The 54,159-nt window shown below is 70.8% G+C and carries 53 protein-coding genes and 1 riboswitch (1 of these 54 only partly in view); of the genes, 26 read left to right on the top strand and 27 right to left on the bottom strand.

The features are described from left to right. Positions 1 to 95: 95 nt before the first annotated feature. A complete protein-coding gene (locus H537_RS0120535; RefSeq protein ID WP_028999340.1) occupies positions 96 to 1,649 on the bottom strand; it encodes a DEAD/DEAH box helicase in 1,554 nt (517 codons plus the stop codon). A 279-nt stretch (positions 1,650 to 1,928) separates the two neighbouring features. Between H537_RS0120535 and ettA the strand changes: the two genes are divergently transcribed. The 3 genes from ettA to H537_RS0120520 all read left to right on the top strand — a co-directional run bounded on the left by ettA (position 1,929) and on the right by H537_RS0120520 (position 7,269). After that, on the top strand, positions 1,929 to 3,593 hold the full coding sequence (gene ettA, locus H537_RS0120530; RefSeq protein WP_028999339.1) for an energy-dependent translational throttle protein EttA: 1,665 nt from the start codon (positions 1,929 to 1,931) through the stop codon (positions 3,591 to 3,593). Between the two features lie 178 nt (positions 3,594 to 3,771). Next, positions 3,772 to 6,603, top strand: coding sequence for a zinc-dependent metalloprotease (locus H537_RS0120525; protein ID WP_028999338.1), 2,832 nt, complete (start codon positions 3,772 to 3,774; stop codon positions 6,601 to 6,603). A 66-nt stretch (positions 6,604 to 6,669) separates the two neighbouring features. Then, positions 6,670 to 7,269, top strand: coding sequence for a class I SAM-dependent methyltransferase (locus tag H537_RS0120520; RefSeq protein WP_028999337.1), 600 nt, complete (start codon positions 6,670 to 6,672; stop codon positions 7,267 to 7,269). Between the two features lie 81 nt (positions 7,270 to 7,350). Here H537_RS0120520 and H537_RS0120515 read toward each other — a convergent pair whose 3' ends face one another. The 8 genes from H537_RS0120515 to H537_RS0120480 form a co-directional block, all read right to left on the bottom strand. Further along, positions 7,351 to 7,902: a hypothetical protein gene (locus tag H537_RS0120515; protein WP_156901864.1), complete on the bottom strand. Its 552-nt coding sequence runs from the start codon at positions 7,900 to 7,902 to the stop codon at positions 7,351 to 7,353. A 232-nt stretch (positions 7,903 to 8,134) separates the two neighbouring features. Further along, positions 8,135 to 9,934, bottom strand: a complete 1,800-nt coding sequence (locus H537_RS0120510) for an aminopeptidase P family protein (protein WP_028999335.1) — start codon at positions 9,932 to 9,934, stop codon at positions 8,135 to 8,137. 73 nt (positions 9,935 to 10,007) lie between these two features. After that, positions 10,008 to 10,577 (bottom strand): TMEM165/GDT1 family protein, encoded by a 570-nt coding sequence (locus H537_RS0120505; protein WP_028999334.1) that lies wholly within the window; start codon positions 10,575 to 10,577, stop codon positions 10,008 to 10,010. A gap of 9 nt (positions 10,578 to 10,586) precedes the next feature. Next, a riboswitch (yybP-ykoY riboswitch) is annotated at positions 10,587 to 10,767 on the bottom strand. A gap of 32 nt (positions 10,768 to 10,799) precedes the next feature. Next, on the bottom strand, positions 10,800 to 11,162 hold the full coding sequence (locus H537_RS0120500) for a YkgJ family cysteine cluster protein (RefSeq protein WP_028999333.1): 363 nt from the start codon (positions 11,160 to 11,162) through the stop codon (positions 10,800 to 10,802). A gap of 46 nt (positions 11,163 to 11,208) precedes the next feature. Continuing rightward, complete coding sequence (locus H537_RS0120495) at positions 11,209 to 12,660, bottom strand: serine/threonine protein kinase (protein WP_028999332.1); 1,452 nt, start codon at positions 12,658 to 12,660, stop codon at positions 11,209 to 11,211. After that, complete coding sequence (locus H537_RS0120490; protein ID WP_028999331.1) at positions 12,650 to 13,393, bottom strand: metallophosphoesterase family protein; 744 nt, start codon at positions 13,391 to 13,393, stop codon at positions 12,650 to 12,652. Before H537_RS0120490 ends, H537_RS0120495 begins: the two co-directional genes overlap by 11 nt. A gap of 94 nt (positions 13,394 to 13,487) precedes the next feature. Continuing rightward, the gene (gene argF / locus H537_RS0120485; protein ID WP_028999330.1) at positions 13,488 to 14,420 is read right to left on the bottom strand and encodes an ornithine carbamoyltransferase; all 933 of its coding nucleotides are present in this window, start codon (positions 14,418 to 14,420) and stop codon (positions 13,488 to 13,490) included. Then, positions 14,417 to 15,616, bottom strand: coding sequence for an aspartate aminotransferase family protein (locus tag H537_RS0120480; RefSeq protein ID WP_028999329.1), 1,200 nt, complete (start codon positions 15,614 to 15,616; stop codon positions 14,417 to 14,419). The genes argF and H537_RS0120480 overlap by 4 nt, the downstream gene beginning before the upstream one ends. Positions 15,617 to 15,866: 250 nt before the next feature. Between H537_RS0120480 and H537_RS44415 the strand changes: the two genes are divergently transcribed. Next, positions 15,867 to 16,262, top strand: coding sequence for a DUF3579 domain-containing protein (locus H537_RS44415; RefSeq protein WP_084150839.1), 396 nt, complete (start codon positions 15,867 to 15,869; stop codon positions 16,260 to 16,262). A 165-nt stretch (positions 16,263 to 16,427) separates the two neighbouring features. On the opposite strand, the gene rpsT is transcribed toward H537_RS44415, so the two are convergent. Beyond that, positions 16,428 to 16,745: a 30S ribosomal protein S20 gene (gene rpsT / locus H537_RS0120470; RefSeq protein WP_028999328.1), complete on the bottom strand. Its 318-nt coding sequence runs from the start codon at positions 16,743 to 16,745 to the stop codon at positions 16,428 to 16,430. Between the two features lie 179 nt (positions 16,746 to 16,924). Here rpsT and murJ point away from each other — a divergent pair, with 179 nt between their 5' ends. From murJ to H537_RS0120430, 8 genes are all read left to right on the top strand, one after another. Further along, positions 16,925 to 18,496, top strand: coding sequence for a murein biosynthesis integral membrane protein MurJ (murJ, locus tag H537_RS0120465; RefSeq protein WP_028999327.1), 1,572 nt, complete (start codon positions 16,925 to 16,927; stop codon positions 18,494 to 18,496). Between the two features lie 35 nt (positions 18,497 to 18,531). Beyond that, positions 18,532 to 19,398, top strand: a complete 867-nt coding sequence (locus H537_RS0120460) for a SirB1 family protein (protein WP_028999326.1) — start codon at positions 18,532 to 18,534, stop codon at positions 19,396 to 19,398. Positions 19,399 to 19,608: 210 nt separating this feature from the next. Beyond that, positions 19,609 to 20,286, top strand: a complete 678-nt coding sequence (gene hda / locus H537_RS0120455) for a DnaA regulatory inactivator Hda (RefSeq protein WP_028999325.1) — start codon at positions 19,609 to 19,611, stop codon at positions 20,284 to 20,286. A 35-nt stretch (positions 20,287 to 20,321) separates the two neighbouring features. Next, positions 20,322 to 20,990, top strand: a complete 669-nt coding sequence (locus H537_RS0120450; RefSeq protein WP_028999324.1) for a histidinol-phosphatase — start codon at positions 20,322 to 20,324, stop codon at positions 20,988 to 20,990. Continuing rightward, positions 20,987 to 22,558: a polynucleotide adenylyltransferase PcnB gene (gene pcnB / locus H537_RS0120445; protein WP_028999323.1), complete on the top strand. Its 1,572-nt coding sequence runs from the start codon at positions 20,987 to 20,989 to the stop codon at positions 22,556 to 22,558. Before H537_RS0120450 ends, pcnB begins: the two co-directional genes overlap by 4 nt. 11 nt (positions 22,559 to 22,569) lie before the next feature. Next, a complete protein-coding gene (folK, locus tag H537_RS0120440) occupies positions 22,570 to 23,064 on the top strand; it encodes a 2-amino-4-hydroxy-6-hydroxymethyldihydropteridine diphosphokinase (RefSeq protein ID WP_051243075.1) in 495 nt (164 codons plus the stop codon). 223 nt (positions 23,065 to 23,287) lie between these two features. Beyond that, positions 23,288 to 23,935 (top strand): DUF47 domain-containing protein, encoded by a 648-nt coding sequence (locus H537_RS0120435; protein WP_028999321.1) that lies wholly within the window; start codon positions 23,288 to 23,290, stop codon positions 23,933 to 23,935. Positions 23,936 to 23,963: 28 nt separating this feature from the next. Further along, complete coding sequence (locus H537_RS0120430; RefSeq protein ID WP_028999320.1) at positions 23,964 to 24,974, top strand: inorganic phosphate transporter; 1,011 nt, start codon at positions 23,964 to 23,966, stop codon at positions 24,972 to 24,974. 55 nt (positions 24,975 to 25,029) lie between these two features. Here H537_RS0120430 and H537_RS0120425 read toward each other — a convergent pair whose 3' ends face one another. Continuing rightward, a complete protein-coding gene (locus H537_RS0120425; RefSeq protein WP_043459350.1) occupies positions 25,030 to 25,506 on the bottom strand; it encodes a hypothetical protein in 477 nt (158 codons plus the stop codon). Continuing rightward, complete coding sequence (locus H537_RS0120420) at positions 25,503 to 26,039, bottom strand: GNAT family N-acetyltransferase (RefSeq protein WP_028999318.1); 537 nt, start codon at positions 26,037 to 26,039, stop codon at positions 25,503 to 25,505. Before H537_RS0120420 ends, H537_RS0120425 begins: the two co-directional genes overlap by 4 nt. 246 nt (positions 26,040 to 26,285) lie before the next feature. On the opposite strand from H537_RS0120420, the gene rpsP reads away from it, so the two are divergent. The 6 genes from rpsP (at position 26,286) to H537_RS0120390 (ending at position 30,473) form a co-directional block, all read left to right on the top strand. After that, positions 26,286 to 26,591, top strand: a complete 306-nt coding sequence (gene rpsP / locus H537_RS0120415; RefSeq protein WP_028999317.1) for a 30S ribosomal protein S16 — start codon at positions 26,286 to 26,288, stop codon at positions 26,589 to 26,591. A gap of 25 nt (positions 26,592 to 26,616) precedes the next feature. After that, positions 26,617 to 27,201, top strand: a complete 585-nt coding sequence (gene rimM, locus H537_RS0120410) for a ribosome maturation factor RimM (protein ID WP_028999316.1) — start codon at positions 26,617 to 26,619, stop codon at positions 27,199 to 27,201. Between the two features lie 35 nt (positions 27,202 to 27,236). Beyond that, complete coding sequence (gene trmD, locus H537_RS0120405; protein WP_028999315.1) at positions 27,237 to 28,028, top strand: tRNA (guanosine(37)-N1)-methyltransferase TrmD; 792 nt, start codon at positions 27,237 to 27,239, stop codon at positions 28,026 to 28,028. 168 nt (positions 28,029 to 28,196) lie between these two features. Beyond that, a complete protein-coding gene (gene rplS / locus H537_RS0120400) occupies positions 28,197 to 28,550 on the top strand; it encodes a 50S ribosomal protein L19 (RefSeq protein ID WP_028999314.1) in 354 nt (117 codons plus the stop codon). 156 nt (positions 28,551 to 28,706) lie between these two features. Further along, entirely contained in the window at positions 28,707 to 29,393 is a 687-nt protein-coding gene (locus tag H537_RS0120395; RefSeq protein WP_028999313.1) for a CoA pyrophosphatase, read from the top strand. A 90-nt stretch (positions 29,394 to 29,483) separates the two neighbouring features. Beyond that, on the top strand, positions 29,484 to 30,473 hold the full coding sequence (locus tag H537_RS0120390; protein ID WP_028999312.1) for a CobD/CbiB family protein: 990 nt from the start codon (positions 29,484 to 29,486) through the stop codon (positions 30,471 to 30,473). Positions 30,474 to 30,531: 58 nt separating this feature from the next. On the opposite strand, the gene rsgA is transcribed toward H537_RS0120390, so the two are convergent. Both rsgA and H537_RS0120380 read right to left on the bottom strand, forming a co-directional pair. Next, complete coding sequence (gene rsgA, locus H537_RS0120385) at positions 30,532 to 31,440, bottom strand: ribosome small subunit-dependent GTPase A (protein ID WP_028999311.1); 909 nt, start codon at positions 31,438 to 31,440, stop codon at positions 30,532 to 30,534. Positions 31,441 to 31,442: 2 nt separating this feature from the next. Further along, positions 31,443 to 32,705 (bottom strand): M48 family metallopeptidase, encoded by a 1,263-nt coding sequence (locus tag H537_RS0120380; RefSeq protein ID WP_028999310.1) that lies wholly within the window; start codon positions 32,703 to 32,705, stop codon positions 31,443 to 31,445. Between the two features lie 63 nt (positions 32,706 to 32,768). Between H537_RS0120380 and orn the strand changes: the two genes are divergently transcribed. Both orn and H537_RS44410 read left to right on the top strand, forming a co-directional pair. Next, a complete protein-coding gene (gene orn / locus H537_RS0120375; RefSeq protein ID WP_028999309.1) occupies positions 32,769 to 33,326 on the top strand; it encodes an oligoribonuclease in 558 nt (185 codons plus the stop codon). A 342-nt stretch (positions 33,327 to 33,668) separates the two neighbouring features. Next, positions 33,669 to 35,318 (top strand): DEAD/DEAH box helicase, encoded by a 1,650-nt coding sequence (locus H537_RS44410; protein WP_084150838.1) that lies wholly within the window; start codon positions 33,669 to 33,671, stop codon positions 35,316 to 35,318. Positions 35,319 to 35,422: 104 nt separating this feature from the next. On the opposite strand, the gene H537_RS0120365 is transcribed toward H537_RS44410, so the two are convergent. The 3 genes from H537_RS0120365 to H537_RS44405 form a co-directional block, all read right to left on the bottom strand. Then, the gene (locus tag H537_RS0120365; protein WP_028999308.1) at positions 35,423 to 35,779 is read right to left on the bottom strand and encodes an FKBP-type peptidyl-prolyl cis-trans isomerase; all 357 of its coding nucleotides are present in this window, start codon (positions 35,777 to 35,779) and stop codon (positions 35,423 to 35,425) included. Between the two features lie 41 nt (positions 35,780 to 35,820). After that, on the bottom strand, positions 35,821 to 35,991 hold the full coding sequence (locus H537_RS51410; protein ID WP_028999307.1) for a DUF1328 family protein: 171 nt from the start codon (positions 35,989 to 35,991) through the stop codon (positions 35,821 to 35,823). Between the two features lie 181 nt (positions 35,992 to 36,172). Then, positions 36,173 to 37,591, bottom strand: coding sequence for a CHASE3 domain-containing protein (locus H537_RS44405; RefSeq protein ID WP_238446743.1), 1,419 nt, complete (start codon positions 37,589 to 37,591; stop codon positions 36,173 to 36,175). A 25-nt stretch (positions 37,592 to 37,616) separates the two neighbouring features. On the opposite strand from H537_RS44405, the gene H537_RS0120350 reads away from it, so the two are divergent. After that, entirely contained in the window at positions 37,617 to 38,249 is a 633-nt protein-coding gene (locus tag H537_RS0120350) for a response regulator (protein ID WP_028999306.1), read from the top strand. A gap of 119 nt (positions 38,250 to 38,368) precedes the next feature. Here the strand turns inward: H537_RS0120350 and H537_RS0120345 are convergent, their stop codons facing one another. From H537_RS0120345 to H537_RS0120335, 3 genes are all read right to left on the bottom strand, one after another. Beyond that, positions 38,369 to 38,764: a response regulator transcription factor gene (locus H537_RS0120345; RefSeq protein WP_028999305.1), complete on the bottom strand. Its 396-nt coding sequence runs from the start codon at positions 38,762 to 38,764 to the stop codon at positions 38,369 to 38,371. Between the two features lie 128 nt (positions 38,765 to 38,892). Continuing rightward, entirely contained in the window at positions 38,893 to 39,795 is a 903-nt protein-coding gene (gene gluQRS / locus H537_RS44400; protein WP_064736009.1) for a tRNA glutamyl-Q(34) synthetase GluQRS, read from the bottom strand. Positions 39,796 to 39,799: 4 nt separating this feature from the next. After that, positions 39,800 to 40,789, bottom strand: coding sequence for a LysR family transcriptional regulator (locus tag H537_RS0120335; RefSeq protein WP_028999304.1), 990 nt, complete (start codon positions 40,787 to 40,789; stop codon positions 39,800 to 39,802). Positions 40,790 to 40,865: 76 nt separating this feature from the next. Between H537_RS0120335 and H537_RS0120330 the strand changes: the two genes are divergently transcribed. Both H537_RS0120330 and H537_RS0120325 read left to right on the top strand, forming a co-directional pair. Continuing rightward, positions 40,866 to 41,567, top strand: a complete 702-nt coding sequence (locus H537_RS0120330) for a pirin family protein (RefSeq protein WP_028999303.1) — start codon at positions 40,866 to 40,868, stop codon at positions 41,565 to 41,567. Positions 41,568 to 41,625: 58 nt separating this feature from the next. Then, positions 41,626 to 42,345: a DUF599 domain-containing protein gene (locus tag H537_RS0120325; RefSeq protein ID WP_028999302.1), complete on the top strand. Its 720-nt coding sequence runs from the start codon at positions 41,626 to 41,628 to the stop codon at positions 42,343 to 42,345. 13 nt (positions 42,346 to 42,358) lie between these two features. Here the strand turns inward: H537_RS0120325 and H537_RS0120320 are convergent, their stop codons facing one another. Next, positions 42,359 to 43,306: an alpha/beta fold hydrolase gene (locus H537_RS0120320; protein WP_043459346.1), complete on the bottom strand. Its 948-nt coding sequence runs from the start codon at positions 43,304 to 43,306 to the stop codon at positions 42,359 to 42,361. A gap of 2 nt (positions 43,307 to 43,308) precedes the next feature. Further along, complete coding sequence (locus H537_RS0120315) at positions 43,309 to 44,049, bottom strand: sulfurtransferase (protein WP_028999300.1); 741 nt, start codon at positions 44,047 to 44,049, stop codon at positions 43,309 to 43,311. A 40-nt stretch (positions 44,050 to 44,089) separates the two neighbouring features. Here H537_RS0120315 and dnaE point away from each other — a divergent pair, with 40 nt between their 5' ends. Continuing rightward, on the top strand, positions 44,090 to 47,614 hold the full coding sequence (dnaE, locus tag H537_RS0120310) for a DNA polymerase III subunit alpha (RefSeq protein ID WP_028999299.1): 3,525 nt from the start codon (positions 44,090 to 44,092) through the stop codon (positions 47,612 to 47,614). Positions 47,615 to 47,695: 81 nt separating this feature from the next. Then, positions 47,696 to 48,172 carry a hypothetical protein gene (locus tag H537_RS0120305; RefSeq protein ID WP_028999298.1) on the top strand — a complete coding sequence of 159 codons (477 nt, stop codon included), beginning with the start codon at positions 47,696 to 47,698 and terminating at the stop codon, positions 48,170 to 48,172. A gap of 6 nt (positions 48,173 to 48,178) precedes the next feature. On the opposite strand, the gene H537_RS0120300 is transcribed toward H537_RS0120305, so the two are convergent. Next, positions 48,179 to 48,496: a ComEA family DNA-binding protein gene (locus tag H537_RS0120300; protein ID WP_064736008.1), complete on the bottom strand. Its 318-nt coding sequence runs from the start codon at positions 48,494 to 48,496 to the stop codon at positions 48,179 to 48,181. Between the two features lie 82 nt (positions 48,497 to 48,578). Here H537_RS0120300 and H537_RS0120295 point away from each other — a divergent pair, with 82 nt between their 5' ends. Continuing rightward, positions 48,579 to 50,363, top strand: coding sequence for an ABC transporter ATP-binding protein (locus H537_RS0120295; RefSeq protein ID WP_084150837.1), 1,785 nt, complete (start codon positions 48,579 to 48,581; stop codon positions 50,361 to 50,363). Positions 50,364 to 50,384: 21 nt separating this feature from the next. Here the strand turns inward: H537_RS0120295 and H537_RS53265 are convergent, their stop codons facing one another. From H537_RS53265 to H537_RS0120275, 4 genes are all read right to left on the bottom strand, one after another. After that, complete coding sequence (locus H537_RS53265; RefSeq protein ID WP_238446759.1) at positions 50,385 to 51,425, bottom strand: glycosyltransferase family 10 domain-containing protein; 1,041 nt, start codon at positions 51,423 to 51,425, stop codon at positions 50,385 to 50,387. A 5-nt stretch (positions 51,426 to 51,430) separates the two neighbouring features. After that, positions 51,431 to 52,291 carry a hypothetical protein gene (locus H537_RS0120285; protein WP_156901862.1) on the bottom strand — a complete coding sequence of 287 codons (861 nt, stop codon included), beginning with the start codon at positions 52,289 to 52,291 and terminating at the stop codon, positions 51,431 to 51,433. Between the two features lie 14 nt (positions 52,292 to 52,305). Next, positions 52,306 to 53,247 carry a glycosyltransferase family protein gene (locus H537_RS44395; protein WP_043459345.1) on the bottom strand — a complete coding sequence of 314 codons (942 nt, stop codon included), beginning with the start codon at positions 53,245 to 53,247 and terminating at the stop codon, positions 52,306 to 52,308. A gap of 115 nt (positions 53,248 to 53,362) precedes the next feature. Beyond that, positions 53,363 to 54,159: the 3' portion of a hypothetical protein gene (locus tag H537_RS0120275; RefSeq protein WP_028999293.1), read on the bottom strand. It continues 184 nt past the right edge of the window; the window shows 797 of its 981 coding nt (coding positions 185-981); its start codon lies beyond the right edge, outside the window; its stop codon occupies positions 53,363 to 53,365.

Below are 54,159 nucleotides of genomic sequence, written 5' to 3'. Positions count from 1 at the left end.
CCGACTCACGGCTGGCGGACCGCGGAAAGACAAATGCCCGCTTTCGCGGGCATTTTTTCGGCCTGTGCAGCGGCGTGCGTGCCGCTGCTGCCGGATCAGCGCTTGGGCTGCGTCAGCCGCCCGCTGCCGCCGGTGAGCGCGGAGCGGCGCGGCTCCTCGCGGCGCGGCTGCTGGGCCTGCGGCTGGGAAGCGCGCGGCGCGGCGGCTGCCGGCGCGGCATGCGGACGGTGGCTGCCGGCGTGGTCCACGCGGTTGCCATGACCGGCCGGGCGGCCTTGGCCGCCGCCGTTGCCGGCTGCGGCGGGACGCCCGCCCTGGCTGCCCATCGGCGCACGGCTGCCGCCGTTGCCACCGGCCGCGGGACGGCCACCGCCGTTGCCGCCACCCGGACGCCCCTGGCCCGGACGGCCACCGCCACCACCACCGGGACGGCCGCCGCGGCCATTGCTGGCGCCCACGCCGATCACCATGCGGCCCAGCACGATGGGCTCGGCCTTCTCGCCCGCCGGGGGCTCGAAGCCGGGCACCGCCTCGCGCGGGATGCTGCGCTTGATCAGCTTCTCGATGTCGCGCAGGAACAGCTCCTCGTCCGCGCACACCAGGCTGATGGCTTCGCCCTGCGCGCCGGCACGGCCGGTGCGGCCGATGCGGTGCACATAGTCCTCGGGCACGTTGGGCAGCTCGTAGTTGACGACGTGCGGCAGCTGGTCGATGTCGATGCCGCGCGCGGCGATGTCGGTGGCCACCAGCACCTGCAGCGTGCCGGCCTTGAACTCCGACAGCGCCTTGGTGCGCGCGCCCTGGCTCTTGTTGCCGTGGATCGCCATGGCGCTGATGCCGACCTCGGTGAGGTACTCGGCCAGGCGGTTAGCGCCGTGCTTCATGCGCGTGAACACCAGCACCTGGTGCCAGTCGCCCTGGCGGATCAGGTGCGCCAGCAGCGCCTTCTTGCCGTCGCGGCCCACGGGGTGGACCTTCTGCGCGATGGTGTCGGCCGTGGCGTTGCGGCGCGCGACCTCGATCAGCTCGGGGCTGTTGAGCAGCCGCTCGGCCAGCGCCTTGATGTCGTCGCTGAAGGTGGCGCTGAACAGCAGGCTCTGCTTCTGCGCCGGCACGATGGCCAGCACCTTCTTGATGTCGTGGATGAAGCCCATGTCGAGCATGCGGTCGGCTTCGTCGAGCACGAAGATCTCGACCTTGCTCAGGTCCAGCGTGCCTTGCTGGTGGTGGTCCAGCAGGCGGCCCGGGGTGGCCACGAGGATGTCCACGCCGCGGCGGAGCTTGTCGATCTGCGGCTGCATGCCCACGCCGCCGAACATCACCATGCTCGTGAGCTTGAGGTACTTGCCGTAGGTGCGCACGCTTTCCTCGACCTGCGCCGCGAGCTCGCGCGTGGGCGTCAGGATCAAGGCGCGGATGGGCATGCGGCCGCGCGCGTCGCGCGCCGCGGGCTGCGCCGCCAGGCGGTGCAGCAGCGGCAGCGTGAAGCCGGCGGTCTTGCCGGTGCCGGTCTGGGCGCCGGCCAGCAGGTCACCGCCGCGCAGCACGGCGGGGATGGCCTGGGACTGAATCGGGGTGGGCGTTTCGTAACCCTGCTCGCGAACGGCGCGCAGGATGGGCTCGGCCAGGCCGAGGTCTTGGAAGTTCATGCAATGGGCCCCCGCAGGGGGCTCTGGGCGCGCCAGCTGCCGCTGCGTCAGCAGGGCACCAGTCGGGCGGCACGACAAAAGAGATGGTCCGAAACGACTGCGGCGCCATGACTGGAAGCGGCGCCGCTTGGGGGATTGTAGTCAGGAGGAACCCTAAGCCCGGTGCACGGTCTTTCAATGACGCCCCAAGGGCCGGGTTTGGCGTGAAAGGCGACAATAACGGGTTCGGCCGTTCTTCCCCGCACGGCCTCTTCTTAGTCATCCAGCGAAGAAAAGCCCATGGCCCAGTACGTGTTCACGATGAACCGCGTCACCAAGACGGTTCCCCCCAAGCGCCAGATCCTCAAGGAGGTCTCGCTGTCGTTCTTCCCGGGCGCCAAGATCGGCGTGCTGGGCCTCAACGGCTCGGGCAAGTCCACGCTGCTCAAGATCATGGCGGGCCTGGACAAGGAGATCGACGGCGAGGCCGTGCCCATGCCCGGCATCAACATCGGCTACCTGCCCCAGGAGCCGCAGATCGCTCCCGAGCTGACCGTGCGCGAGGCGGTGGAGCAGGGCATCGGCGGCGTGCTGGAAGCCAAGAAGCGGCTGGACGAGGTCTACGCCGCCTACGCCGAGCCCGATGCCGACTTCGACGCGCTCGCCGCCGAGCAGGGCGAGCTCGAAGCCATCATTGCCGCGGCCGGCAGCGAGAACACCGAGCACCTGCTGGAAGTCGCCGCCGACGCGCTGCGCCTGCCGCCCTGGGACGCCACCATCGGCAACCTCTCCGGCGGCGAGAAGCGCCGCGTGGCGCTGTGCCGGCTGCTGCTGTCCAAGCCCGACATGCTGCTGCTCGACGAGCCCACCAACCACTTGGACGCCGAGTCGGTGGAGTGGCTGGAGCAGTTCCTGCAGCGCTTCGGCGGCACCGTGGTGGCCATCACCCACGATCGCTACTTCCTGGACAACGCCGCCGAGTGGATCCTCGAACTCGACCGCGGCCACGGCATCCCCTGGAAGGGCAACTACTCCGACTGGCTGGACCAGAAGGAAAAGCGCCTGGAGCAGGAGCAGAAGACCGAAGACGCGCGCATGAAGGCCATGAAGCAGGAGCTGGAGTGGGTGCGCAAGAACGCCAAGGGCCGCCAGGCCAAGAGCAAGGCGCGCCTGGCCCGCTTCGAGGAACTGAGCGACGTCGAATACCAGAAGCGCAACGAGACCAACGAGATCTTCATCCCCGTGGCGGAGCGCCTGGGCAATGAGGTGATCGAGTTCAATGGCGTCTCGAAGTCCTTCGGCGACCGGCTGCTGATCGACAACCTGAGCTTCAAGGTCCCGGCCGGCGCCATCGTCGGCATCATCGGCCCCAACGGCGCCGGCAAGTCGACGCTGTTCCGGCTGATCCAGGGCGTGGAGCAGCCCGACGCGGGCGAGGTGAGCATCGGCAAGACCGCCAAGCTCGCCTTCGTGGACCAGAGCCGCGAAGGCCTGGCCGGCGACAAGACGGTGTGGGAAGACGTCTCCGGCGGCCTGGACAACATCGTGGTGGGCAAGTTCGTGATGCCCTCGCGCGCCTACATCGGCCGCTTCAACTTCAAGGGCAACGACCAGCAGAAGCTGGTCAAGAACCTCTCCGGCGGTGAGCGCGGCCGCCTGCACCTGGCCAAGACGCTGGCCCAGGGCGGCAACGTGCTGATGCTGGACGAACCGTCCAACGACCTCGACGTCGAAACCCTGCGCGCGCTGGAAGACGCGCTGCTGGAGTTCGCCGGCAGCGCCATGGTCATCAGCCACGACCGCTGGTTCCTGGACCGCATCTGCACCCACATTCTGGCCGCCGAGGGCGACAGCCAGTGGTACTTCTACGACGGCAACTACCAGGAGTACGAGGCCGACAAGAAGCGCCGCCTGGGCGAGGAAGGTGCGCGTCCGCACCGCCTGCGCTTCAAGGCCCTGAAGTAAGCCGCCTGCACGGGGCGCGCACGGCGCGGCGGCGCGCCCCGTAAACAACGTGAACGAATCCGCGCCGCGGGCGTGGCGGCCTGCGGAACCCGGGCGCCCCGGGCACAGTCCTACGCTCGCCACGCCACCGGCCGCGCGCACTGCGCGGCCGCCGTCCCCTCCCGCCGTGCCGCTCGCGATGTCGTCCCGCCGTTCCCCCTCGCTTCTTTCCCGGGCCCTGGCGCCCGCGCTGCTGCCGCTGCTGCTGGGCGGCTGCGCCTCGGTGCAGGTGCCGCAGTTCCTGCAGAGCCTGGTCCCGTTCGCCTCCGGCTCGCCCTCTTCGAGCGAGCTCACGGCCAAGCCGCCCGGCGCGCCGCTGGCGGCGCCGTCCACGCCGCCGGGCGCGCTGCAGCCCTTTGCCAACGTGATCCGCGGCGCGCGCCGCACCGAGGGGCTGATCACGCTGTGGCAGAAGGACGACAAGGTCTGGCTGGAGCTGGACCCGGAGGACTTCAACCGGCCCTTCTTCCTCGCGCCCAAGATCGCCCAGGGCCTCGGCGAGGGCGGCGTGCTGGGCGGGCTGATGGTGCAGCGCAACGGCAAGGTCGGGCGCGCGCAGATCGTGGAGTTCCGCCGCGTGCACAACCAGGTGCAGATGGTGGCGAAGAACCCCGAGTACGTCGCGCGCGAGGGCACGCCGCAGGCGCGCGCGGTGGAGGCCGGCTTCGCGCAGAGCCTGCTGGCCAGCTCCGCCGTCGCCAGCCAGCCGCACCCCGAGCGCAAGAGCGTGCTGGTGGAGGCCAACCCGCTGTTCCTGGTGGACCTGCTGGGGCTGTCGCAGTCGCTGCAGCGTGCCTACCGCCAGGGCTACGCGCTGGACACGCGCCACACCGGTTTCACCAGCGTGCGCTCCACGCCGGAGCAGGTGGTGTTCAACGTGCAGGCGCATTTCGCCACCGCGACCATCGCCTCCGCCACGCCCGGCGCGCCGCCCGGTGCGCCGCAGCCCAGCGCGCCGGACACACTGCCCGACGCGCGCAGCATGTTCCTGGGCCTGTACTACTCGCTGGCGAAACTGCCCGAGGCGCCGATGAAGCCGCGCAAGGCCGACCCGCGCGTGGGCCACTTCACGACCGTGGTGCAGGACTTCAGCGACGACCTGGCGCGCACGCCGCGCCAGCGCTTCGTCAACCGCTGGCGCCTGGAGAAGCAGGACCCGGCGGCGGCGCTGTCCGAGCCGGTGAAGCCCATCACCTTCTGGCTCGACCGCACCATTCCCGAGAAGTACCGCGACGCCATCTCGCGCGGCATCCTGGCCTGGAACGCCGCCTTCGAGCCGCTGGGCTTCAAGAACGCGATCCGCGTGCAGGTGCAGCCCGAAGGCGCGGATTTCGACACCTTCGACGTGGGCTACCCCTCGGTGCGCTGGATGACCAACGCCGAGGCCAGCTTCGGCGCCATCGGGCCCAGCCAGGTCGATCCGCGCACGGGCGAGATCCTGGACGCGGACATCAGCTTCGAGAGCCTGTCCTCGCGCGCCATCCGCACGCTGCGCTCGCAGGTGCTGAACTCCAAGCTGGGCCTGGAGTGGCCGGCGCTGATGCAGTCCGGCCCCGGCCCGGACGCGCAGATGTCTCCGGCCCGGCGCGAGGCGGGCGGCGTGCAGACGGCGCTTTCCCACGCGGCGGGCGACGCCTGCCAGCACGCCGAGGTGGCGGCCGAGCAGCTGGGCTACGCGCTGGACGTGCTGGAGGCGCGCGGCGAGCTCGACCCGGCCAGCCCCGAGGCGCAGCGCTTCGTGCTGGACTACCTCACCGACACCGCCATGCACGAGGTCGGCCACACGCTGGGGCTGCGCCACAACTTCCGCGCCTCGCGGCTGTACACCGACGCGCAGCTCTCCGACCCCGAGTTCACGCGCACGCACAGCCTCACCGGCTCGGTGATGGAGTACGCCCCCATCAACCTGCCGCGCAACGGCCAGAAGGGCGGCACGCCGTTCCAGACCAAGCTCGGTCCCTACGACTACTGGGCCATCGAGTACGCCTACAAGACCTTCCCGCCGGGCACGAGCGCGAAGGAGGAGGAGGCGCAGCTCGCCCGCATTGCCGCGCGCAGCAGCGAGCCGGGGCTGAGCTTCGGCACCGATGAGGACAACTACCTGGGCGTCGATCCCGAGACGCTGATGTTCGACCTCAGCAGCGACGTGCTGGAGTTCGCGGGCAAGCGCATGGAGATCGCGCGCGAGCTGCTGCAGCGGCTGGAGACGCGCCCGCTCAAGCCCGACGAGGACTACGCCGTGCTGCGCCGCGCCGTGCTGTACGCGGTGCGCGACGCCGGCCGCGCGGCGGGCCTGGTGGCGCGGCAGATCGGCGGCGTGCGCACGCTGCGCGACTTTCCCGGCAGCGGGCGCGACCCGCTGCAGCCCGTGCCCGCGGCCACGCAGCGCGCGGCGCTGGAGCTGCTGGTGGCGCAGGTGCTCTCGCCGGAGGGGCTGCGCGTGTCGCCGACGCTGCAGCGGCGCCTGGCGCCGGACTTCCAGGAGCGCGGCGAGGCGCTGAGCGCCGGCGCGGGGTCGGTGTCCACCGACTTCTCGATCGCGCCCATGGTCATCGGCATGCAGCGCGCGCTGCTGGCGCAGCTCATGAGCGATGACGTGGCGCAGCGGCTGCTGGACAGCGAAGGCAAGTTCGCGCGCACGCAGGACGCCTTCCACCTCTCGGAGCTGTACGGCCGGCTCACGCGCGAGGTGTGGCGCGAGCTGTCCGGACGCGGCGACATCCCGGCCATGCGGCGCGAGCTGCAGCGCGAGCACGTGAACCGGCTGGCGCAGCAGCTGCTGCGTCCGCAGTCGCTGTCGCGCGCCGATGCGCGCGCGCTGGTGCGTGCCGAGGCGCTGGCGCTGCTGCCGCGGCTGCAGGCCGCGGCCAAGCGCGGCGACCTGAGCCCCGAGGCCCGCGCGCACCTGCTCGACAGCGCGGACACGCTGCAGGCGGCGCTGTCGGCGCGGCTGGAGCGGGCAGGGGCCTGATAACGGCTTGACACAATGCGGGGGCAGTCCTTCCGGACTTTCCTTCTGCATTGCACGGATCCATCGATGAAAACCTTTCTGCACGTGGGCTGCGGCTCCAAGCGCAAGGACCGCACCACGGCCGGTTTCAACCGTGAGGAGTGGCGTGAGCTGCGGTTGGACATCGACCCGGCCGTGCAGCCTGATCTGGTAGGCACCATGACCGACATGTCGGCTGTGGCCTCGGCCTCAGTGGATGCGGTTTACTCCAGCCACAACATCGAGCACCTGTATCCGCACGAGGTGCCTCTGGCATTGAAGGAGTTCAGGCGTGTGCTGCGACCCGGCGGCTTTGTCGTCATCACCTATCCGGACTTGCAGTCGGTATGCGCCCTGGTGGCCGAGGACAAGCTGGGCGAGCCGGTATACAGCTCCGCATCCGGGCCCATTGCACCGCTGGACATCCTCTACGGGCATCGTCCCGCCCTGGCGGCCGGCAACCTGTACATGGCCCATCGCTGTGGCTTCACACGCAAGGTGCTGGGCAACACGCTGCGTGCCGCAGGCTTTGCCGCCGTCGCCCTGCGACGCCGGCCGACGGTATTCGACCTCTGGGCCGTGGCCCGCGTGGAGCCGATGGAGCAGGACGCGCTGCAGGCTCTGACGTTGGAACATTTTCCAAGTTGAACCTGCTGCCAAGGCGGCAAAGCCCGAAGACCAGGCACGGCAGCCTGTAGCAGCACAGGAGCGAACCGGTCGTTCTTCTCTTCAGAACTGCATCCGGTAATAGACCATCGGCTTGCCGCCGCGCAGCCGCATGGAGACCTTGGAGGTGCTGCTGAGCTGCATGCCCAGCACGCCGCCTTCGCCGAAGCTGGCCGAACTGCGCGGCGAGGCGAACTGCAGCTCGATGCGGGTACTGATGTCCGCCGGGGTGCCATCGGGCGACAGGGAGGGCGTGGCGCCGTTGTCGAAATGGCGCCAGGCGCTGAGGTCCAGGCGCTGCCGGTCGGTGAGGCGGGAGCGCCAGTGCACGCCCAGCCCCGGTCGCAGCGGGTTGTTGCCGTCGCGGCTGGCGCCCAGCCCCATGCCCCAGGCGTTGTCGCCCACGGCCTTCCAGCGCACCAGCTCCACCCGGGACCGGTCGGCGATGTCGTCCGGGCTGCGCAGCATGGAAGTGCTGAGCGCGTAGCTCACGGAGGACCCGGGTGGCCGGTATTCCTGGGCTGCCGCGGTGGCGGCCGTGAGCAGCGAAACCAGCGCGGCCAGCACCGGCCGACACGCGCTATGGCAATGCGGTTCAAACGAAGGGATGTCCATGACGGCGTGCCCCCGAAGCCCACCCCAGTGTGGGCCCTCTTCAGGGTGATGGACATCGGCAGAGCCCGTACCCGCCGCGCCGTGCCGGCGGGGCGCTTCCCCCGTTTGGGGGAGTGTGTTTCCTTGAGGGTCGCAGCCCGTGCACCGTGATGGGGGCTGCGCGGAAATGGCGACGGCCGCCGGTGAGGGCGGCCGTCGCGGTGGGCAAGGGCGGTGCGGGCGTGGCCGCGGCTCAGAGTGGCGCGGTGCGCGCCAGCAGCCAGGCCAGCGCGTCGCCCTGCAGGCGCGGCGCCAGGCGCTCGCGCACGGTGGCGTGGTAGGCGTCGAGCCAGGCCGCCTCGTCGGGGCGCAGCAGCGAGGTGTCGATGCAGCGCGTGTCGATGGGGCACAGCGTCAGCGTCTCGAACTCCAGCATCTCGCCGAAGGCGCCGGCTTCCGGCGTCTCGGCCGCCACGTTGAGCACCAGGTTCTCGATGCGCACGCCCCAGCGGCCGCTGCGGTACACGCCGGGCTCGATGGAGGTGATCATCCCCGGCTCCATGGCCATGGTCTGGTCCGGCTGCGCCTTGCTGATGCTCTGCGGGCCCTCGTGCACGTTGAGGAAGTAGCCCACGCCGTGGCCGGTGCCGTGGCCGAAATCGATGCCCTCGGCCCACAGCGGGGCGCGCGCGATGGCGTCCAGCATCGGGCTGAGCGTGCCGCGCGGAAAGCGCGTGCGCGACAGCGCCATCGTGCCCTTGAGCACCAGCGTGTAGTCGCGCTTCATGGCCGCCGAGGGCGTGCCGATGGCCCAGACGCGCGTGATGTCGGTGGTGCCGCCCAGGTACTGGCCGCCGGAGTCGATGAGCAGCAGGCCGTCGCCCTCGATCACGGCGTGCGAGTCCTCGGTGGCGCGGTAGTGCGGCATGGCGCCGTTGGCGTTGAACCCGGCGATCACCGGGAAGCTCAGTCCGACGAAGTTCGCGCGCCTGGCGCGCTCGCCGCTGAGCCACTCGTCCACCGTCAGCTCCGTGAGCCGCTCGCCGCGCGCCAGGGCCTGCTCGAAGCGGGCGTAGAAGGCGCACATGGCCGCGCCGTCCTCGATCATGGCCTCGCGCACGTGGGCGGCTTCCTGCGGCGTCTTGCGGCTCTTGAGCAGCGTGCTGGGGTTGATGGCCTCCACCACGCGGCAGCGCAGCTGCTCGCGGAAGGCCAGCGTCACGCGCCTGGGGTCCAGCAGCAGCACGGCGTCGGCCGGCAGTTCGGCCAGCGCCTCGGCGGCCTCGGCGTAGGGCGCGAGCAGCACGCCGTCGGCCTCCAGCCGCGTGCGCAGGGCGCCATCGACCTTGCCCTCGCCCACGAAGAGCGTGGCGCGGCGCTCGTCGAGCAGCAGGTGCGCAAGGAAGACGGGGTTGTAGTCCACGTCCGCGCCACGCAGGTTGAGCAGCCAGGCCACGTCGTCCACGCTGGAGATGAAGTGGAACGCCGCGCCGCGCTGGGCCATGGCGTCGCGCACGGCCGCGAGCTTTTCTGCGCGCGGCACGGTGGCGTGGGGCGCGGCGTGTTCGTACACCGGCGCCGAGGGCAGGGCGGGGCGCGGGCTCCACACGGCTTCGAGCAGGTCCCGGTCGGTGCGCAGCTCGATGCCGGCGCCCTCCAGCGCCTGGCGCAGCGCCTGCGCCGTGGCCAGGCCCAGCACGCTGCCGTCCACGGCGAGCAGCGCGCCCGGCGGCAGCGTCCGCGTGATCCAGTCCGCGAGGTGCGAGACGGCACCGTTGGGCACCTTCACCAGCTCGATACCGCTGCCGGCGAGTTCGCGCTCGGCCTGGTCCCAGTAGCGGCTGTCGGCGAAGAGCGCGGCCGACTCGCGCGCCACCACCAGCGTGCCCATCGAGCCGGTGAAGCCGGAGAGCCACTGCCGGCCCTGCCAGCGCTCGGGCAGGTACTCGGAGAGGTGCGGGTCGCTGGAGGGCACGAGCAGCGCATCCAGCGACTGCTGCTGCAGCACCTGGCGCAGGCGCTGCAGGCGGGGGGCGACGGTAGCTTGGTCCATGGGCGTCCTTGAGAGCAGTGCCATCGATTGTGAACACGGCGCGCACGCCCTGCCGGGGCAGGGCCGCGGCGGGTCAGAACATCGCGTCCAGACGCAGCAGCACCGCCAGGCCCAGCAGCGCGAAGATGACCGCGGCGACGCGGTGGATGGCCGCGATGGGCAGCTTGCGCGTGACGCGCTCGCCCAGCAGCACGGCCGGCACGTTGGCGATCATCATGCCCAGCGTGGTGCCGACCACGACCCAGGCGAAGGCGTCGAACTGCGCTGCCAGCGCCACGGTGGCGATCTGCGTCTTGTCGCCCATCTCGGCCAGGAAGAAGGCCACCAGCGTGGTGCCGAAGACGCCGAAGTGCCCGCGCGGGTTCTCGTCCTCGTCGAGCTTGTCGGGGATGAGCATCCAGCCGGCCATGGCCAGGAAGCCCAGGCCCAGGATCCAGCGCATCACGTCCGGGCCCAGCCACTCGGTGAGCCAGGTGCCCAGCGCGCCCGCACCGGCGTGGTTGAAGATCGTGGCCACGAAGATGCCCAGGATGATGGGCAGGGGGCGCTTGAAGCGCGCGGCCAGCAGCAGCGACAGCAGCTGCGTCTTGTCTCCCATCTCGGCGAGGGAAACGATGCCGGTGGAAATGAGGAAGGCTTCCAAAACAGGTTCTCCGGCCGGCAAGTAGATACCGTTGACCGCGCACCTCCCCGGCCATCTCCGGAAGTGCAGCGGTCAAAGGTCTCGCCAAGCTGAAACGAACCACCTGCGCCATGCCCGCTCAAGGCAGGCAAGTCTGTTGATGCAGGTCCCTCTCGCTTTCGGAGGGCGGCTACTCCCCAATGACGGGCGGGATTGTAGCCGCGTGCCGCAATGGGCCTGCCTTCAGGCCGTCCCGAGCGGCGGCATCCCGTGGCGCAGCCGCGCGCGCGTGCAGGCGTCGTCGGGCAGGCCCAGCGGCGCGAGCATGCCGAACTCGCGGCAGGGCGAAGGGCGCCACTCGTGGATGCCGCAACGAACCTTCTCGCCAACCTTGCCGTACAGCGCCGCGCAGCGCGGCTGCGCATGGTCGGTGCCGCGCATGCGGCAGGTGCTGTCGTTCACTTCCACCGTCAGGCCGTCGGGCACGTGGCCGCCTTCGCTCAGCAGTTCCTCGCGCGCGAAATCGACGCGGAAGCTCGCGCAGCAGGCGCCGCACGCGGTGCAGGCATTGGCGTCGGGGCCGGACGTGGGATGGGAACTGCTCATGGCGCGCATGGTGCCGCAGTCGCGCGCCGGGCCCGCGTGCAGCGCGTCACGACTGCGGCGAGGGCGCGCGCACCACCGTGACGGTGCACTCGCTCTGCGCCACCACCTGGGAAGAGATGCTGCCCAGGTAGCGGCGCAGCGCCGAGGTGCCGCGCGCGCCCATGACGATGTGGTCCACCTGCGTGCGCTGCGCGAAGTCGAGGATGGCCGCGGCCGGGTCCGGCGCCTCCAGCACGTGGAACGTCAGCCGGCCGTGCCCCAGGTCCAGCTCTTGCGAGATCGGCCGCGCCCAGTGCTTGAGGCCCACGAGCTGGCGCACGTGGTGGCTGCGGCCCTGCTCGTCGACCAGCTCGTCCATGCCGATGCGCGCGGTGCGCATCACGCTCACGCAGGCCAGCCGCGCGCCGGGCTCGGTGGAGAGCAGGCGCCGCACCGTCTCGCGCAGCTGCTCCAGCAGCGCCTCGGAGGCGTTGTCCACGTCCACCGCGGCCATCACGATGGGGTTGCGCGTGACCTGCTCGCCCGCGCTCACGCCCGCACGAGGCTCGCTGCCCACCGAGGCCAGCCAGCGCCGCAGCGTGCGCCAGCGCCCGGCCGGGGCAGCCTTGTGCGCGCGCTCGGTGAGCTCGATCTGGCCGGGCTCCTGCAGCGCCAGCGCCAGCTGCGCCGCGCTGGGCCAGCGCTGCTCGGGCTGCACCTCCAGGCAGCGCAGGATCACCTCCTGCAGCCACGGCGGCAGCTCCGCGCGCAGCGCGCGCGGCGGCACCGGCTCGGTGTAGAGCCGCCGGCGCAGGCCCGCGACGCTGGTGGGCTGGCCGAAGGGGCGCTCGCCGGTGGCGAGGTGGTAGAGCATCACGCCCAGCGCGAAGAGGTCGCTGCGCGGGTCGTTGCGAACGAACTGCACCTGCTCGGGCGACATGTAGGGCCCGGTGCCGATGGGCAGCGTGAACTCCTCGTCGAGCAGGTCGGGCAGGTGGTCGTGGCGCGAGAGCCCGTAGTCCACCAGCACCGCGCTGCCGTCGGCGCGGAAGAGGATGTTGCTGGGCTTCACGTCCAGGTGCACCACGTGCTGGCGGTGCAGGTCGTGCAGCGCGGTGGCCACGCGGATGCCGATGTCCACCACCTCCGCCAGCGGCAGCGGCGCCTCGTCCAGTCGCGGGCGCAACGAGTGGCCGGGGATCAGCTCCATGACGATGTAGGGCTGGCGCGCGAAGTCGCCCTTGGCGATGAAGCGCGGCACGTGCACGCCCGCGAGCATGGGCATGATCATCATCTCGACCTCGAAGCCGACGATGGTGGCCGGGTCCTCGCCGCCCTTGATGCGCGGCACCTTCATGATCAGCGGCAGCTGGTGCGCCGGGTGCGTGACGCGCCAGAGGTGGGCCATGCCGCCCTGGTGCAGGTGCTCCTGCAGCGTGAAGCCGTCGATGACGCGGCCCGGGCGCAGCGGCGCGTGCGCGTCGTCGTGGGGGAGGGCGGGGCCTTCCTCAGCGCCCATCGTGCAGCCGCTGCGCGAACTCCGGCGGCAGCCCAGCGGCGAGGATGCGCGCGGCCGCGGTCTCGTGGTCGTAGGGCACGCGGTGGAAGCACAGCGTCATGCCCTCGTCGTCGAAGAGCGCGTAGGCCGCCGCGGGGTTGCCGTCGCGCGGCTGGCCGCAGGCGCCGGGGATGGCCAGCCACTGCCGGTGCGGCGGCACCGGGATGGGCACGCCCGGCACGGGCGTGAAGTCGCCCGCCTTGCCGGTGCCCGAGAGGTGGAACAGCATGGGCTGGTGCATGTGGCCGCAGAAGACGTGGCGCGCGTCGGTGGCCTGCAGGCTGCGCACGGCCTCGGCGCGGCTTTGCACGTACTCCCACTCGGCGGGCTCGTGCGCGTTGGCATGCACGAACAGCGTGGTGCCGCGGCGCTGGGCGAGCGGCAGCGCGGCCAGGAAGGCGAGCTGCGCGGCGTCGAGCTGCGTGCGAGTCCACTCCACCGCCAGGCGCGCCGTGGGGCGCATGGTGGGCTGCGCGCCGCGCACGGTGGCCGCGTCGTGGTTGCCCATGACGGCCGCGGCGCCCTGGTCCACCAGCGCGCGCACCTGGTCCACCACCCAGCCCGGGTCGGCCCCGTAGCCCACGAAATCGCCCAGGAAGGCGAACTGCCCGGCGCCATGGGCGCGGGCGTGGGCCAGCACTTCCTCCAGCGCCTGGCGGTTGGCGTGCAGGTCGGTGATCAGGGCAAGTTTCATCGGTTCGAACCAGGAACAGGGCTGCGGATGCTGCATGCCCAGGCTTACCCGACGCTGCCGCCACCGGGGCCGCGCCGCCGGCGCGGGCGGGGCGTCAGCCGATGCGGCCCAGCAGCAGGTACTCCATCAGGGCCTTCTGGACGTGCATGCGGTTCTCGGCCTCGTCCCAGACCACCGACTGCGGCCCGTCGATGACCTCGGCCGTCACCTCCTCGCCGCGGTGTGCGGGCAGGCAGTGCATGAAGAGGGCGTCGGGCTGGGCCACGGCCATCATGTCGGCGTCCACGCACCAGTCGGCGAAGGCCTGCTTGCGCTTCTCGTTCTCGGCCTCGTAGCCCATGCTGGTCCACACGTCGGTGGTCACCAGGTCGGCGTTGCGGCAGGCCTCGCGCGGATCGGCGAAGAGCTTGTAGCAGCCGTTGTCCCTGACGCCGGCGACGGCGTGGTCGATCTCGTAGCCACTGGGGGTGCTCACGTGCACCGTGAAGCCCATGATCTCGGCCGCCTGCAGCCAGGTGTTGGCCATGTTGTTGCCGTCGCCCACCCAGGCCACGGTTTTTCCTGCAATGGATCCCCGGTGCTCGATGAAGGTAAAGATGTCGGCCAGGATCTGGCAGGGGTGGTACTCGTTGGTCAGCCCGTTGATGACGGGCACGCGCGAGTGCGCGGCGAAGGCTTCGAGCTTGGACTGCTCGAAGGTACGGATCATCACCAGGTCCACCATGCGGCTGATGACGCGTGCGCTGTCCTCGATGGGCTCGGCGCGGCCGAGCTGGCTGTCGCCGGTGGTCAGGTGCACCACCGAGCCGCCCATCTGGTACATGCCGGCCTCGAAGCTCACGCGGGTGCGGGTGCTGGCCTTCTCGAAGATCATGGCCAGCGTGCGGTCCGCGAGCGGCTGGTACTTCTCGTAGTTCTTGAACCGCTTCTTGATGACGGCAGTGCGCTCCAGGAGGTACGTGTACTCCTCGGCGCGCAAGTCCTTGAACTGCAGGTAGTGCTTCATCAGGCTCATTCCGGGCTTCATGGCGCGGTGGTTTCGGCAACGAACTGGCGGACCAGCGGGCACAGGATGGAAACGATCTCGTCGGCCTCGGCGGCCGTGAGGATCAGCGGCGGCACCAGGCGGATGACGCGGTCGGCGGTGACGCTCAGCAGCAGCCCGGCCTGCGCGGCCCGGCCCAGCAGCTCGCCGCAGGGGCGGTCGAGCTCGATGCCCAGCATCAGGCCCTGGCCGCGGATCTCCACCACGGCGGACAGGCCAGCGAGCTCGCGCTCCAGGCCGGCGCGCAGGTGGGCGCCGACCTCGGCCGCGTTCTGCAGCAGGCCGTCCTCTTCCATGATGCGCAGCGTCTCCAGGCCGGCGCGCATGGCCAGCGGGTTGCCGCCGAAGGTGGTGCCGTGGTTGCCGGGCTGGAACACGCCTGCGGCGCGCGGGCCGCACACCACGGCGCCGATGGGCACGCCCGAGCCCAGGCCCTTGGCCAGCGGCATCACGTCGGGCTGGATGCCGGCCCACTGGTGCGCGAACCACTTGCCGGTGCGGCCGATGCCGCACTGCACCTCGTCGAGCATCAGCAGCCAGTCGCGCTCGTCGCACAGCTTGCGCAGGCCCTGCAAATACTCCCAGCGCGCCGGGTTGATGCCGCCTTCGCCCTGGATGGTCTCCAGGAACACCGCCACCACGTTGGGACGGGAGCGCGCCACGTCCTCGACGGCGGCCAGGTCGTTGAGCGGGATGCGGATGAAGCCTTCGACCAGCGGGCCGAAGCCGATCTGGACCTTGGGGTTGCCGGTGGCCGACAGCGTGGCGATGGAGCGGCCGTGGAAGGCCTTCTCGTAGACGATGATCTCGGGGTTCTCGATGCCGCGGTCATGGCCGTACTTGCGCGCGATCTTGATCGCCGCCTCGTTGGCTTCGAGCCCGGAGTTGCAGAAGAAGGCGTTGGTCAGGCCCGAGATGTCGGCCAGGCGGGCGCCGAGCTGCTCCTGCAGCGGCACGCGGTAGTAGTTGGAGCAGTGGATGAGCTTGGCGACCTGGTCCTGCAGCGCCGGCACCAGCTTCGGGTGCGCGTGGCCCAGCGTGTTGACGGCGATGCCGCCCAGGCCATCGAGGTACTGCTTGCCGTCGGTGTCCCACACCCTGCAGCCCTGGCCATGAGACATCGCGATGGGCAGGCGGCCGTAGGTGTTCATCAGGGGCGTCGGGAGAGGGGCATTCATCGTTGGCAGGCTCCGCACAAAAAACCGTGGCCGGGCATGTCAGTGCAGTGCGCGACATGGGCCGGCCAATCGGGGGATTCTAAGACGCGGCGCAAGGGCTCCTCTCCAGTGCAAGTTGCACGTGGCCGGGACGGCCAGCGCCGTGAGCTGCTAGGGGCGTCAGCTCGGGGAAACCCGTAAGCAGGCACAATGTCGCCCGCTTTGCGCGGCCACGAGGCCGTTGCCCCACGCCCACCGAATTCCTCTCCGCATGTCCAAACCCCGAGAAGTCTTCATCCAGGGGATCACCCTACAAGGTCGCACCTTCAGGCCCAGCGACTGGGCCGAGCGTCTGGCGGGTGCCATGTCCTCCTTCCGCCCCGGCGGGGCCCGCTCCGGTCCGGGTGCGCACATCGGTTACTCGCCGCTGTGCGTTCCGCGCGTCATCAACGGCGTCAAGTGCGTGATCGTGAGCGAGGCGCTCAAGGACGTGGACGTGCGCGCCTGGGACTTCGTCATGAATTTCGCCCGCGACAACGAGCTGCAGGTGGCCGAGGCCTGCCTGCTGCCGGACAAGCCGCCGGCACCGGCCGCCGCGCCGCAGGGCGGCGCCAAGGAAGTCCAGGCCCCGGCAAAGGACGCCGGCCGGGCGGCCGAGGTCAAGTGAGCCCGGTGATGCCGGTAGCGCGCGCAACGCTGGCGCGCTGAGCCCGCATGGCGAGCCGGGGGCGCCCACGGGCACCGCGGGCCGCGGCCGGCGCCTTGCAGGCGCTACAGCCATGAAAAAAGGCCCGCGATGCGGGCCTTTTTCTATCCCCCTGGGAACCGTCTGTCAGGCAGCAGCAGCGGTGGACGCCAGCGACAGAGCCTTGACCTTGGCGGCCAGGCGGCTCTTCGAACGGGCGGCCTTGTTCTTGTGGAAGATGCCCTTGTCGGCGACGGAGTCGATGACGCTCTGGGCAGCCTTGAAGACGTCGGCGGCCTTGGCGGCATCACCGGCGGCAACGGCCTTCTGCACGTTCTTGATAGCGGTGCGGAACTTCGAACGCAGCGCGGTGTTGGCGGCGTTCAGCTTCACGTCCTGGCGCGCGCGCTTGCGGCCCGACGCGATGCGGACGGTCTTCTTCTTGGCTTTGGAAGAGGTGGCCATGCTGGTGTAGTGGGTCCAGGGTGGAAAGCCGGCGAGTATAGCATTTCAGGATTGACGTCCGAAAGTGCTGCCGAGCGCGCCGGGTGGTCTTCCTATAATCGCCGGCTTTGCCGCTTCCGCCGTGACCCCCTGACGCGCTGGTTCTTTTTCGCAGCAAGCGCGCCTGCGCGGCCCGCCTCATGAACCTGCTCAAGGCCGCGTCCACCGTCTCCCTGCTCACGCTCGCCTCGCGCATCACCGGGCTGGTGCGCGACCTGCTCCAGGCCTCGGTCTTCGGCGCCAACGCGCTGACCGACGCCTTCAACGTCGCGTTCCGCATCCCCAACCTGCTGCGCCGCCTGGTGGGCGAGGGCGCGTTCTCGCAGGCCTTCGTGCCGCTGCTGGCGGCGTCGCACGAGCGCGACGGCGACGAGGCGACGCGGCGGCTGATCGACGCCGTGGCCACCGTGCTGCTGTGGACGTTGGTGCTGATCTGCATCGTCGGCGTGGTCGGCGCGCCGCTGCTGGTGTGGCTGATGGGCGAGGGCCTGCGCGAGACCGGCGGCTACAACGAGGCGGTGGTGATGACGCGCTGGATGTTCCCCTACATCCTGTGCATGTCGCTGGTGGCACTGGCCGCGGGCATCCTCAACACGTGGCGCCGCTTCGTCGTGCCCGCAGCCACGCCGGTGCTGCTGAACCTGGCCTGGATCGGCGCGCTGGTCCTGGGCGTGCCGCTGTTCAGGCGCTGGGGCATCGAGCCCATCTACGCGCTGGCCGCGGGCGTGATGGTCGGCGGCGTGCTGCAGCTGGCGGTGCAGGTGCCGGCGCTGCGGCGCATCGGCGTCTGGCCGCGTTTCGGGCTGACGTGGCGGCGGCTGCGCGAGGCCTGGGCGAACGAGGGCGTGCACCACGTGCTGCGCAAGATGGCGCCGGCGCTGCTGGGCGTGTCGGTGGCGCAGATCTCGCAGCTCATCAACACCCAGATCGCCAGCCAGCTCGGCGCCGGCGCGGTGTCGCTGCTGACCTATGCCGACCGGCTGATGGAATTCCCCACCGCGCTGCTGGGCGTGGCGCTGGGGGTGGTGCTCACGCCGCAGCTCTCGGCCGCGCACGCGCGCAAGGACGAGGCGGGCTATTCCGATCTGCTGGAGTGGGGCCTGCGCCAGCTGCTGCTGGTGGCGCTGCCCTGCGCGATGGCGCTGCTGGTCTTCGCCGAGCCGCTGGTGGCTACCCTTTACCAGCGCGGCGCCTTCGCCGCCGACCCGGCCAACGTGCGCGGCGCGGCGCTGGCAGTGGTGGGCTACGGCGTGGGGCTCATGGGCATCGTGTCGATCCGCATCCTGGCGCCGGGCTACTACGCGCGCCAGGACATGCGCACGCCGGTGCGCGTGGCGGTGGGCGTGCTCATCCTCACGCAGCTGTTCAACCTCGTGTTCGTGTTTGGCGCCGGGCTGGGCATCGCCGGGCTGGCGCTCTCCACCAGCCTGGGCGCGCTGGTCAACGCCGGCACGCTGCTGTTCCTGCTGTGGCGCCGCGGCAGCTGGCGCCCCGGGCCGGGCTGGATCCGTTACCTCATGCAGCTGGTGGCTGCCAGCGCGGCCATGGGCGCAGGGCTGTCGTGGCTCAACGATCACCTGGACTGGGCGCACATGCCTGAGTTCGTGCGCATCGGCTGTATGGCCGCCTCGCTGGCCGGGGCGGCGCTGGTGTACTTCGGCACGCTGTTGCTTGCCGGCCTGAAGCCGAAGCAGTTGCTGCGTCGGGCCTGAACGCCAGGGCTACACTGGTTCGCATGAGCGGCGGCATGCATTCCCGGCATTTCCAGCCTCCGACGGCGCTGGAGTACTTCACGGCGCTGGTGGCCGAGGACACCAGTATTTCCACCTTCGAGGCGGCGGTGAGCGTCGCACAGGACGACTACCCGCAGCTCGACACCCAGGGCGTGCTGCACGAGGTGGACGCGCTGGGCGAGCGGCTGCGCCGGCGGCTGCCGGCCGACGCCGCGCCGATGTTCAAGCTGCGCAGCCTCAACCGCTACTTCTTCCAGGAGCTGGGCTTCGCGGGCAATGTCAACGACTACTACGACCCCGCCAACAGCTACCTGCACCAGGTGCTGGTCACGCGCCGAGGCATTCCCATCACGCTGGCGCTGCTCTACATCGAGCTGGCCAGCCACATCGGGCTGAACGCGCGCGGCGTCTCCTTCCCCGGGCATTTCCTGGTCAAGCTGCACATGCCGCAGGGCGAGGTGGTGCTGGACCCGTTCAACGGGCGCTCGCTGTCGCGCGAGCAGCTCGACGAGCGGCTGCAGCCCTACCGGCGCCAGCAGGGTCTGGTGGGCGATTTCGAGGCGCCGCTGGAGCTGTTCCTGCAGGCCTCGCCGCCGCGCGAGATCCTGGCGCGGCTGCTGCGCAACCTCAAGGAGATTCACCGCAGCGCCGGCGACTGGGTACGGCTGCTGGCGGTGGAGCAGCGCCTGGTGATCCTGCTGCCGCAGGACTGGGAGGAGCGGCGCGACCGCGGCCTGTGCCAAGCCGAGCTGGGCCAGTACGCCGCCGCGGCGCAGGACCTGGCGCAGTACCTGCGCCAGCGCCCGCAGGCGGCCGATGCGCCGGCGCTCACCGAGCGGCTGGAGGAGCTGCGCCGCCACGGCCAGCCGCGGCTGCACTGAGCGCCACGCGCGCCATTCCCGCTCCCGCAGGGCGTCCGGCGGGGCCGCCTACAATCTCGCCGCAGTCCGCCCGCGGCCGGCCGTGCCAGTGCACCCACTGGCGATGCCGCGCCTGCCGCCGACCGCGCCGGCTTTCCTGGCCGGTGGAACCGGTTTTCCGCCGGTCGCACCGGCGAGCGGCCGGGGTGCGTCGGCCGGACCCCAACCCGGATGAAACAGATTCCCTTGCCGATCGCCTTCGAGCGGGTGCCAAGCTTCGATGGCTTCGTGCCCGGCGCCAACACGGCTGCCGTGCAGCACCTGCGCCGGCTCGGCCGGGCCTCGGGCGCGCTCGCGCCGCTGTACCTCTGGGGGCCGGAGGGCAGCGGCAAGACGCACCTGCTGCAGGCGCTGGTGCACGAGCGCCAGCTCGCCGGCGAGCGCGTGGGCTGGTTCAACGCCGCCGACCCGGTGCCCTGGGAGGTGGACGAGGGCTGGTCGCTGATTGTCATGGACGACTGCGACCGGCTCGACGAGCTGCACCAGCAGGCGGCGTTTGCCGCCTTCATCGATGCCGCGACCTTCCAGGTGCAGGTGGCCGCGGCGGGCCGGGTGCCGCCGGTGGACCTGCCCGTGCGCGAGGACCTGCGCACGCGGCTGGGCTGGGGCGACGTGTTCGCGCTGCAGCCGCTGGCCGAGCGCGAGGCCCGCGCCACGCTGCAGCACGAGGCGCAGCGCCGCGGCATCGAGCTTTCCGACGACGTGATGGACTACCTGCTGAACCACTTCGACCGCGACCTCAAGCACCTCATGGGGCTGCTCGACCGCCTCGACGGCTTCGCGCTGGCACAGCGCCGCGCGGTGACGGTGCCGCTGCTGCGCCGCATGCTGGCCGAAGAGGGCGCCTGAGGCGCGGCCCCGTACACAAGAACAAGCATCGACCCATGGAACTGGCTCTTTTTGACCTCGACGGCACGCTGCTGCCCGGCGACTCGGACCACGCCTTCGGCGAATTCATGGTCCGGCTCGGCTGGGTGGACGGCGAGGCCTGGCGCGCGCGCAACGACGGCTTCTTCGCCGACTACCAGGCCGGGCGCCTGGACCTGCCCGCGTACATCGAATTCGCCACCTCCGCCTGGCGCACCCGCCCCGAGGCCGAGGCGCTGGCCGCGCGCGAGCGCTTCATGCAGGAGGTGATCCGGCCGCAGATGCAGCCGCAGGCGCTGGCGCTGGTGCGCAAGCACCTGGACGCCGGGCACCTGTGCGCCGTCGTCACCGCGACCAACGAGTTCGTCACCGCGCCCATTGCCGCGGCCTTCGGCGTGCCGCACCTGATCGCGCTGCGCCTGGCGCGCGACGCGCAGGGTCGCGTCACCGGCGCGATCGACGGCGTGCCCTCGTACCGCGAGGGCAAGATCGAGCGCGTGCGCCAGTGGCTCGCGGCGCTGGGGCACCAGCAGGCCGACTTCAGCCGCGTGCACTTCTACAGCGACTCCACCAACGACCTGCCGCTGCTGGAGCAGGTCGATTCGCCGGTGGCCACCAACCCGGGTTCCGCGCTGGAGGCAATCGCCCGCGAGCGCGGCTGGCCCATCCTCAAGCTCTTCGCATGATCAAGACCCTCATCGGCCGGCTGCTCGGCGGCGGCAAGTCCGCGGCCAAGCCCCGCATCCCGCTGGGCGAGCGCGTGGAGGTGCCCGAATCGGAGCACGGCATCGACGCCTCGCTGCTTGACGACCGCGCCGTCAAGGTGGTGCGCACGCTGCAGGAGGCGGGCTTCGAGGCCTACATCGTCGGCGGCGCGGTGCGCGACCTGCTGGTGGGCCTGCGGCCCAAGGACTTCGACGTGGCCACCAACGCCACGCCCGAGGAGGTCAAGGCACTGTTCCGCCGCGCCTTCATCATCGGGCGGCGCTTCCGCATCGTGCACGTCATCTTCGGGCGCGGGCGCGACCATGAGGTGGTGGAGGTGTCCACCTTCCGCGCCTACCTCGACGCCAGCGCCGCGGAGCAGGTGGAAGGCAACGAGAAGACCTCCAAGACCGAGCTCGCGGGCAAGAGCCACGTGGTGGACGCCAGCGGGCGCGTGCTGCGCGACAACGTCTGGGGGCCGCAGATCGAGGACGCGGCGCGGCGCGACTTCACCATCAACGCCCTGTACTACGACCCCACCACGCGCATCGTGGTGGACTACCACGGCGGCGTGCGCGACGTGAAGAAGCGGCTGCTGCGCATCATCGGCGACGCCGAGCTGCGCTACCGCGAGGACCCGGTGCGCATGATCCGCGTGGTGCGCTTCGCCGCGAAGCTGGGCTTCGAGATCGAGGCGCGCACGCGCGAGCCCATCGTGCGCATGCTCGACCTGATGGAGAACGTGCCCGTCTCGCGCATGTTCGACGAGATGATCAAGCTGCTGCAGACGGGCCACGCGCTGCGCAGCCTCGACGAGCTGCGCAAGCAGGGCATGCACCGCGTCTTCCCGCTGCTGCAGATGGTGCTGGAGGCCGACGAGGCCCGCGAGCGCTTCATCCGCGCCGCGCTGGAGGACACCGACCGCCGCGTGGCCGAAGGCCGCGCCGTGGCGCCGAGCTTCATGCTGGCGTGCATGCTGTGGCACGACGTGCAGTCGCGCTGGGCGCAGCTGCGCGACGCCGGCGAGCCGCCGGTGCCGGCGCTGCAGCAGGCCATCGACGCGGTGTTCGACGCGCGCATCGGCGACATCTCCGGCCGCGGCAAGCTCGCCGCGGACATGCGCGAGATCTGGCTGATGCAGCCGCGCTTCGACCGCCGCACGGGTAACGCGCCCTTCGCGCTGGTGGAGCAGCCGCGCTTCCGTGCCGGCTACGACTTCCTGCGCCTGCGCGCCGATGTCGGCCAGGCCGACGCCGACCTGGCCGAGTGGTGGGAGGACTTCGCTCTGGGCACGACGGAGGAGCGCGAGGCGCTGGTGCAGGCGGTGCGCGAGGCCGCGCATCCGCAGCGGCGCAAGCGTGGTGGCGGCGGTGGCGCGGCACGCGAGGCGGTGCGCCAGGCGCCGGACTCGGCCGATGCCGCACCGGCGGCCGAGTCCGAATCCGAGTCCGGCGACGCGCCCGCGCGCAAGCGCCGCCGCCGTCGCCGCAAGCCCGCGGGCGCCGGCGGCAGCGACGCGGTGGCGCCAGAGCCGCCGTCCTCGCTGTGAGCGTGCCTGCCGTGCCCGTGCGCGCCTGGGTCGGCCTGGGCGCCAACCTGGGCGACGCGCGCGCCACGCTGCGCGCGGCGCTGCGGGCCCTGGAGGCGCTGCCCCGCAGCCGGCTGGCCGGCGTGTCCTCGCTGTGGCGCAGCGCGCCGGTGGATGCGCAGGGGCCAGACTTCTTCAACGCCGTGGCGGCGCTCGACACCACCCTGGCGCCCATGGAATTGCTGCGGCAGTTGCAGGCCATCGAGCTCGATCACGGTCGCGAGCGCCCCTACCGCAACGCGCCGCGCACGCTGGACCTGGACCTGCTGCTCTACGGCGACCTGTGCCAGGACGACCCGGTGCTGACGCTGCCGCACCCGCGCGCGCACGAGCGCGCCTTCGTACTGGCGCCTCTGGGCGAGCTGGCGCCGGCGCTGCACTGGCCGGGGCGCCAGGAGACGCCGCCGGAGCTGCTGCGGACGGTGCACGACCAGCCCATCGAGCGCCTGGACGGCGACTGGCGCTGAGGCTGGCCCGCCGCCTGCCCGAGGCGGTTTGAGCGCTGGGGCAGGCCTCGCGGTTGTCTCGCGAATGTCACAGAGCCGTCACTTTCGAAGCTGCCGGGTGGCCGGACGGTAGCGGCCCCCCCCGTAGAATCCCGGGTTTGCCAACTCTGAACCCCTGCCGTGGCGGCGCTTTACTGCGACGCGCCACCGGCACGCCGGCCGCACGGCTGGACGAGAGGACGACATGCTGTTTTCCAAGCTGCTGCCCAAGGAGGGCAATTTCTTCGAGCTGTTCAACCAGCACGGCGCGAAGATTGCCGAGGGCTCGCGGGCCTTCATGCTGATGATCGAGCACTACGCCGATCCGGCCCTGCGCCAGCGCCATGCCGACGGTGTGGACACCGCCGAGCACGATGCCGACAAGGTCACCGCCGAGGTCAACCGGCTGCTGCACAAGACCTTCATCACTCCCATCGACCGCGAGCAGATCCTGTCGTTGATCAACGCCATGGACGACGTGCTGGACCTGCTGCAGGACACGGCCGAGACCATGGCGCTGTACGACGTGCATGCCGTCACGGAGGAGCTGCGCTCGCTGGCCGAGCTCAGCGTCAAGTGCTGCGAGCGCGTGCAGCACGCGGTGTCGCTGCTGCCCAAGCTCAACGTGCCGGCGGTGGCCGAGGCCGCCATCAAGACCTGCGAGGAGATCGACAAGCTCGAATCCGACGCCGACCGCGTGATGCGCAGCGCCATGTCCAAGCTCTTCCGCCAGGAACCCGACGTGCGCGAGCTCATCAAGCTCAAGGCGATCTACGAGCAGCTCGAATCCATCTCCGACCGTTGCGAGGACGTGGCCAACCTGATCGAGGGCATCGTCCTCGAGAACTCCTGAAGCCGCGCGGCGCGTTGCCTTTTCATTCATGGATCCCATCCAGACCGGCTTCTGGGTCGTGGCGCTGCTCGTGGTGCTGGCCCTCGCTTTCGACTTCATGAACGGCTTCCACGACGCGGCGAACTCCATCGCCACCGTCGTGTCCACCGGCGTGCTCAAGCCTCAGCAGGCGGTGCTGTTTGCCGCCTTCTTCAACGTGGTGGCGATCACGGTGTTCCAGCTCAAGGTGGCCGCCACCGTGGGCAAGGGCATCGTCGATCCCTCGGTGGTGGACCTGCACGTCATCTTTGGCGCGCTCGTGGGCGCCATCGTCTGGAACGTCGTCACCTGGTTCTACGGCATCCCGTCGAGTTCCTCGCACGCGCTCATCGGCGGCATCGTGGGCGCCACGCTGGCCAAGGCCGGCACCGGGCCGCTGGTGTGGAGCGGCGTGCTCAAGACGGTGCTGTTCATCGTCGTGTCGCCCGTGCTGGGCTTCCTGCTGGGCTCGCTGCTGATGGTGGCGGTGTCCTGGATCTGCAGGCGCAGCTCGCCGCTGCGCGTGGACAACTGGTTCCGCCGGCTGCAGCTGGTGTCCGCGGGCCTGTACTCGCTGGGCCACGGCGGCAACGATGCGCAGAAGACCATCGGCATCATCTGGCTGCTGCTGATTTCCTCGGGTTACGCATCGGCCGGCGACAGCATGCCGCCGGGCTGGGTGATCGCCGCCTGCTACATCGCCATCGGCCTGGGCACCATGTTCGGCGGCTGGCGCATCGTGCAGACCATGGGCCAGCGCCTGACCAAGCTCAAGCCCGTGGGCGGCTTCTGTGCCGAGACGGGCGGGGCGATGACGCTGTTCTTCGCCACCGCGCTGGGCGTGCCGGTGTCCACCACCCACACCATCACCGGCGCCATCGTCGGCGTGGGCTCCACGCAGCGCGCCTCGGCCGTGCGCTGGGGCGTGGCGGGCAACATCGTGTGGGCCTGGATCCTGACCATCCCGGCCGCTGCCACCGTGGCGGCGCTGTCGTACTGGCTCAGCGAGCTGATCTTCTGAGCCTCGCCGGACTCGCCTGGCTTCAAGGCCTGCCCTGCGGCAGGCCTTTTTCGTTTCACTGGCTGATGCGGTGCGCCTGCTCAATCTGCCACTCGAAGTAGCGCTGGCCGCTGAAGGCGATGGTGGCCATGAGCACGCCGGCGCCCAGCATCAGCCCGGCGATGGCGCCCAGCACCGGGCCCCAGCGCGTGTCCTGCACCGGCTGGCCCGGGTTGTGGCGCGCGTCCCAGCGCGCATCGGGCGTGAGGCCGTAGAGGATGGCGAAGAGCGCCGCCTGCGCCAGCATCAGTCCCAGCAGCGGGATCAGCGCCCAGGCGGCGTGGTCGTCCTGGCCGAGCTCCAGCATGCGGCGCACGCCGTGCAGCCCGGCCAGCGTGGGCCAGGGGTGCAGCCAGCCCGGCAGGTCGCGCCAGCCGTACAGGTAGAAGCGGTGCAGGCCCAGGCTGCCGCCCAGCAGGGCGATCCAGGTGGCCAGCGTCTTGGATTTGTAGGGAGAGGCGCCGGACGCGCCGGACGCGTCCCGAGCGCTCAAGCGCGCTCCTGCGGCGGCGTCGTGGCGCCTTCGCCCAGCGCGCGCTGCATCAGCACCACGTCGACCCAGCGGCCGAACTTCCAGCCCGCCGCGGCATGGCCGCCGCAGCGCTCGAAGCCGCAGGCTTGGTGCAGTCCGATGGAGGCGGCGTTGGCCGAGTCGCCGATTACGGCCACCATCTGCCGCGCGCCGCGCGCCTCGCATTGCGCCATCAGCTCCACCAGCAGCGCGCGGCCCACGCCCTGGCCGCGGGCGTCGGGGTCGAGGTAGATGGAGTCTTCCAGGCAGAAGCGGAAGGCCGGGCGCGGGCGCAGCTGGTTGGCGTAGGCGTAGCCCAGCACCGTGCCGCCGCGCTCGGCCGTCAGCCAGGGCCAGCCGCGGGCGAGCACGTCCTCGCGCCGGCGCAGCATTTCCTCGGCTGCGGGCGGCTCGGTCTCGAAGGTGGCGCAGCCGTGCAGCACGTGGTGCGCATAGATGCGGGCAATGGAGGGAAAGTCCTCGGGCGTGCTCGGGCGGATCAGCAGCGGGTTCATGTCGGGGGCAGGGTCAGGCCGGATTTGGTGCCGGCTTCGGGGATTGGCTTCCAGTCAGTTTATAATGCGCGGTTTCGGTGTTGGCGGGCTTAACAGGCCTGCGCGTATCTAACGGCGCCGAACAAGCGGGCCGCGCGTGCCACAAGGGCAGTTTTTCTGCTGGGCGCCGCGGCAATTTTTCCGATCTGCCTGGCCTGCACGTGTCCCTGGTGCGGCGATCGTTTCCCTGCACATCGAGTCAATCACATGGTCGTCATTCGTCTGGCCCGCGGCGGTTCCAAGAAGCGCCCCTTCTACAACATCGTCGTCGCTGAATCGCGCGAGCGCCGCGACGGTCGCTTCATCGAGCGCGTGGGCTTCTACAACCCCGTGGCCTCCGGCGCCGAGCAGCCGCTGCGCGTCGCTCTGGAGCGCGTGAGCTACTGGACCGGCGTGGGCGCGCAAGTGTCGCCCACCGTGGCGCGCCTGCTGGACCAGGCCAAGAAGGCCACCGCCGGCCAAGCCCCGGCCGCCGCTGCCGCCGAGCCGGCTGCTGTTGCCGCTGCCGAGTAATCGGCGCTGAACCCGCTGCAAGCCGATGTCCTGGGCGCCTGACGAGCCGAGCTGGCCCGCCGACGCGGTGGAGGTCGGCCGCGTGACGGGTGCCTGGGGCATCAAGGGCTGGATCAAGGTCCTGCCCCATGCCAGCGATCCGCAGGCGCTGTTCTCCTCGCGGCGCTGGTTCCTGCAGCCGCCCGAGCGGCTGCCGGCCGCCGCGGCGGCCAGCTTCCCCAAGCTGCTGAAGATCACGGCCGCGCGCGAACAGGGCGACGCAGTGGTGGCCAGCGCCCAGGAGCTGCCCGACCGCAACGCGGCCGAGCTGCTCAAGGGCGCGCGCGTGTTCGTGTCGCGCGCGAGCTTCCCCACCGCCGACGACGGCGAGTACTACTGGGTGGACCTGATCGGGCTGGAGGTGATCAACCGCGAGGGCGTCGTCCTCGGCGCGGTGACGGACCTGCTCGACACCGGCCCGCACAGCGTGCTGCGGGTGCAACCCAAGGAAGTGCCCGCCGGCATGAGCGCGCTCGAAGCCGAGCGGCTGATTCCCTTCGTCGCCGCCTACATCGACCAGGTGGACCTGGCGCAAAAGCGCATCACGGTCGACTGGGGCGCCGACTACTGACGCCGCCGCCCTGCGCGCGGTGCATGCCTGCCGTGCTGCGCTTCGACGTCATCACCCTTTTCCCCGAGCTGTTCGCGCCGCACCTGGAGGTGGGCGTGACGCGCCGCGCCTATGCCGGCGGCGGACTGCAGCTCAAGCTCTGGCCCTTGCGCGACTTCGCCGAGGGCAACTACCGGCGCGTGGACGACCGCCCCTTCGGCGGCGGCCCGGGCATGGTGATGATGGCCCCGCCGCTGGAACGCGCCCTGGCCGCCGTGCGCACCGAGCGTGCGCAGGGGGAGGGCGATGCGCCGCCGGTGCCGCTGATCCACTTCTCGCCCACGGGGCGCGTGCTCGACCAGGCCCTGGTGCGCGAGCTCGCCGCCGGACCGGGCGCCGTGCTGCTGTGCGGGCGCTACGAGGGCATCGACCAGCGCTTCATCGACCGCCACGTGGACCTGGAGCTGAGCCTGGGCGACTTCGTGCTCTCTGGCGGCGAGCTGCCGGCGCTGGTGCTGCTCGATGCCGTGGCGCGGCTGCAGCCCGGCGTGCTGCAGGACGCGGCCTCGCACCAGCAGGACAGCTTCGAGGACGGGCTGCTCGACTGCCCGCACTACAGCCGTCCGGAGCAGCTTGCGCGTGCGGACGGCGGCGTGGACGCGGTGCCGGAGGTGCTGCTCTCCGGCCACCACGGCCGCATCGCGCGCTGGCGCCGGGAGCGCTCGCTGGAGCTGACGGCGCGCCGGCGGCCTGACCTCATCGAGGCCGCGCGCGCGGCCGGGCGCCTGAGCCGCGAGGACGAGAAGTTCCTGCGCACGCTGGACCTCGATCCGCCGCCGGCGCCTTAAATCCCGCCGGCCGCACCAGCCTCCCAAAAAAGGCCTTGTGGCTTGGGATATAATCGAGGGCTTTTCGATCCTCTGCCGGGCGAAATTCTTTCGCAGCCTGGGCTGGTCATTCGGACCTGACGCCTGGGCCAACAACCGACGTGCCGGCACGATCCCTTGGAGAACCCCATGGACCTGATCCAGACCCTCGAGCAGGAAGAAATCGCTCGCCTGAACAAGACCATCCCGGCGTTCGCCCCCGGCGACACGGTGATCGTGAACGTGAACGTGGTGGAAGGCACCCGCAAGCGCGTTCAGGCCTATGAAGGCGTCGTGATTGCCAAGCGCAACCGCGGCCTCAACAGCAGCTTCATCGTGCGCAAGATCTCCAGCGGCGAAGGCGTGGAGCGTACGTTCCAGCTGTACAGCCCGCTGATTGCCGGCATCGAGGTCAAGCGCCGTGGTGACGTGCGCCGCGCCAAGCTGTACTACCTGCGCCAGCGCAGCGGCAAGTCGGCCCGCATCAAGGAAAAGCTGGCCTGATGACGCCGCCGGCCAGCCCTCACGGGCCGGCCTCGCGAGCAGAAAAGCCGCCCCCAGGGGCGGCTTTTCTTTTTCCGGCCGGGCCCTGCGCCCGTACCCGAAGCGGGCCGGGATTGCCGGCCTGCGGTCTTCGCGGCGCGGGCCTATGCTGAGTCCATGACCACCCTGATCCTCGATCCCCAGTCCGTGCCGGTGATCGGCATGGACGAGCACTTGCCCGCCGTGCCGGCCGAGCGGCTCACGGCCGTGGCGCTGCGCCAGCGCTTCGCGAATCCGCCGCCCTGGCAGCCCGAAACCCGCGCCGACGGCCGGGACGCGACGATCCAGGCCAAGGCCGATGCCTCGGTGCTGGTGCCGCTGGTGGAGCACGCCGACGGTTCATTGCACGTCCTGCTGACGCAGCGCACGGCGCACCTGAAGGCCCATGCCGGGCAGATCAGCTTTCCCGGCGGGCGCGCCGAGCCCACGGACGCCGACGCGGTGGCCACCGCGCTGCGCGAGGCGCAGGAGGAGGTGGGCTTGGAGCCCGAGCGCGTGCAGGTCATCGGCTCGCTGCCGGCCTACACGACCATCACGGCCTTCAGGGTCACGCCGGTGGTGGCGCTGGTCGGCGTGCCCTACGAGCTGCGCATCGATCCCTTCGAGGTGGCCGAGGCCTTCGAGGTACCGCTGGCATGGCTGATGACGCCGGCACACCACCGTCGACACCGCATCGAGCTCGACGGCGCGCCGCGGCAGTTTCTTTCCATGCCCTGGACCGCTGTCGGCAGCCAGCGCGAGTACTTCATCTGGGGCGCCACGGCGGCCATGCTGCGCAACCTCTACCGCTTCCTGGCCGCCTGAATCGATCGCGCGCGCAGGCGCGCCCGCGGCCCGGCACGGCCGGTGCCGCCGCACCAGGACGGCGCGGCGCCATCGGTATGATCCACAACGATGAGTTTCTTCGCCGTCCTGCTGGCCCTGTTGATCGAGCAGCTCAAGCCGCTGCCTCGGGACAACCGCATCCATCATGCGCTGATCTCCTGGGTGCGCTGGACCGGGCGCAACTTCGACGCCGGGCGCGAGCATCACGCCTGGGTGGTGTGGGGCGTCACGGTGCTGGCGCCGGCGCTGCTGGCCTCGCTGCTGTACGTGGGCGTCGCGCACCTGAGCATGGTGCTGGCGCTGGCCTTCGACGTGCTGGTGCTCTACCTCACGCTGGGCTTCAGGCAGTTCAGCCACTTCTTCACCGACATCCGCGATGCGCTGGACCGCGGCGACGAGCTGCAGGCGCGCCAGCTGCTGGCCGAGTGGCGCCATCTGGACACCAGCGAGCTGCCGCGCACCGAGCTGCTGCGCCACGTCATCGAGCACGCGCTGCTGGCGGCGCACCGCCACGTGTTCGGCGTGTTCTTCTGGTTCGTGCTGCTGTCCTCGCTGGGCCTGGGCCCGGCCGGCGCGGTGCTCTACCGCATGGCCGAGTTCGCCAGCCGCTACTGGGCCTTCAAGAGCCGCACCCTGGGCGTGCCGGCCAACGAACGGCTGATGCGGATCTCGCAGCAGCTCTTCGGCGGCATCGACCACGTGCCCGCGCGGCTCACGGCCTTCGGCTTCGCGGTGGTGGGCAACTTCGAGGAGGCGGTCAACGGCTGGCGGCGCGATGCCGGGCTGTGGTTGCATCAGAACGAGGGCATCATCCTCGCCGCCGCGGCCGGCGCACTGGGCGTGCAGCTCGGCGGCAGCGTGGCCCCTGGCGTCACGCCCGACCGCAGCAAGACCTTCCACGTGGGCGCCGGCGGCGAGATCGAGGGCGCGCTGGGCTCCACGCCCGGGCTGCCGCCGCAGCTCGGCCACCTGCAGAGCATCGTCGGCCTGGTGTGGCGCTCGATGGTGCTGTGGCTGCTGCTGCTGGCGCTGCTGACGCTGGCCAACGTGCTCGGCTGAATCCGCCGCGCCTCGCAGCCCGGGCTGAAGGCCCGGCCCGGATGAGGCGGATCCTGCCTCACCACTTCGTGCGTTCCAACTCCTCGCGGATCTCGCCGTAGATGCGGTAGCGGCTGGCGGCGATGTCACCGCGCTCCACCGCGGCACGCACGCCGCAGCCCGGCTCGTGGCGGTGCGTGCAGTTGTAGAAGCGGCACTCCGGCACATGCGCGCGCAGGTCCGGCATGAGCATGGGTAGCTCGTCCGCCGGGATCTGGCGCAGGCCGAATTCCTGGAAGCCGGGCGAGTCGATCAGCGCGCCGCGGCGCAACGCCGGGTCCAGCCAGTACCAGCGCGTGGTGGTGGTGGTGTGGCGGCCGGAGTTGAGCGCCTGCGAGATGTCGCCCACCTGCGCCTGCGCGTCCTGCACCAGCAGGTTCACCAGCGTGCTCTTGCCCGTGCCGCTGGGGCCCAGCACCAGCGTGGCGGCGTCCTGCAGCAGCGGCGTGAGCAGCGCGCGCGACTCCTCCGGGCGGGTCTTGAGCGAGGCCTCCAGCACTTCCACGCCCATGGCGCGGTAGGGCTGCAGCCGCTCGCGCGCCGCGTCGGCCTGCGGCAGCTCGGCCTTGTTGAGCAGCACGCGCACGGGGATGCCGGCGCTCTCGGCGGCGATCAGCGCGCGGCTGAGCTGCGACTCGCTGAACATCGGCTCGCCGGCCACGAGCATCAGCACCTGGTCGATGTTGGCGGCGAAGGACTTGGTGCGCCACTCGTCCTGGCGCATCAGCAGGTTGCGCCGCGGCTCCACCTGCTCGACCACGCCCTCGTCGCCGCTGGCCTGCCAGCGCACGCGGTCGCCCACCACGCACTCCAGCTTCTTGCCGCGCAGGTGGCACTGCACGCGCTCGCCCTCGGGCGTCTCCACCATCACGTGGCGTCCGTGCGCGGACACCACCAGCCCGATATCGAGCTCGCTATGGCGCCCCATGATCAGGACTGCGCCCGCAGGGCTGCCAGGCGCTCGGTGGCCGGCGGGTGCGAGTAGTAGAAGCGCGCGTACAGCGGATCGGGCGTGAGCGTGGAGGCGTTGTCCTCATGCAGCTTGAGCAGCGCGTTGGCCAGGTCGCGTCCGTCGGCCTGGGCGCAGGCGTAGGCGTCGGCCTCGAACTCGTGGCGGCGCGACAGCCGCGCTCCCAGCGGCGAGAGCAGGAACATGAAGGGCGGCAGCACCAGCATGAACAGCAGCAGCGCCAGCGCGTCGTTGGGCGCGTCCAGGCTGGGCTGCACGCCCAGGCCCAGGTAGAACCAGGCCTGGCTGGAGAGCCAGCCCAGCAGCGCCAGCCCGGCCAGGCTCAATCCGAAGGCCAGCACCATGCGCTTGAGCACGTGGCGGTGCTTGTAGTGGCCCAGCTCGTGCGCCAGCACGGCCTCGATCTCGTTGCCGTTGAGCTTGGACAGCAGTGTGTCGAAGAACACCACGCGCTTGGCCGCGCCCAGGCCCGTGAAGTAGGCGTTGGCATGCGCGGAGCGGCGGCTGCCGTCCATCACGAACAGGCCCTTGGCAGCGAAGCCGCAGCGCTGCATCAGCGACTGCACCTGCGTCTTGAGCTCGCCCTCGGGCAGCGGCGTGAAGCGGTTGAACAGCGGCGCGATCAGCGTCGGGTACAGCACCAGCGCCAGGAGCTGGAACCCCGTCCACGCGCCCCAGGCCCACAGCCACCACAGCTGCCCGGTGGTGCCCATGATCCACAGCACCAGCGCCGCCAGCGGCAGCCCGATGAGCACGCCCACCAGCAGGCCCTTGAGCATGTCGCCCAGGTACAGCTTCCAGGTCATGCGGTTGAAGCCGAAGCGCTGCTCCAGCACGAAGGTGCGGTAGAGCTCGAAGGGCAGGTCCAGCAGCGCGCCGATGACCGCGAAGGCACCCAGCAGCGCGAGCTGGTAGCCCATGTCGCCCAGCACCGGCTGCACGTTGTCGCGCAGCAGCGCGTTGAGCGCATCCAGCCCGCCCAGCAGCGTCCAGGCCAGCAGCAGCGCCGAGCTGAAGGCCGCCTGCAGCAGCCCGAAGCGCCCGCGCGCCAGCGTGTAGTCCGCCGCGCGTTGATGTGCGCGCAACGACACCGCTCCGGCAAAGGCCGCCGGCACCCTGTCGCGGTGCAGTGCCACGTGGCGCATCTGGCGCGTGGCAAGCCAGAATTTCAGGAGCAGCGCCAACAGCACGGCGCCTGCGAAGAGCAGGGTCAAGGCAGACATGGCGGCAAGTGTAGGGCTGCGACAATCGCCCCCTTTCCAGCCAGCCCACGAGGACTTTTTCCCATGACGACCGAGCTCGCCGCCAGCGACCAGAACCTGATCTGGATCGACCTGGAGATGACCGGCCTTTTCCCCGACCGCGACCGCATCATCGAGATCGCCGTCGTCGTTACCGATGCCCAGCTCAACGTGCGTGCCGAAGGGCCCGTGTTCGCCATCCACCAGAGCGACGCCACGCTCGACGCCATGGACGCCTGGAACAAGGGCACGCACGGCAAGAGCGGGCTGATCGACCGCGTGAAGGCGTCCACCGTGGACGAGGCGCAGGCGCAGCAGGCCGTCATCGACTGGCTCAAGCAGTACGTGCCTGCGGGCAAGAGCCCGATGTGCGGCAACTCCATCTGCCAGGACCGGCGCTTCCTCGCCAACTACATGCCTAAGCTGGAGTCCTTCTTCCACTACCGCAACCTGGACGTGAGCACGCTCAAGGAGCTGGCCAAGCGCTGGAAGCCCGCTGCGCTGGAAGGCTTCAAGAAGGCGCAGGCGCACACCGCGCTGGCCGACATTCAAGAGTCCATCGACGAGCTGCTGCACTACCGCCGCACCTTCCTGGCGGTCTGACGCTTTTGGGGTTTTCAAGCCCCAAAAATAAGGGCTTTCACGGAGGCCCTTACAATGCGGGCTCGGTGCTGATTTGTGGGCACCGTTCGTTCATCCCCTCTGACCTTCATCGAGTTCTCCCGCACGACAGCGCGTGGCGGAACTTGATCTTCCTGCGGACCCGCTCGGGCTTCGTAGAACCGGTCGGCGGCGATGCCGTCGCTTTTGGACCGGTGCACCTGCCCGCTTCTCCCTTGGGCCGGTGGAAATGTTCCTTCCGTTCCTCCCGCGACTTGCTCTGGCGGTGCCTGTGTGGCGCAGCCAAGCCGGCTGCTGTCAGCTGGCGCTGAAGAAAATACTCTGATGACTTTTGCTTCCCTGGGCCTCCACGACGCCCTGACCCGTGCCGTCTCCGATGCCGGCTACGAGAACCCGACCGAAGTGCAGGCCCGCGCCATTCCTCCCGCGATGGAAGGCCGCGATCTGCGTGTGTCCTCCAGCACCGGCAGCGGCAAGACCGCCAGCTTCGTGCTGCCCGCGCTGGAGCGCATCCTGGCCGCCCGCGGCGACAACACCAAGCGCCGTGACAAGGGCATGACCGGCCCGCGCGTGCTGGTGCTGGCCCCCACGCGCGAGCTGGCGCAGCAGGTGGCCAAGGCCGCCACGGACTACGGCCGCCACGTGCAGGGCCTGCGCGTGGTCACCGTCGTCGGCGGCGTGCCCTACGGCGCGCAGCTCAAGGCGCTGCGCGGCCCGGTGGACATCCTGATCGCCACGCCCGGCCGCCTGATCGACCACGTGCAAAGCGGCAAGGCGCTGCTGCAGCACGTGGAGATGCTGGTGCTCGACGAAGCCGACCGCATGCTGGACATGGGCTTCATCGACGACATCAACTTCATCGCCAGCCAGTTGCCCGAGCAGCGCCAGACGGTGATGTACAGCGCCACCTTCGCCGGCCACGTCGGCCGCCTGGCCGACGAGCTGCTGCGCGACCCGCTGTCGGTGGACGTCGCCTCGCACACCGACACGCACGAGAACATCGAGCAGCGCCTGCACTGGGCTGACGACCTCACGCACAAGAACGCGCTGCTGGACCATCTGCTCACGGGCCGCGAGGTCGAGCAGGCCGTGGTGTTCACCAGCACGCAGATCGACGCCGACCGCCTGGCCGACCGCCTGGGCGAGATGGGCCACTCGGTGGCCGCGCTGCACGGCGGCATGCCGCAGGGCCGGCGCAACCGCGTGCTCAACGGGCTGCGCAACCGCCAGCTGCGCGTGCTGGTGGCCACCGACGTGGCCGCCCGCGGCATCGACGTGCCCACCATCAGCCACGTCATCAACTTCGGCCTGCCGATGAAGGCCGAGGACTACGTGCACCGCATCGGCCGTACCGGCCGTGCCGGCCGCTCGGGCCTGGCGGTGACGCTGGCCGAGCGCCGCGACGTGGTGATGATCAAGCGCATCCAGCAGTTCACGACGCAGACCATTCCCGTGGCCACCGTCGAAGGCCTGGAGCCGCGCCAGCCCGAGCCGCGCATCTACCCGGGCCGTCCGGACGGCGGCAGCCGGGGCGGCAAGCCCTTCGGCAAGGGCAAGTCCTTTGGCGGCCCGCGCCGTGAGGGTTTCGATCGCGGTCCGCGCCGTGAAGGCGGTTTCCAGCCGCGCGGCGAAGGCTTCGAAAGCCAGCGCGGCGAGCGCTTTGCCGCCCCGCGTGAAGGCTTCGCGCCGCGCCCCGAGGGCAGTGGCCACTTTGGTGGCCCGCGTCCGGAAGGCCGCTTCGAGCGCCGTCCGGAAGGCGCCTTCAGCCGCCAGGGCGACGGCAACCGCCACCATGGCGCACCGCGCGACCGCAGCCCCTTCGAGCGCCCGCAGGGCCCGGGCGGGTTCGATCGCAGCGGTGAGCGTCCGGCTGGCCGTGGCGGCCGTTTCGGCGAGCGCCAGGGCGACCGCGGCGGCTTCAGCGCCGAACGTGGCAGCCGCGGCCCGCGCCGCGACGGCGACTGGGAGCGTTGATCGCCTGCAGCGGGCGGCCAGCCTGTCCCGCTGAAGCGCTGAACCCCTGAATAAAAAACCCGCCTGGCGCGAGCCCGGCGGGTTTTTTCATGGGAAGAGGGCGATCAGGCCTTGAGCAGCTCGACCTCGAACACCAGCGTGGCGTTGGGCGGGATCACGCCGCCGGCGCCGTAGGCACCGTAGCCCAGCTCGGGCGGGATCACCAGCACGCGCGTGCCGCCTTCCTGCATGCCCTGCACGCCCTCGTCCCAGCCCTGGATCACCTGGCCCGCGCCGAGGTTGAAGCGGAAGGGGTCGCGGCGGTCCTTGCTGGAGTCGAACTTGCGGCCACGGCCGTCCGGCTTGGACGGGTCTTGCAGCCAGCCGGTGTAGTGCACCGTGACGTTGGTGCCCGCTTGCGCGGTGGCGCCGGTACCCGGCGTGGTGTCTTCGTACTGCAGGCCGGAAGCGGTGGTGATCATGCGGAGCGTCTCCAGAGCAAAGCGCGCATCATGCCAGCGCCTCACGAGCCCCGGTGCCGCCACAGCCCGATCAGGAAGCTGGCCAGCGCCAGCACGATGAAGAGCACGAACAGGATCTTGGCGATGCCCGCCGCCCCGGCGGCGATCCCGCCGAAGCCGAACAGCGCCGCCAGCAGCGCGACGATGAAGAAGACGATGGCGAAGGCAAGCATGGCTGGAAGTGGGCAAGGGTGGCGAGGGATGCCGCGAGCCGCGGCCTCACGATGCTTCCAGCGTAGGTGCCCGCCGGCCTGCCCGGCATGGGACGGGGCTGGCTGCCGCTGTCGGTGCGGCCTGCATCGGCCTGTAGGACAGCGCCCACACGCCGCCTTGACGGGACGATTTCCTTGCGCTTCAGGCAGCCGGGTCGGCCTGCGGTGCCGGTGCCTTGTCGCACAGCGGCAGCGCCGCCTCGATGCGCGTGCCCTGGCCCGGTGTGCTGTGCAGCTGCAGCCGCCCGCCCTCGGCCTCGACGCGGTAGCGCATGCCCAGCAGGCCGTGCGCCGACGCCTTCTGCATCCGGGTGTCGAAGCCGGAGCCGTCGTCCTGCACCGCGGCCACGGCCCAGAGGCCCTGTTCGCGCAGCGTGATGCGCACCTCGCGCGCCTGCGCGTACTTGGCGACGTTGGTGAGCCCCTCCTGCACCAGCCGGTACACCGTCAGCTCGCTGGCCGGCGTCAGCCGCACCGCCTCCAGCGAGCTCTGCACCTTCAGCCCCGAGCGCTGCTCGAACTCGCGCGCCAGGATCTCCAGCGCCGCCACCAGGCCCAGGTTGCTCAGCGCCGAGGGGCGCAGGTCTTCGATGATGCGGCGCTTGAGCGCGATGCCGCTGTTGAGCGTGCTGGTCAGGTGCTCGATGCGCGTACCGAGCTCCGGCGGCACGGTGCCCATCTGCACCAGGCGCGAGCGGATGCGCGCCAGGTCCAGCTTGGCGGCGGTCAGCAGCGCGCCCAGCTCGTCGTGCAGCTCGCGCGCCAGGCGGCTCTTCTCGTCCTCGCGCGCAGTCTGCAGGTGCTGCGCCAGGTGGGTGAGGTCGGACGTGCGCTGGCGCACCTGCCGCTCCAGCCGGTCGCGCTCCTCCTGCAGCGCCTGCTGGCGCGACTGGCGCTCCTGGTCCAGCGCCACGCTCTGGCGCAGGTACAGGAAGAAGGCCAGCAGGCTGATGGCCGTGACGGTGCCCACGCCGATGCGGTTGACCTGCAGCGTCTCCTTGATGTCCTCGCGCTGCAGGTTGATGGCCTCGGTCTCGCTGTCGATGAGCGCGTCGGCTGCCTCCTGCATGGCCTGCATCGCCTCGCGGCCGATGCCGCTGCCCACCAGCTCGCGCCAAGCCTGGTCGCGGCCCTGGTTGTGCAGCTCCAGCGTGGTCTCCAGCTCCGAGAGCTTGCCGGCCACCAGATGCAGCAACCTGTCCAGTTGGGGGCGTTGGGCATCGTCCTTGCCATAGCGCTGCTGCAGCGCCAGGGTGGCGTCGCGGATGTCCTGCACGGCCTTCTTATAGGGCTGCAGGTACTCGGGCCGGCCGGTGAGCAGATAGCCGCGCTGGCCGCTCTCGGCGTCCACCACGGCCAGCAGCAGCTGGTGCGTCGCCACGCGCGCCAGGTTCTGCACCCGCAGCAGCTCGATGGATTGCACGGCATGGCGGTAGGACAGCTCGCTGATGAACAGCAGCCCCAGCGCCGCCAGCAGGGCCAGCGGGAAGCTGAAGGCGCTGCGGCTGAAGCGGTCCAGCCACGCCGCCAGCCTCGGCATCGTGGCCAGAATATTCTTCATCGCAGGGCTAAAGGTAGGTAGAGCCATGATCCGAGTTGCCATCGTTGACGATCACGCCATCGTTCGGGCGGGCTTGAAGCAGTTCCTGGCCGAGCAGGAGGACCTGCAAGTCACAGGAGAGGCGGCCAATGGTCGCGAGGCGCTGGAGCTGCTGCGCAAGGGCGAGCTGGACGTGATGCTCATGGACCTGTCCATGCCCGACCACGGCGGCGTGGATGCCTTGCAGGCCGTCAAGGCCCGCGCGCCGGAGCTGCCGGTGCTGATCCTCAGCGGCTTCCCCGAGCAGCATTACGCCACCACGCTGCTGCGCCAGGGCGCCGCGGGCTATCTCAACAAGGAGTGCGAGCCCGAGGAGATCGTGAAGGCCATCCGCACCGTGGCGCGCGGGCGGCGCTACATCACGCCGGCAGTGGCCGAGCTGCTGGCCGATCAGCTCGATGGCGGCGGCGACAAGGCTCCGCACGAGCTGCTGTCCGAGCGCGAGTTCCAGGTTTTCCTGCGCTTGGCCCAGGGCGAGACCATCGGGCATATCGCCGACCACATGGCGCTCTCCGTCAAGACCGTCAGCACCTACCGCACCCGCGTGATGGAGAAGATGAACCTGTCCTCCAACAGCGATCTCACCTACTACGCGCTCAAGCACGGCCTCATCCAGTAAGCCGGCCTTCCGGGCCGGGCCCGCGCGGCGGGCACGGGCTGCCGGCAACGGCAAGCAGCGTGCGCGCTGCCCGCGCGTCGAAGGGCGACGGGCATGCCGCCAGGGACGCGGCAGCGGCTTCAGTGGTCGGTGGCGGCGGCGCCGGCGAGCTGCATGCACCAGGCGATGAGGGTGTCGATCTCGTTGGACTTGTCGAACACCTCGTCGGCGCCCAGCTCCAGGCAGCGACGGCGCATGTCGGGCGTGGCAAAGTTGCTGAGCACCACCTTCTTGGTCAGCGGACGCAGCTTCTGCGCCGCCTGCAGCACGCCCAGGCCCGTGCCGCCCTTGAGAAAGATGTCCACGATCATCAAGTCGCAGTGCTTGCTGGCCTCGGCCAGCCAGCGCAGCGCGGTGCTCTCATCCTCGGCCGAGCCCACGACCTGCAGCGGCACCAGTTCCTCCAGGGTCGCGATCAGGTTCTCGCGAATGACGGGACTGTCTTCGACGATGTAGGTGCTCAGTGGTAATGACATGGGCCGGATGTCGTGGTGCGCGCCCTGATCGGCGTGGGCGCATGTTAGGGCGATGCACCAAGAAGTGGCTGTAGTCGCGCGCGGCTGCTCGCTGTAGGAAGCTTCCTACCGCAAGTGCATAACATTGCTCACCTGGCATCCACCCAGCGCCGAGCCCAGGCCTCGGTCGCCCGCTTCAGCCAGGTGTCCACGTCACCGGCCTCCACTTCTGGCAACTGCAGTGCCTGCCCCGCGGTGCGCAGCGCGGCCAGCGGGTCGTCCAGCGCCAGCGGCGGCGCGCCATGCTGCTTGGACAGCTTCTCCCCGCGCGCGTCCAGCACCAGCGGCAGGTGCAGGTACACGGGCAGCGCCACCTGGAGCTGGCGCTGCAGCCAGATCTGTCGCGGCGTGTTGTCCGCCAGGTCCTCGCCGCGCACCACGTGCGTGACGCCCTGGCGCGCGTCGTCCACCACCACGGCGAGCTGGTAGGCCCAGCAGCCGTCGGCGCGCTTGAGCACGAAGTCGCCCACCGCGTGCGTCAGGTCCTGCCCTTGCGGGCCCAGCCGCCGGTCCTGCCAGTCGATGCGCACCGGCGCGTCCTCCGTGCCGCAGCGCAGCCGCCATGCGCGCGCCGGCTTGCCGTGCAGCCCGTCGCGGCAGGTGCCGGGATAGACGCGCTCCTCGTGCCGCTGGTGCTCGTGGCCCTGGGCCGAGAGCGCCGCCTCGATGTCGCGCCGCGTGCAGCCGCAGGGGTAGGCCAGGCTGCGCTGGGCCAGCTCGTCCAGCGCCTGCTGGTACAGCGCCTGGCGCTGCGACTGCCACACGGGCGGCTCGTCCGGGCGCAGATGCAGCACGTCGAGCTGGCGCAGGATCTCGCGGTCCGCGCCGGGCACGCAGCGCGGGCCGTCCGTGTCCTCGATGCGCACCAGCCAGCGCCCGCGCTGCGCGCGCGCGTCCAGCCAGCTCGCCAGCGCGGCCACCAGCGAGCCCGCATGCAGCGCGCCCGTGGGCGAGGGCGCGAAGCGCCCGACGTAGTTCTTCTCTGGGTTCACTGGTTCAATCCACCGGCATCGGCATGCCGCAGTGGCGCTCCAGCAGCGCCTGGCGCGTGGCCGGGCTCTGCAGCTGCTCCAGCCACCACTGCAGCGCCAGGCCCTGCGGCGCCTTGCGCGGCTGCGGCGCGGCCGAGGCGCGCCACGCGTAGCCCAGGCGCGCACGGGTCTGCTTGCGCTGCGTGGCCTTGACCACCAGCCGCCCCGCGCGGATGTGCTCGCGCGCGATCGGCTCGGGCACGAAGCCGCAGCCCAGGCAGCGCAGCTGCGCCTCGATCTTGGCCTGCAGGCTGGCCACGGTGAACACGTCCTGCCCGGGCAGCAGGTTCACCGTCAGCGGCGTGAGGCGCTGCGCCGAATCCGCCACCGCCACCGCGCGGTGGCGCAGCAGCTCGGCGTCGGTGATCGTCCCGTCGTGAGCGGCCAGCGCGTGGTGCGGCGCCACGGCAAAGACGAAGTCGATTTCGCCCAGCGTGCGCAGCTCGATGCCCGCCGGCACCGCGTGGTCCACGTCCACGCCGATGGCCAGGTCCGCCTGGCCCGACACCAGCGCCTCCCAGGTGCCGGCCAGCACCTCGGTGCGCAGCCGCAGCCGCGTGCCCGGGCCGTCCTGCCCGGCAGGGCGCAGCGCGTAGAAGGCTTCGCACAGCTCGAACATGGTCAGGCGCGAGATCACGCCGTCCATCGCCACCGTGAGCTGCGTCTCCCAGCCGCCGGCCACGCGGCGCACCCGGTGCGCTACCGCTTCCATCTCCGCCAGCAGGCGTCGGCCCTCGCTGAGCAGCTCCTCGCCGGCGGCGGTGAGCTTGGCCTGCCCGGAGCGCCGGTCGAAGAGCAGCACGTCCAGCGCGTCTTCGAGCTGGCGCACGCTGTAGGTGAGTGCCGAGGGAACCTTGCCCAGCTCGCGCGCCGCCGCGGCAAAGCTGCCGCAGCGCGCGATGGCGTCCATCATCGCCAGGGCGTCCGGTGTCAAGGCGTTGTGCCGCTTCATCATGGCTTCATCTTATTTGAACGGGCACTTCAAGCCCTTGGCGGCTTGGTTACAGAGTTGATTGCCTACAGTGGTTTGCATGATCAGCGTGCGCAAATCCGAGGACCGGGGCTTTGCCGACCACGGCTGGCTCAAAAGCTTTCACACCTTTTCGTTTGCCGACTACTTCGACCCGGCCCGCATGGGTTTCGGCCGGCTGCGGGTGATCAACGAGGACCGCATCGCCCCCGGCACCGGCTTCGGCACCCATGGCCATTGCGACATGGAGATCCTGAGCGTCGTGCTCGAAGGCGCGCTGGCGCACTGTGACAGCCTGGGCCATGCCGGCGTCATCCGGCCCGGCGAGGTGCAGGTGATGAGCGCCGGCCGCGGCGTGCGCCACAGCGAGACCAACGGCGCGCCTGGCGAGGTCACGCATTTCCTGCAGATCTGGCTGCTGCCCAGCGAAACCGGCATCGAGCCCGGCTACGCGCAGCTGGCCGTGGACCCCGCGCGCAAGCGCGGCCGGCTGGCGCTGGTGGCCGCGCCCGAGGCGCGTGAGGGCACGCTGCGCTGGCATGCCGACGCGCGGCTGCACGCCGGCTGTTTCGACGGCATGGAGTCCGCCACGCTGGCGCTGGACGAGGGCCGCCTGGGCTGCGTGCACGTGGCGCGCGGCAGCGTGGAAATCAACGGCCAGCGCCTGCGCGCCGGCGACGCGGCCATGCTGCGCGATGAGCCGCGCATCGAGCTGTGCGCCGGGAAGGGCGCGGAGGTGCTGGTGTTCGACCTGGCGTCCTGATCGGCCGGCCACCGTTTCGGCCCGGAGCCGCCCCGGGGCGTCGCTACAGTGGCGCCCCATGAAAAATCTGATCAACCTGCTGAACGGGCTGCCCTGGCCGGACTGGCTGGCGCTGGCCTGGTTCCTGGTCGGGTGGGTGGGCTACGCCACCTTCGCGCGGCGCCAGGGCTTCGCCGAGCGCTCGCTGCTGGCCACCAGCAACCGCGTGCGGCGGCAGTGGATGCTGCAGGCCACGTTCCGCGACAACCGCGTGCTCGACGGCGTGGTGGTGCAGAGCATGTCCTCGGGGCCGAGCTTCTTCGCCTCGACCACCATCCTGATCATTGGCGGCCTGCTGGCCATGCTGTCCACGACCGAGCGCGTGGCGGAGCTGGTCAAGGAGATCCCGTTCGCCGCCCGCACCAGCGTGCTGATCTTCGACCTCAAGCTGGTGCTGCTCACGGGCATCTTCGTGCACGCCTTCTTCCGCTTCACCTGGAGCCTGCGGCAGTACAGCTTCGGCGCGCTGCTGGTCGGGGCGGCGCCGGACCGGGACGTCTTCGCCGGCATGGGCGAGCGCGCCCCGGCCGAGCGCGAGGCCTTCGCCGACCGCGCCGGCCACGTCATGGCGCTGGCGGCCGAGGCCTTCAACGACGGGCTGCGCGCCTACTACATGGCTTTCGCCGTGGTGGGCTGGTTCTTCTCGCCGGTGTTCTTCATGGCCGCCACCGCCGGCGTGCTGTGGGTGCTGTACCAGCGCGAGTTCCGCTCCGAGGTGCTCAAGGCGCTGCGGACCTGAGCGGCCGCTGTGCTCAGTGCCCTTCCAGGAAGGGCTGCACCGCCGCCAGGCTGCGCGCCGGCGCCTCTTCCTGCGGCAGGTGGCCCACGCCGGAGAGCAGCAGCAGCCGGCTGCCCGGGATCTTGCTGCGCAGCGCCTGCGCCTCGGCCAGCGGCGTCAGGCTGTCCTCGTTGCCCCACAGCAGCAGCACGGGCAGTTTCAGCCGGCTGAACATCTCCTGGCTTTCCTGCTCGCTCGGCCGCTGGCGCCACTGCTCCAGCAGCGCCCAGCGGTTGCCCTCGCGCTGCAGCAGCTCCTGGCGCCGGTCCACCCGCGCCGCGGTCACTTTCGCGCCCGGGGCGTAGAGCCAGTCCAGCGTGCTGCTCACCAGCAGGCGCGGCAGCATCGAGGTCACCAGCCACTGCGGCAGCGGCAGCGAGGGCAGCACGCGCAGCGGCAGGGGCAGCGTCTCCGGGTCCTGCGGCGCGCTGGACACCAGCAGCAGCCGCGTCACGCGCCGGGGCGCCTGCAGCGCCATCTGCGCCGCCACCTCGCCGCCATGGCCGTGGCCGACCAGGCGCATGCGCTCCACGCCCAGCTGGCTCAGCAGCGCCAGCACGCGCCGCGCGTCGGCCTCGCTGCGGTAGTTCCCCTCGCGGGCCGGGTCCGAGAGGCCGTTGCCGGGCAGGTCGATGCGGATCACGCGGTGCGTGTTGCGCAGCGCCCGGCTCCATTCCTCCCAGTCGTGCAGGCTGCCGCCCAGGCCGTGCAGCATCACCAGGGGCTGCGGATCCAGCAGCGGCCCCTCGTCGCGCAGGTGCAGCACGCGCTCGTCCACCTCCATGAAGCGCGAGGGCGCGGCGCCCCAGCGCTCCACCAGCGTCTGCGGCGGGCGCTCCGGCGCATGCGACACCGCCACCAGCAGCGAGGTGGCCAGCAGCGCCACGCCGGCCATGCGTACCAGCACCGCCCGGATGCCCATCGTCAGCGGGACGGCGCGGGCTGCAGGTCGGGCGCCAGTCCTTCGCGCTCGTCGAAGACGAAACAGGCGCCGCGCCAGCGCGGGGCGTGCGTCTCCTCGAAATACTTGAGGATGCCGCCTTCGAGCTGCCACACGTGCGCCAGGCCCGCCTCCTGCATCAGCAGCGCCGCCTTCTCGCAGCGGATGCCGCCGGTGCAGTAGCTCACCACCGTCTTGTCCCGGAACTGGTCGAGGTGGGCGTGCAGCGCGGCGGGGAAGTCGCTGAATTTTTGAAGCCGCCAGTCGATGGCGTCCTCGAAGGCGCCGGCATCCACCTCGAAGCCGTTGCGCGTGTCCAGCATCACCACCGGGCGGCCGTCGTCGTCGTGGCCCTGTTCGAGCCAGCGCGCCAGGGTGGGCGGCGGCAGTGCCGGGGCGCGGCCCTGCGCGGGGCGGATGGCCGGGTGGTTCATGCGGATGATTTCCCGCTTCACCTTCACCAGCAGCCGCCGGAAGGGCACCGTGTCGCTGAAGCTTTCCTTCGGCGCGATGTCGGCAAAACGTGCATCCGATTGCAGCTGCGCGACCCAGCCGCGCACCGCCTCCGGCGCGCCGGCCAGGAACAGGTTGATGCCTTCCTCGGCCAGGAGCACGGTGCCCTTGAGGCCCCGTGTCAAGGCTTCGGCGTGAAGCTTTTCGCGCAGCGCGCCCGTGTCGGGCAGGGGGAGGAACTTGTAGGCGGAGATGTTGAGAACGGAATTCACGGGCGGGATTCTGTCAGGCCCCCCTCCGTAAAATCCCGCGATGCCTTTCGTTCACCTGCGCACTCATACCGAATATTCCGTCGTCGACGGCACCCTCCGCATCGACGACGCCGTGGCCGCCGCCCGCAATGACGGCCAAGTGGCGCTGGGTATTACCGATCTGAACAACCTCTTCGGGGCGGTCAAGTTCTACAACACGTGCCGCAAGAAGGGCCTCAAGCCCGTCATCGGCGTGGACGTGTGGATGGAGCCCGAGGAGGGCCAGACGCAGGCCAGCCGCCTGGCGCTGCTGGTGCAGAGCATCGACGGCTACAACAACCTCAGCGAGCTGCTGGCCCGCGCCTGGACGCGCAACACCCAGCGTGCCCAGGCCTGGGTGAAGTGGGAGTGGCTGCAGGAGCTTTCCGGCGGACTGATTGCGCTGTCCGGCGCCGACTGCGGCTGCGTGGGCATGGCGTTCACCGCCGGCGACACGCGCCGCGCCAAGGCCGCGGCACAGCGCCTGGCCGCGCTGTTCCCGCAGCGCTTCTACCTGGAGCTGCAGCGCGCCGGGCTGCCCGGCAACGAGGCGCACGTGCGCTCGGCGGTGCAGCTCGCGGCGCAGCTGCAGCTGCCGGTGGTGGCCACGCACCCGATCCAGTTCCTGGAGCCCGAGGACTTCGAGGCGCACGAGGCGCGCGTGTGCATCGCCGAAGGCGAGACCCTGGGCAACCCGCGCCGCATCAAGCGCTTCACGCGCGAGCAGTACTTCAAGACGCAGGCGCAGATGGAGGCGCTGTTCGCCGACATCCCCAGCGCGCTGGAGAACAGCGTCGAGATCGCCAAGCGCTGCAGCCTGAGCCTGGTGCTGGGCAAGCCGCAGCTGCCGGACTTCCCCACGCCGCTGCTGCCCGACGGCAGCCGCATGCCCATCGCCGACTACTTCCGGCAGGCCTCCTTCGAGGGCCTGGAAGGGCGGCTGAAGCTGCTGTTCCCCGACGAGGCCAAGCGCGAGGCCGAGCGGGCGCGCTACGTGGAGCGGCTGGAGTTCGAGATCGGGACCATCCTGAAGATGGGCTTCCCGGGCTACTTCCTGATCGTGTCGGACTTCATCAAGTGGGCCAAGGAGAACGGCTGCCCGGTGGGCCCGGGCCGGGGCTCCGGCGCGGGCTCGCTGGTGGCCTACGCGCTGCTGATCACGGACCTCGATCCGCTGCAATACAACCTGCTGTTCGAGCGCTTCCTCAACCCCGAGCGCGTGTCGATGCCCGACTTCGACATCGACTTCTGCCAGGGCAACCGCGACCGGGTCATCGAGTACGTCAAGGACAAGTACGGCCGCGAGGCGGTGAGCCAGATCGCCACCTTCGGCACCATGGCCGCCAAGGCCGCGCTGCGCGACGTGGGCCGCGTGCTGGGCATGGGCTACGGCCACGTGGACAGCATCGCCAAGCTGATCCCGGCGCCGCCGGGCAAGAGCGTCACGCTGGCCAAGGTGCCGGACAAGCCCGAGTCCAACGTCATCTACGCGCGCCAGGAGGCGCCGGAGCTGGAGCAGCGCGAGGCGGCCGAGGAGGAGGTGGCCGAGCTGCTGAAGCTGGCCATGAACGTCGAAGGCCTGGTGCGCAACATCGGCATGCACGCCGGCGGCGTGCTGATCGCGCCGGGCAAGATCACCGACTTCTGCCCGCTGTACCAGCAGCCCGGCAGCACCTCGGCGGTGAGCCAGTACGACAAGGACGACGTGGAGGCCATCGGCCTGGTGAAGTTCGACTTCCTGGGGCTGGCCACGCTGACCATCCTGGAGCTGGCGCGCGAGTTCATCGTCAAGCGCCACGCCGACCAGAAGGACTTCGCCTTCGAGACCCTCCCGCTGGACGACCGCCGGGTCTACGACCTGTTTTCCAAGGGCCTGACGGAGGCGGTGTTCCAGTTCGAAAGCCGCGGCATGCAGGGCATGCTGCGCGACGCCAAGCCCAGCCGGCTGGAGGACCTGATCGCGCTCAACGCGCTCTACCGTCCGGGCCCGATGGACCTGATCCCCACCTTCGTGGCGCGCAAGCACGGGCGCGAACCGGTGGAGTACCCGCATCCCTTCACCGAGCCGGTGCTGGCCGAGACCTACGGGATCATGGTCTACCAGGAGCAGGTGATGCAGGTGGCGCAGGTGCTGGGCGGCTACTCGCTCGGCGGCGCCGACATGCTGCGCCGCGCCATGGGCAAGAAGAAGCCCGAGGAGATGGCCAAGCACCGGGAGATCTTCCGCGCCGGTGCGAAAGAGAAGGGCATCGACCAGGCCAAGGCCGATGAGGTCTTCGACCTGATGGAGAAGTTCGCGGGCTACGGCTTCAACAAGTCGCACGCCGCCGCGTACTCGCTGCTGGCCTACCACACGGCCTGGCTCAAGGTGCACTACACGGCCGAGTTCTTCGCGGCCAACATGACCGTCGAGCTCGACGACACCGACAAGCTCAAGGTGCTGCTGGCCGATGCGCGCGGCAACTTCGGCATCGAGTTCGACCCGCCCGACGTGAACCACAGCGTCTACCGCTTCGAGCCGGTGGAGAACAAGCGCATCCGCTACGGGCTGGGCGCGATCAAGGGCACGGGCCAGGGCGCCATCGAGGCCATCGTCGCTGCGCGCAAGGAGGGCGGGCCCTTCAAGAGCATCTTCGACTTCTGCGCCCGCGTGGACCGCAGCCGCGTCAACAAGCGCGTGGCGGAGGCGCTGGTCAAGGCCGGTGCCTTCGACACCCTGCACCCCGACCAGCGCGCCTGCCTGCTGGCCAGCGTGGGCCTGGCCTTCGAGTGGGCCAACACGCAGGCCGCGCATGCCGACCAGGGCGGGCTGTTCGACTTCGGCGACGACAGCCACGGCTCCAGCGCCCAGGAGCCGCCGCTGGTGGTGGTGGAGCCCTGGAGCATCAAGGAGCGGCTGCTGCACGAGAAGACGGCCATCGGCTTCTTCCTCAGCGGCCACCTCTTCGACCAGTGCGAGAAGGAAGTGCGGCGCTTCGCGCGGCTGCGCGTGGCCGACCTGCAGGACAGCCGCGAGCCGCAGCTGCTGGCGGGCATCGTCACCGAGCTGCGCATCGTCAACGGCGCGCGCGGGCGCGTGGGCATCTTCAAGCTCGACGACCGCAGCGGCTTCATCGAGGCCGTGGCCGACGAGCGGCTGCTGGACGCCAACAAGGAGCTGCTGCGCGACGACGAGCTCGTCATCGTGCAGGGCAAGTGCCAGCCGGACCGCTTCAGCGGCGGCCTGCGGCTCAACGTGCAGCAGGTGTGGGACCTCGCCGCCGCGCGCTGCCGCTTCGCGCGCTACCTGCGCGTGCCGGTCAACGGCACCGCACCGCCGGTGGAAGAAGTGCTGCGCGACTTCCCCGCGCGCCGCACCGAGGACGAGGCCGGCGAGCAGGTACAGGGCCTGACGGTGCGGCTGATGCTGCAGCGCGAGGGCGCGCAGGCCGAGCTGGACCTGGGCGATGCGGCGCGCTTCTACCCGTCCGACGAGGCCCTGGCGCGCTGGGCGCGCGGCACGCACGGCCAGAGCCGCCTGGTGTACGGCGCGGACGCTACAAGCTGATGCAACTGCGGCGGCGGCGCTGTCGCCGCTGCGGGCGCGCAGCGCGTTGGACAGGTTCGACCACTTAACGATGTGAACTGAATGAAGCCCTTCCTCTGCGCTGCGCTGGCCGCCGTCTCCTTACTGTCCCTGGCGCCGGCCCAGGCCGCCGACGTGGGCGTGTCGGTCCAGATCAGCCAGCCGGGCGTGTACGGCCGCGTCGACATCGGCCGCTTCCCTCAGCCCGCGGTGGTGGTGCAGCAGCCGGTGATCATTCAGCAGCCGGCCTACGTGGTGGCGCAACCGCAGCCGGTGTACCTGTGGGTGCCGCCGGGCCACCAGAAGAAATGGAAGAGCTACTGCGGCCGCTACAACGCCTGCGGCGTGCCGGTGTACTTCGTGCAGGACCACTGGTACCGCGATCACGTGCTGCCGCACCGCGGCGAGCGCTACGACCGCGATGACCGTGGCGGGCGTTATGACCGCGATGGCCGCGACAACGACCGCCGCGGCGGGCCGGACTGGGACGACCATCCCGGCAAGGGCCACGGCCATGGCCGTGGGCACGACAAGCATTGACGAGCTTCAGCGGGGCGGCGGCTCGTAAGCCCGCTCCCCCACGCGCAGCCCCTGGACCGACAGCCGCTCGGCGCTGCGGGCGCTGACGCCGGGCACGCGCGCGATCAGGTCGGCCCAGTCGGCGAAGGGCTGCCTCGCGCGCTCGGCCAGCAGCTTCTCCGACATCGACACGCCGATGCCGCGCAGCTGCTCCAGCTGCGCCTGCGTGGCGGTGTTGACGTCTACTGCGGCTGCGTGCACGGCCGTGGCGACCGCCACCAGCAGCGCCAGCACGGCGCCTCGGCCCAGCGCGGGCCAGGGGCGAATCACGGTAGACAAGGGCATGGGGCACCTTTCACGGGTGGTTCCGAAGGCCGCCCGCCACCGGGCGGGGGCGACGAAAAACTTCGATAGCATCCCGCCCCTGATGACTACCACCCCCCCTTCGCCTGGATCCTCGCCGGAGCCCCGCACGAGCAGTACACCCACCGGCAACCGAGAGGTCGCCAGACGGCTGGGCCGCTATTTCTGGCCGCAACGCTACGGATTGCTGGTCTCGGTGGTGGCCTTCCTGCTGGGCTCGGCCACCGAGCCGCTGATTCCCAAGCTGCTGCAGATCGGCCTGGACAAGGGCTTCCTGGCCGAGCCCGCCTTCCCGCTGTGGATGGTGCCGGTGAGCCTGATCGGGCTGTTCCTGCTGCGCGGGGTGTTCAGCTTCGCCGGCACCTACATGCTGCGCCGCGGCCTCTCCCGCGTGGTGCTGGGCCTGCGCCGCGACCTCGCGGACGCGGTGCTGCGGGCCGATGCCTCGCTGTTCGCGCGGCTGTCCTCGGGCGTGGTGGTGTCCAAGACCATCAACGACCCGCAGAACATCGCCGAGTCGCTCGGCGGCGCGATGCTGACGCTGCTGCGCGACGGCACCACCGCGCTGGCGCTGCTGGTCTACCTCTGCTATCTCAACTGGCAGCTCACGGCGCTGTCGCTCATCACCGTGCCGCTGCTGGGCGTGGGCATGCGGCTGGTGCACCGGCGCGTGCAGCGGGTGGGCAGCGCGGCCTACGACGCGCAGATCGGGCTGGTGGGCGTGGTGGACGACCTGGCGCGCGCCTGGCGCGTGATCCGCACCTTCGATGCCGTCGAGTTCGAGCGCGGGCGCTTCGAGCAGCAGGCGCGCCACGTGCAGGGCATGGACGTCAAGAGCGTGGCCGCCTCGGCGCTGATGACGCCGATCTCGCAGCTCGCCGCCAGCTTCGGCGTGGCCGCCATCGTCACCATGGCGCTCTACCAGGCGCAGAACAACGGCGCCACCGTGGGTGAGTTCGCGGCCTACGTCGCGGCGCTGCTGCTGCTGGTGTCCAAGACGCGCCACCTCACCGACGTGTCGCGGCCCATCACCGCGGCGCTGATCACCGCGCGCGGCACCTTCGAGCTGCTGGACGAGCCTCACGAGCCCGACCCGGGCCGGCGCACGCTGGAGCAGGCCAACGGCGAGATCCGCTTCGAGGACGTCTCGCTGCGCTACCCGGGCGCCGAGCGTCCCGCGCTGGACCACCTGAGCCTGCAGGTGCCCGCCGGGCGCACCGTGGCGCTGGTGGGCAGTTCCGGCGCGGGCAAGAGCACCGTGGTCAACGCGCTGCTGGGCTTCGCGGCGCCGGACGTGGGCGACGTGCGGCTGGACGGCGTGTCGCTGCGGGAGCTGAGCAAGGCCTCGCTGCGCCGGCAGTTCGCGGTGGTGACGCAGGACATCGTGCTCTTCGACGCCTCCATCGCCGACAACGTCGTGTACGCCCAGCCGCACGATCCCGCGCGCGTGGAGAGCTGCCTGCGCGCGGCGGCGCTGTGGGACTTCGTCGCGTCGCAGCCCGAGGGGCTGAACGCCTCCATCGGCATCAACGGCAGCCGGCTCTCGGGCGGGCAGCGCCAGCGCCTAGCCATCGCGCGCGCGCTCTACAAGGACGCGCCGGTGTGGATCCTGGACGAGGCCACCTCGGCGCTGGACACCGAGAGCGAGCGCGCCATCCAGCAGGCGCTGGAGCAGTGGCACGGGCGCAAGACCATGATCGTCATCGCACACCGCCTGAGCACCGTGCGCAACGCGCATGCGATCTGCGTGCTCGAAGGCGGCCGCGTGGTGGAGCAGGGCACGCACGCCGAGCTCATGGCGCTGGACAGGCGTTACGCGGCCATGGTGCGGGCGCAGGCGGCGGGCTGAGGCCCGCCGCGGCCGGCTGCTTCAGGCCGGCTGCGCCCGCGGCTGCAGCTGCGCCAGGTCGGCGGTGATGCCTTCCACCAGCGTGCGGCAGAAGTGCGCGTTGCTGAAGCGCGTGCTGGCCGGGCTGAGCAGGAACTCGCGCATGGCGCGCTGGTAGCGGGCGAAGCGTGCCGCGTCGATGCCCTGCAGCGCCTGCAGCAGCTGCGCCATCGAGCCGAAGGCGTCGCCGTCGATGTAGCAATCGCGCGGGATGTGCTCCGTGGCGCGCGGGCCGCCCACGTACACCGGCACGCAGCCGGTGGTGAAGCAGTCGAAGATCTTCTCCGTCAGGTAGCCGGGTGCGCCGCGCGAGTTCTCGTAGCACAGCGCGAAGCGCGCGCGCAGCAGCACCTCGCTCTTGTGGTGCACGCCGCCGCGCCAGCTCGGGAAGGGTTTCAAGTCGGGCTGCAGCCTGGCGCGCCACTCGTGCAGGCGCTTGCGAATGCGGCCCCACGCGCCGGGCCGCACTGCCGGGATGCCCCAGCCGCGGCCGTAGAGCGAGAACAGCTCCGGTGCCTGCGCCTCGAAGAAGCGGATGGCCTCGACGCGCTTGTCGTGCAGGTTGCGCGGGTCCGGGTGCCGCAGCGCCTTGTTGGAGGCCAGCATCACGCAGAACAGGTCGCGCCCGTCCCAGCCCGGCACCTCCTTCACCGTCAGGTCGTTGGGGTACTCCAGGCGGCGGAAGTGCTGGTTGTCGATCAGCTCCTCGTTCCAGGTGAACACCAGCCGGTAGCGCGCGAGCTGCGCCAGGTTGGCGTTGAGCGGGCGCACCAGCGGGTCCTCGTACAGGAAGGTGTAGCAGGGCCGGTCCGCGGGCAGCTGGCGCTGGGCGTTGAGGTGCAGCTCGAAGGCGACCTCGCGGCCCTCGTTGCGGTCGGGCGTGTTGAGCTCGATGCCGGCATCCGCGAAGCGCGCGCGCAGCTCGCGCCAGGGCAGGAAGAAGTCGCCCCCGTTGGGGCCGGCGCCCGGCGTGAAGGGCCGGTTGTCGCGCATGCGCTGCACGACCAGGTTGGCATAGAGCATGTTCGTCACAGGTCGTTCCTGCCGCGCAGGCGGTTCCACAGGCGCCGGCGCAGCGTGCGCCAGAACTTCTTGCGCCCGGCGTGCTTGGTGCTGCGGGCGTTGATCAGCGCCGGGTTGATGAAGATGCGGTGCCCCTGCGCGCGCAGCTGCGCATGCAGCGCCACGTGCTCGCAGACCTCGCGCCCGTCCGCGTCCAGCCCCACGTAGCGCCCGGACAGCAGCGCCTCGCGCCGGTACAGGCCCAGGCCGCCGAAGGCCGACTCCACCTCGATGGGCGGTCGGTCCGGGTCGATGTGGACCATGCGCGAGAACAGCGCCACCTCGTCGGCCGCGCGCTTGCCCAGCTGCGGCAGCAGCGCGCGCTGCTGCTCCCAGGCGTCGCCGGGGCACCAGACGGGGTGGCGCAGCGCCCAGATGTCGTAGTAGTAGTCGCCCTGGTTGGCGGTGAGCGCGCCCCACTCGGGCAGCCCCGCGCGCCAGCACGAGGCCAGCGCCGCGGCGTCGAGGTCCTTGCTCACGCCGTCGAGGTCCGACACCAGCACGTGCGTCACGGCGGCGTACTGCGGGTCGTCGCGCAGCGCGTCGATGTAGGCATTGCGGCAGTGCGCGATGCGCGCGGTGCGCTGCGGGATGCGGCTGCGCAGCGCGCCCAGCGAGAGGTAGCGGAACGCCGGCATCTCGCGCGCCAGCGCCGCCAGCGCGGCCTCGCTGCCGTCGTCGGAGTCGCTCTCGACGATCAGGAAATGCACCCGGGCCGCGCCGCAGCCGGCGGTGGCGGCGCGCAGCCGGGCGATGTCGCGCCGCAGCGAGCGGCTGCAGTTGCGCGCCACGCCGACGACGGCCAGCTCGATGGGGGAGGGGCTCATGGCGTCCATGGTGTTCAGTCGGGCTGGGAAGCGCCCGGGCGCAGCCGGCGCAGCGAGCGCTTGAGGCAGCGCCAGTGGGTGAGCCCGGTCACGTGGCGGCGGATGAGCAGGTCGGCCTGCGCGTCGCGCTCCACCCGCGCCGGATGCCGCAGCGGCAGCCCGATGTCGCGGGCCGGGTTGCGCGTGATGAAGCCGGCCGGCGGCTTGGTGGTGTTGGTGGCCGCCGCGCCGAAGCCCAGGTTGGTCACCAGGTTGTGCGCGGGCAGGATCGTGTGCGCGTCGTGCTCCCAGGCGCTGAGCATCCACTGGTAGTCCCAGGCCGAGGGCTCGTGGCCGCGGTAGATGCGGCGGAATTTCTCGCGCCAGTAGTCGGCCGCGCAGCGGTCGCCGCCCAGGTGGCGCAGCAGCGCGCCGCTGCGCGCCCATTGCGGCCATTGCCGCATCTCCAGGTCGTAGCGCTGCCAGGAGCGGCGCCAGCTCGCCCAGCCCCACACGTGGTTGTGGTGCGAGAAGAAATAGCTCGCGTCCGCGCGGTAGCGGTCGGCCACGAAGTTGCAGCCGCTGATGGCCCAGACCCGGTCGTCGTCGCGGTAGCGCGCCAGCAGCGCCTCGCAGAAGGCGAAGAAGCCCGGCACGGGGAGGATGTCGTCCTCCAGCACGATGCCCTCGGCCTCCTGGGCGAAGAACCAGTCGATCGCCCCGGTGACGGCGCGCCTGCAGCCCAGGTTCTGCGTGTGCAGCTGCGTGTGCAGCTCGCAGGGCCAGTCCACGGCCGTGGCGATGCGCCGGGCCTGCTCGCAGCGCTGCGCCTCGCCGTCGCGGTCCGCGCGCGCGCCGTCGGCCGACACGTACAGGCGCGGCGGGCGTGCCTGGCGGATGGCCTCGAAGACGCGCTCGGTCGTCTCCGGGCGGTTGAAGATCAGGAACAGGACGGCGGTATCGATGGGTTGCTCCATGGGCGCGGGAGCCCGGTTCGGCAGGCGCGCGGGCCCGGGCGCTGGCGTTTTCGCAGACGGTGCGTTTCCCCCCGGACACGGGGGCGGCATTCTAGACAGCTCCGGCGGCCGGCCCTCAGCCCGGCACCAGCGCGGCCAGCCAGCGCCGCGCCTGCTTGGCCAGGCGCGGCGGGCCGCGGTCGAGCAGGCGCAGCAGCGCCAGCAGCCCGTCGTCGGACCAGCCCGAGGTCAGCAGCGCCTTCATCGCCGGCAGGTGCACGAAGCTCAGGTGGCGCGACTGCGCTCCCAGCCGCGCCGCGTCGTGGTCCGTGGCGATGCCCCAGTGGCGGCGCACCACGTCCAGCGGCGCGACGTCGCAGCAGAAGTCCGGCCCGTGCCGGCGGCGCAGCAGGTTGAGCGCAGCGCTGACGATCACCTCGTCGCCCTGGTGGTTCAGCGCCGCGTACGCCTGCGTGTAGCGCTGCAGCAGCGGCTGCAGCGCCTCGAACAGCTGAGCGAAGAAGGCCGGCGGCCCGCCGATGAACTCGCCGCCGTACCAGCGGAACTCCAGCGCCTGCCCCGACAGGCGCGCCTGGTCGCCGGCCATGGCTGCGTAGCGGTGGCCGGCGTACACCTGCTCGGAGATGTCGTAGACCAGCGGCACGCCGGCCTCGATGCGCCGCAGCAGGTCGGCGTCGAAGCCGCGCTGGCACACCACGTCCAGGTCCAGCAGGAAGCCGTAGTCCGCCTGCCGCGCCAGGTGGTCGAAGACGTAGATCTTGTGCGTGGCGGCGTGGAACTGCGCCGAGGCGGGCAGCGCGTCGCCGAAAGGGATGGCCAGCACCTGCACGGCGGCGCAGAAGCCGGCGCGGCGCTGCGCGCGGGCCTGGATCAGTGCCTGCAGCCGTTCGGGCGCGTTGGTCAGCAACTGCA

Source organism: Azohydromonas australica DSM 1124 (assembly GCF_000430725.1).
GTDB lineage: Bacteria > Pseudomonadota > Gammaproteobacteria > Burkholderiales > Burkholderiaceae_C > Azohydromonas > Azohydromonas australica.
This window is presented reverse-complemented; position numbering and strand designations above follow the sequence as displayed.

What these genes read in the sequence shown, in the direction of transcription:
- pcnB (WP_028999323.1), top strand. Translation starts at nt 20,987, where the DNA reads ATGATCAAGACCCTCATCGGCCGGCTGCTCGGCGGCGGCAAGTCCGCG.
- H537_RS0120430 (WP_028999320.1), top strand. Translation starts at nt 23,964, where the DNA reads ATGGATCCCATCCAGACCGGCTTCTGGGTCGTGGCGCTGCTCGTGGTG.
- H537_RS0120335 (WP_028999304.1), bottom strand. Translation starts at nt 40,789, where the DNA reads ATGATGAAGCGGCACAACGCCTTGACACCGGACGCCCTGGCGATGATG.
- H537_RS0120510 (WP_028999335.1), bottom strand. Translation starts at nt 9,934, where the DNA reads ATGGACCAAGCTACCGTCGCCCCCCGCCTGCAGCGCCTGCGCCAGGTG.
- H537_RS0120325 (WP_028999302.1), top strand. Translation starts at nt 41,626, where the DNA reads ATGAAAAATCTGATCAACCTGCTGAACGGGCTGCCCTGGCCGGACTGG.
- H537_RS51410 (WP_028999307.1), bottom strand. Translation starts at nt 35,991, where the DNA reads ATGCTTGCCTTCGCCATCGTCTTCTTCATCGTCGCGCTGCTGGCGGCG.
- H537_RS0120495 (WP_028999332.1), bottom strand. Translation starts at nt 12,660, where the DNA reads ATGGGCGCTGAGGAAGGCCCCGCCCTCCCCCACGACGACGCGCACGCG.
- argF (WP_028999330.1), bottom strand. Translation starts at nt 14,420, where the DNA reads ATGAAGCCCGGAATGAGCCTGATGAAGCACTACCTGCAGTTCAAGGAC.
- ettA (WP_028999339.1), top strand. Translation starts at nt 1,929, where the DNA reads ATGGCCCAGTACGTGTTCACGATGAACCGCGTCACCAAGACGGTTCCC.
- orn (WP_028999309.1), top strand. Translation starts at nt 32,769, where the DNA reads ATGACGACCGAGCTCGCCGCCAGCGACCAGAACCTGATCTGGATCGAC.
- H537_RS0120450 (WP_028999324.1), top strand. Translation starts at nt 20,322, where the DNA reads ATGGAACTGGCTCTTTTTGACCTCGACGGCACGCTGCTGCCCGGCGAC.
- H537_RS0120525 (WP_028999338.1), top strand. Translation starts at nt 3,772, where the DNA reads ATGTCGTCCCGCCGTTCCCCCTCGCTTCTTTCCCGGGCCCTGGCGCCC.
- H537_RS0120380 (WP_028999310.1), bottom strand. Translation starts at nt 32,705, where the DNA reads ATGTCTGCCTTGACCCTGCTCTTCGCAGGCGCCGTGCTGTTGGCGCTG.
- H537_RS0120365 (WP_028999308.1), bottom strand. Translation starts at nt 35,779, where the DNA reads ATGATCACCACCGCTTCCGGCCTGCAGTACGAAGACACCACGCCGGGT.
- H537_RS44405 (WP_238446743.1), bottom strand. Translation starts at nt 37,591, where the DNA reads ATGAAGAATATTCTGGCCACGATGCCGAGGCTGGCGGCGTGGCTGGAC.
- H537_RS0120330 (WP_028999303.1), top strand. Translation starts at nt 40,866, where the DNA reads ATGATCAGCGTGCGCAAATCCGAGGACCGGGGCTTTGCCGACCACGGC.
- rimM (WP_028999316.1), top strand. Translation starts at nt 26,617, where the DNA reads ATGTCCTGGGCGCCTGACGAGCCGAGCTGGCCCGCCGACGCGGTGGAG.
- H537_RS0120320 (WP_043459346.1), bottom strand. Translation starts at nt 43,306, where the DNA reads ATGGGCATCCGGGCGGTGCTGGTACGCATGGCCGGCGTGGCGCTGCTG.
- H537_RS0120305 (WP_028999298.1), top strand. Translation starts at nt 47,696, where the DNA reads ATGAAGCCCTTCCTCTGCGCTGCGCTGGCCGCCGTCTCCTTACTGTCC.
- H537_RS0120515 (WP_156901864.1), bottom strand. Translation starts at nt 7,902, where the DNA reads ATGGACATCCCTTCGTTTGAACCGCATTGCCATAGCGCGTGTCGGCCG.
- dnaE (WP_028999299.1), top strand. Translation starts at nt 44,090, where the DNA reads ATGCCTTTCGTTCACCTGCGCACTCATACCGAATATTCCGTCGTCGAC.
- H537_RS0120490 (WP_028999331.1), bottom strand. Translation starts at nt 13,393, where the DNA reads ATGAAACTTGCCCTGATCACCGACCTGCACGCCAACCGCCAGGCGCTG.
- rsgA (WP_028999311.1), bottom strand. Translation starts at nt 31,440, where the DNA reads ATGGGGCGCCATAGCGAGCTCGATATCGGGCTGGTGGTGTCCGCGCAC.
- H537_RS0120350 (WP_028999306.1), top strand. Translation starts at nt 37,617, where the DNA reads ATGATCCGAGTTGCCATCGTTGACGATCACGCCATCGTTCGGGCGGGC.
- H537_RS0120395 (WP_028999313.1), top strand. Translation starts at nt 28,707, where the DNA reads ATGACCACCCTGATCCTCGATCCCCAGTCCGTGCCGGTGATCGGCATG.
- H537_RS0120500 (WP_028999333.1), bottom strand. Translation starts at nt 11,162, where the DNA reads ATGAGCAGTTCCCATCCCACGTCCGGCCCCGACGCCAATGCCTGCACC.
- H537_RS44410 (WP_084150838.1), top strand. Translation starts at nt 33,669, where the DNA reads ATGACTTTTGCTTCCCTGGGCCTCCACGACGCCCTGACCCGTGCCGTC.
- H537_RS0120480 (WP_028999329.1), bottom strand. Translation starts at nt 15,616, where the DNA reads ATGAATGCCCCTCTCCCGACGCCCCTGATGAACACCTACGGCCGCCTG.
- rpsP (WP_028999317.1), top strand. Translation starts at nt 26,286, where the DNA reads ATGGTCGTCATTCGTCTGGCCCGCGGCGGTTCCAAGAAGCGCCCCTTC.
- H537_RS0120345 (WP_028999305.1), bottom strand. Translation starts at nt 38,764, where the DNA reads ATGTCATTACCACTGAGCACCTACATCGTCGAAGACAGTCCCGTCATT.
- H537_RS0120295 (WP_084150837.1), top strand. Translation starts at nt 48,579, where the DNA reads ATGACTACCACCCCCCCTTCGCCTGGATCCTCGCCGGAGCCCCGCACG.
- H537_RS44415 (WP_084150839.1), top strand. Translation starts at nt 15,867, where the DNA reads ATGTCCAAACCCCGAGAAGTCTTCATCCAGGGGATCACCCTACAAGGT.
- rpsT (WP_028999328.1), bottom strand. Translation starts at nt 16,745, where the DNA reads ATGGCCACCTCTTCCAAAGCCAAGAAGAAGACCGTCCGCATCGCGTCG.
- hda (WP_028999325.1), top strand. Translation starts at nt 19,609, where the DNA reads ATGAAACAGATTCCCTTGCCGATCGCCTTCGAGCGGGTGCCAAGCTTC.
- H537_RS0120390 (WP_028999312.1), top strand. Translation starts at nt 29,484, where the DNA reads ATGAGTTTCTTCGCCGTCCTGCTGGCCCTGTTGATCGAGCAGCTCAAG.
- H537_RS0120520 (WP_028999337.1), top strand. Translation starts at nt 6,670, where the DNA reads ATGAAAACCTTTCTGCACGTGGGCTGCGGCTCCAAGCGCAAGGACCGC.
- rplS (WP_028999314.1), top strand. Translation starts at nt 28,197, where the DNA reads ATGGACCTGATCCAGACCCTCGAGCAGGAAGAAATCGCTCGCCTGAAC.
- H537_RS0120285 (WP_156901862.1), bottom strand. Translation starts at nt 52,291, where the DNA reads ATGAGCCCCTCCCCCATCGAGCTGGCCGTCGTCGGCGTGGCGCGCAAC.
- H537_RS0120535 (WP_028999340.1), bottom strand. Translation starts at nt 1,649, where the DNA reads ATGAACTTCCAAGACCTCGGCCTGGCCGAGCCCATCCTGCGCGCCGTT.
- H537_RS0120435 (WP_028999321.1), top strand. Translation starts at nt 23,288, where the DNA reads ATGCTGTTTTCCAAGCTGCTGCCCAAGGAGGGCAATTTCTTCGAGCTG.
- H537_RS0120300 (WP_064736008.1), bottom strand. Translation starts at nt 48,496, where the DNA reads ATGCCCTTGTCTACCGTGATTCGCCCCTGGCCCGCGCTGGGCCGAGGC.
- H537_RS44395 (WP_043459345.1), bottom strand. Translation starts at nt 53,247, where the DNA reads ATGGAGCAACCCATCGATACCGCCGTCCTGTTCCTGATCTTCAACCGC.
- H537_RS0120420 (WP_028999318.1), bottom strand. Translation starts at nt 26,039, where the DNA reads ATGAACCCGCTGCTGATCCGCCCGAGCACGCCCGAGGACTTTCCCTCC.
- H537_RS53265 (WP_238446759.1), bottom strand. Translation starts at nt 51,425, where the DNA reads ATGCTCTATGCCAACCTGGTCGTGCAGCGCATGCGCGACAACCGGCCC.
- H537_RS0120460 (WP_028999326.1), top strand. Translation starts at nt 18,532, where the DNA reads ATGCATTCCCGGCATTTCCAGCCTCCGACGGCGCTGGAGTACTTCACG.
- murJ (WP_028999327.1), top strand. Translation starts at nt 16,925, where the DNA reads ATGAACCTGCTCAAGGCCGCGTCCACCGTCTCCCTGCTCACGCTCGCC.